This is a genomic window from Nonomuraea sp. B10E15 (genome assembly GCF_039871615.1).
Classification (GTDB): Bacteria; Actinomycetota; Actinomycetes; order Streptosporangiales; family Streptosporangiaceae; genus Nonomuraea.
The window spans coordinates 738,449-796,119 of the sequence record NZ_JBDPMB010000001.1 but is presented as its reverse complement, the minus strand read 5'-3'; the positions used below and the strand labels follow the sequence as shown (position 1 = coordinate 796,119).

The window sequence follows — 57,671 nt, the reverse complement described above, 5'->3', positions numbered from 1 at the left end:
CCAAGGCCGACCAGCTGTTCGCGGCCGACCAGGACAAGCAGTCCATCGTGGTCAAGGCCGACGCCAAGGCCCTCGACGGCGCGTCCATCGCCACGGTCGAGTTCTTCCACGGCGACAAGAAGATCGGCGAGGCCACCGCGGCGCCGTACCAGGTGACCTGGGCGGACGCGACCGACGGCAGCCACTGCCTGACGGCCCGCGCGACCGACAGCACGGGATCGGCGACCACCTCGTCGCTGGTGCCGATCCACGTCACCCGCACCAGGACCCACAAGCCGTGGAAGGCGCAGGACATCGGAGAGGTGCCCATCCCCGGGAGCACGGCGCTGAAGGACGGCGTGCTCACGTTGAAGGGATCAGGGAAGATCGCCGGCTGGAAGGACTCCTTCCACTTCGCCCACCAGGCGGTCGGGTTCACCAAGCGGGGGCAGGTCGTCGAGATCACCGCGCGGCTGGACAGCATGAGCGCGGGTCACATCGACGCCGTGGCGGGCATCATGGTGCGCCAGGACCTCGCGCCGAACTCGCCGTTCATGATGGCCGGCATCGGTTACTCCGCGAGCGGCGACGACGGCGCCGGCCTGCGCGCCAAGGCCATCAGGGTCGCCCAGAACGGCAAGGAGCCCAGCGTCGGCCTCTGGCCGTACGACGGCGAGGATCCGCTCAGCGTGAAGCCGTACTGGCTGCGCCTGGTCTGCCGGAGCCTGCCGACCGGCGACCACGAGTTCGAGGCCTTCCTCTCGGACAACTCGCTGAACTGGGACCGCATCGGCTACGAGCGCATCGCGATGCGCAGCGGCCGGTTCTACATCGGCCTCGCGGTCGACGGGAACCAGGAGGCGATCGCCGTCCGCAACTACACCACGGCGCAGTTCAGCCTCGTGAAGATCAATGGCTGACCAGACAGGAGCATGCTCATGACACCACAACCGTTGACGAGGAGGGGTCTGCTCGCCGGCGGCGGCTTCCTGCTGCTGGCCTCCGCCAGTGGATGCGGCTTCTTCGACACCAGCCCCGACACGGGCGGCAAGGTCGCGAAGGCGGCCGACCTGTCGGCCAAGGAGGCTCCCGCGCTGGCAGAGCTGGTCAGGAACGGCAAGCTGCCGCCGCTCGCCGAGCGCCTGCCCAAGAACCCCCTGGTGGTCAAGCCGCTGAAGGAGCCCGGCTCGTACGGCGGCACGTGGAACTCGGCCATGGTGGGCGAGGACGACTGGGACTGGCTGATCTACACCCTCGCCTACGAGCCCCTCGTCCGGCTCAAGCCCGGCACCAACGGCCAGAAGGGGCCGGACGACATCATCCCCAACGTGGCCGAGTTCGAGGTCAAGGACGACGGCCGGGAGTACGTCTTCCGGCTGCGCGACGGCCTGAAGTGGTCCGACGGGCAGCCCTGCACGGCCGACGACCTGCTGTTCGGCTTCGAGGACGTGACCGTCTACAAGGGCCTGCACACGACCGGCGTCTACGACCTCTTCCTGGAGAACGGCACCACGGACGAGCTGGTCAAGGTGGAGAAGGTGGACGAGCGGACGGTCCGCTACGTCTACAAGGAGCCGAAGGCGGGCCTGCTGTTCCAGATCGCGGTCGCCACGTTCGAGCGTGGCGGAGCCACCGGCCTCCTGCTGCCCAAGCACTACCTCAAGCAGTTCCACAAGAAGTACAACCCGGACGCCGACAAGCTCGCCAAGGAACAGCAGTTCGAGGACTGGACGCAGCTGTTCATGCAGAAGAACGACTGGGCGCACAACGCCGACATCCCGACGCTGCACCCGTGGAAGATCACCACCGCGATCGGCGACGGCACGGCGGTGGTGGCCGAGCGGAACCCGTACTACTGGAAGGTCGACGACCAGGGGCGCCAGCTGCCCTACATGGACCGGTTCAGGTCGGACCTCCTCGGCGACGTCGAGGTGGAGCTGCTGAAGATCATGAACGGCGAGATCCACATGCAGCTCCGCAACTTCAACACGCCGGAGAACAAGCCGCTGGTCGCGCAGAACGCAGGGAAGGGCAAGTACCGGCTGTTCAACGTGCCGAGCCGGCTGAGCAACACGATGATCATCCAGTTCAACCAGACGATCGGCGACGACGACCTGCGCGAGTTGTTCCAGAAGAAGGACTTCCGGATCGGGCTGTCGTACGCGATCAACCGCAAGGAGATCATCGACGGCGTGTACGCGGGGCAGGGCGAGCCCTGGCAGGCCGCGCCGTCCAAGAACAACGCCGTCTACGACGCGGAGTTCGCCAAGCAGTACACGGAGTACGACGTCGCCAAGGCGGGCGAGTACCTGGACAAGGCCGGGCTGACCAAGAAGGACTCCGCCGGCAGGCGGCTGGGCCCCGACGGCAAGCCGCTGGTCGTCACCGTCATGACCAGCGCGGAGTTCCCGCACCACGTCCAGGCGCTGGAGTTCGTCAAGAAGCACTGGGAGGCGGTCGGGGTCAGCCTGCGCGTCGATCCGGTCTCGGACACGCTGTTCACCGAGCGCACGATGGGCAACAACCCGCAGGCGTCCACGTTCACGTGCAGCGACTTCGACGTGATCACCGGCACCGGCGGCAGCCACTACTACGTGCCGAGCAACTCCGGCAGCGCCCGCTACGCCATCCGCTGGGCCCTGTGGTACGGCAGCAAGGGCAAGAACGGCGACGAGCCGCCGGCGGTGGTGCGCGAGCAGCTCGAGGCGTTCACCGCGATGCGCACCGAGCCGGACATCAACAAGGCGCTGGAGCACGCCAAGGAGGTCGTGCGGATCGCCAAGGACCAGTTCTACGCGATCGGCGTCAGCTCGCACCCCGACGAGTACGGCATCGTCTCCAACGAGGTCAAGAACGTGCCCGACTCCATGTCCGTCTGTCCCGTGAACCCCGGGCCGACCCAGCCCGAGCAGTACTCCTTCTGAGGCGCCGGCATGCTGGGTTATTTCGGCCGCCGCCTGCTGTACGTGGTGGTGACGATGTGGGCGATCTCGATCGCCACCTTCGTCATCATCAACCTGCCGCCGGGCGACTACGTCTCGACGCTGATCGCGAACGCGCAGGCGGGCGGCGAGGGCCTCACTCCGGCGGAGATCGAGAACCTCAGGCTGCGCTACGGCCTGGACGATCCGATCTTCCTGCAGTACTGGCGCTGGATCACCGCGATCCTGCTCCACGGCGACTTCGGTCAATCGTTTGCCTGGAACCAGCCGGTCGCCACGCTCATCGGCGAGCGGGTCGCGCTCTCGGCGATCCTGTCGATCAGCTCGCTGCTCATGGTCTGGGCGATCGCGTTCCCCATCGGGATCTACAGCGCGGTCAAGCAGTACTCCTGGGGTGACTACGGGTTCTCCTTCCTCGGCTTCATCGGGATGGCGGTCCCCGAGTTCATGCTGGCGCTGGTCCTCATGTACATCGGGTTCCGCTACTTCGGGGCGAGCGTGGGCGGCCTGTTCTCGCCGGAGTTCCAGGACGCGGCCTGGAACCTGGGCAAGGTCCTGGACCTGGCGGGACATCTGTGGGTGCCGATCCTGGTCATCGGGGTGTCCGGCACGGCCGGCATGATCCGGGTGACCAGGGCGAACCTGCTCGACGAGCTCTACCGGCCCTACGTGCACACGGCCAGGGCCAAGGGGCTGCCGGAGTGGAAGCTGCTGCTGAAGTACCCGGTGCGGATGTCGCTCAGCCCGTTCTTCAGCACGGTGGGCTGGCTGCTCCCGGGGCTCATCGGCGGGGAGACCATCGTGTCGGTCGTCATGAGCCTGCCGACAGGGGGCCCGCTGCTGCTCAGCGGGGTCATGAGCCAGGACATGTACCTGGTCGGCAGCTTCATCATGATCCTCAGCACGCTGACCGTGGTCGGCACCGTGGTGAGCGATCTGGCGCTGGCGTGGTGGGACCCGCGAATCCGCAAACGGTACAAGAGAGAGTAGCGCCACATGTTCCTCAGGCGACCGACGAAGGAAGTAGGGACGCTGCCGCAGTGGCGGCTGATGTGGCGGCAGTTCCGCCGGCACCGGCTCGCGATGGTCGGCGCGGCGATCCTGATCCCGGTGTACTTCGTGGCGATCTTCGCGGAGTTCTTCGCGCCGATGTCCAGCTCGACGGCGAACACGTCGATGACGTACGCGCCGCCGCAGACGGTGCGGTACTCGGGTGAGCACGGCCTGCACGTCTACGGGTACACGACCGAACGCGACGCGACGACGTACGCGCAGACCTACACCGAGGACCCCGCCAAGGTGATCAGGGTGGGGCTGTTCGTGCACGGCGACGAGTACAAGCTGCTCGGGCTGATCCCGTCCGACATCCACCTGATCGGCCCGGTCACCAAGGGCGAGCCGGTCTTCCTGCTGGGCTCCGACGAGAACGGCAGGGACCTGCTGTCCAGGCTCATCCACGGCGCCCGCGTGTCGTTGTCGATCGGGCTGGTCGGGGTCGCCGCCAGCTTCTTACTCGGCATGCTCATAGGCGGCATTTCCGGATATTTCGGGGGCGGCGTCGACAACGTCGTGCAGCGGGTCATCGAATTCCTGATGGCGATCCCGACGTTGCCCCTGTGGATGGCGCTGTCGGCCGCGCTCCCCACGGACTGGGGGCCGCTGACCCGATATTTCGCCATCACGGTGTTGCTGTCGCTGATCGGATGGACCGGTCTGGCCAGGGACGTGCGCGGGCGGTTCCTGTCGCTGCGCGAGGAGGACTTCGTCACCGCCGCCCGGCTGGACGGCGTCGGCCGGCTGTCGATCATCTTCCGGCACATGATCCCGTCGTTCGCCAGCCACATCATCGCCTCGCTGTCGCTGGCCATCCCGGCCATGATCCTCGGCGAGACCAGCCTGAGCTTCCTCGGCCTGGGGCTGCAGGCGCCGGCGGTGAGCTGGGGCGTGCTGCTGGAGGGCGCGCAGAACGTGCGCGTCGTCGCGAACGCTCCGTGGCTGCTGGCTCCGGGCGTCGCGGTGGTGGTCGTCGTGGTCGCCATGAACTTCTTCGGAGACGGCTTGAGAGACGCGGCCGACCCGTACGGATCGAAGAGCCGGGCCCGGAAAAGGAAGCCCTTCTGGCGCCGCGCGAGCACGACCATCAACCCGGCGACAGGAAGGTGAGCAGGCGTGCCCGCGGACGACGTGCTGCTTGAGATCGAGGACCTGCGCACCCACTTCCTGCTCGACGACGGCGTGGTGTGCGCGGTCGACGGCGTGGACCTGCGCGTTCACAGAGGCGAGACGCTGGCCATCGTCGGCGAGTCCGGCTGCGGGAAGAGCGTCATGGCCCGCTCGATCCTGCGCCTGGTGGACCCGCCGGGACAGATCGAGGGCGGGCGGATCACGCTGCACCGGGAGGACGGACCCGTCGAGCTGGTCGGGGCGGACAAGCGGCTGCTCCGGCAGGTCCGCTGGCAGGACATCGCGATGGTGTTCCAGGAGCCGATGGCCTCGTTGAGCCTGGTGCACACCATCGGCAGCCAGATCGTCGAGGCGGTCCGGCTGCACGACAACGTCGGCAAGGCCGAGGCGCGCGAGCGGGCCATCGACATGCTCGACCGCGTCGGCATCCCCCAGCCACGGCGCCGGGTCGACGCCTACCCGTTCGAGCTGAGCGGCGGCATGCGGCAGCGGGCGATGATCGCGATGGCGCTGTCGTGCCGCCCGAGCCTGCTCATCGCCGACGAGCCGACGACCGCGCTGGACGTGACCACCCAGGCGCAGATCCTGGAGCTGCTCAGGGACCTGCAGGCGGAGTTCGGCATGGCGATCATGCTGATCACGCACGACCTCGGCGTGGCCGCGCAGGTGGCCGACCGGATGGCGGTCATGTACCTGGGCCGGGTGGTCGAGTACGGAGCCGCCGAGCAGGTGCTCTCCGCGCCCAAACATCCGTACGCGCAGGCGCTGCTGCGCTCGATGCCCCGGCTCGGGCGCGCCTCGCGGACCCGGCTGGCGGCGATCAAGGGCATGGTGCCGCCGCCGTTCGCGCGGCCGGGCGGCTGCACGTTCCACCCGCGCTGCGACAGCGCCATGGCCGGCCGGTGCGACACCGTGACCCCGAGCCGCATCCCGGTGGGCGACCGCGAGGTCTCCTGCCTCCTCTACGACGACGAGCAGGAGGAGCGTCCATGAGCACGGAACCCCTGCTCAAGATCGAAGGGCTGACCAAGCACTTCCCCATCCGCAGCGGCCTGCTCGGCCGGCAGGTCGGCGCGGTCAAGGCCGTGGACGCGGTGGACCTGACCATCGAGGAGGGCACCACGATCGGGCTGGTCGGGGAGTCCGGCTGCGGCAAGACCACGCTGGGCCGGTGCATCGTGCGGGCGCACGACCCCACCGGCGGGCGCATGCTCTACCGGCGGCCGGACGGCTCGGTGGTCGACGTGGCGGGCCTGAAGGAGAAGGAGCTCAAGCCGTACAGGGGGCAGGTGCGGATGATCTTCCAGGACCCGCACTCGTCGCTCAACCCGCGCAAGACGCTGCGCGAGATCATCGGCGAGCCCATGCGGGCGCACCAGTACGGCACCAAGGAGGAGATCCACGACCGCGTCGGCGAGCTGCTCGACCGCGTCGGCCTGCGCCCGGAGTACGCCAACCGCTACCCGCACGCCTTCAGCGGCGGCGAGCGCCAGCGGGTCGGGATCGCGCGGGCGCTGGCCCTGTCGCCCCGGCTGGTCGTCGCCGACGAGGCGGTGAGCGCGCTCGACGTGTCGGTCCGCGCGCAGATCCTCAACCTGCTGACCGACCTGCAGGAGGAGTCGGGCATCGGCTTCCTGTTCGTCAGCCACGACCTCGGCATCATCGAGCACGTCGCCGACGTCGTCGCGGTGATGTACCTCGGCAAGGTCGTCGAGCAGGGCCCGACCGGCGAGCTCTACGGCCGCCCCATGCACCCCTACACCGAGGCGCTGCTGTCGGCGGTGCCCGACCCCGACCCGGCGGCCAGGAAACGCCGCGAGCGCATCAAGCTGCTCGGCGACATCGCCGACCCGGCGAACGTGCCGGCCGGCTGTCCCTTCCACCCGCGCTGCGTGTACGCCAAGGACGTGTGCCGCACGGAGCAGCCGCCGCTGCGCGAGGTCGGAGGGCGCCGCGTCGCCTGCCATTTCGCGGAGGAACTCGAACTGCGCGGCGTCCCGGACCCGGACGTACGCGAGGACCCGAAGGTGAACGCATGACCGACCCCCGTTTCGACGGCGTCATCCGCCCGTCCGGCGCGCTGCCGGGCGTGCGGGAGGCGCTGCTGCCCGCGCCGCACGGCCCGGACAACCACGCCGCCAACCTGCTGCGCACCCGGGACGGCGAGCTGCTGTGCACCTGGTTCAGCGGCCCCGAGGAGGGCGCCCCCGGCACCAACGTGGTCGTCTCCAGGCTGGCCGGCGAGCGCTGGGAGACCCCCCTGCTGGTCGCCGCGGACCCGCGGCGCAGCGAGCAGAACCCGGTGCTGTTCGACGGCGGCGACGGGCTGATCCGGCTGCTGCACACCTCCGGCGAGCCGTACGACCAGACGACGGCGCACATCGTGGTCAGGACGTCTGCCGACGCGGGCCGCACCTGGAGCGAGCCGGACGTGCTCTTCTCCGAGCCTGGCACGTGGGTGCGGAACCCGCCGGTCGTCCTGGCCGGCGGGACGTGGCTGCTGCCCGTCTACCACTGCGGCAAGTCCGGCGACCGCAGCGCGATCCAGGTCAGCGACGACGGCGGGCGCACGTGGACCGAGCACGCGGTCCCCGACAGCGGCGACCTCGTGCAGATGACCATCGCCGAGCGGCCCGACGGGCGCCTGCTGGCGATGTACCGCGACCGGCGGGCGGGGCGGATCTACGCCTCCACCTCGGCCGACGGCCGGGCATGGTCGGTTCCGGAACGGACCGGCCTGCCGAACAACGACTCCTCCGTCCAGCTCACGAAGCTCCGGGACGGACGGCTGGCGCTCGTCCACAACGACGCGAGCCTGGAGCGCGAGCAGTACAGGTGGGTGGTCAAGAACGGCAAGCAGCGCAAGAAGGCGCTGCGCACCCCCTTGGTGCTCGCGGTGTCGGACGACGGCGGCGAGAGCTGGCCGTACCGGCGGGTCCTGCAGGACTCCGACAGCGAGTACTGGCAGAACGAGCTCGGCTACTCCTATCCGAGCGTCATTGACGGCGGTGACGGGCGTGCGGACGTCGCCTTCTCCTATCTCCGGAAAACCATCAAGTATCTAGAGATTGGCCTGTGATGAAACTTCGGCAGAGCATGTTATACGGCGCTCTGGCGGTGGCAGTGGCGGTCCCCTCTTCCCTCTCCAACAGTGCCGGCGACAGAGACGGCGACGTGCGGGTGGAGCCGACCGGCTCCTACGCCTGCCGCCAGGACGTCGCCGCGCCCGACCCGGACGTCCCCAAGGTGCACGCGGCCGGGCTGGCGCAGGCGCCGAACGGCGACATGCTGACCGTCTACTACGGCGGCACCACGGAAGGGGCGCCGAACCAGGCGCTCTACATGTCGCGGCTGGCGGCGGGCAAGCACGCCTGGTCCGCGCCCGCGGTGGTGTTCGACGAGGCGGACAAGGCCGACGGCAACCCCGTGTTGTGGTCGGACGGCAAGCGGCTCTACCTGTTCTTCGTGACGATCGAGGGACACGGCTGGGAACAGGCCCCGATCCGGCTGATCACCTCGGACGACAGCGGGAAGACCTGGAGCGAACCCACCACCGTCCGCAAGGAGTGGGGATGGATGGTGGGCACCAACCCGATCCGCATGTCCAACGGCGAGGTGCTGCTGCCCATCTACGACGAGGGCGGCTCCAGCTCCGGCTTCTACGTCTTCAGCGAGGACATGTCGTCGTGGAAGGCGTACCCGGAGGAGCACGGCAGCTGGATCCGCACGCCCGAGGGGTCGATCCAGCCGACCGTCGTGGAGGTCGAGCCGGGACGGTTGCGCGCCTACATGCGCACCGGTGACGGCGCCATCTACACGAGCGACTCGACCGACTTCGCGCGCACGTGGAGCGCTCCCGTCGCCGAGCCCATCGGCAACCCCAACTCGCGCGTCGCCGCGCACAAGCTCGACAACGGCAAGCTCGTGCTGGCCTACAACCCGTGGGTCGAGCACCGCTCCCCCATGCGGCTGTCGCTCTCGCCCGACAAGGGCCGCACGTGGGAGAACTCCGTCGACGTGGAGGCGCAGTCGGGGCCGCAGTTCACCTATCCCGTGCTGACCCAGAGCAGCGACGGCTTCATCCACATGGTCTATTCCTACAACCGCAACAACATCCGGCACGTGGTCTTCAACGAGCCGTACCTCCGCGACGCGGTGGGCCTGCTGTCCAACTGGCCCGAGCACACGATCACCGAGTTCAAGAACGGCGTCCGGCGCAACGTGGTGCGCCGTTGCAGTTACTCGCCCTCGAAATAATCTCAGGGAGATCACATGAAGAAGTCCCGCGGCTTCGCGCTGCTCGCGCTCGCCCTCGCCATGACCACCGCCGTCCCCGCCGCCGCCAACGCCTCACCGCAGCCGTCGGCCGCCTGCAAGGACGTGCCCAACCAGTACAACGTGCCGTTCAGCGTCTGCGACGACGAACTGTTCATCTTCGCCGCCAACTACAAGCCGTTCGAGTCGACCGTCCAAGGTGAGCAGGAATCCGCGACCAGGGTCTTCGACGAGATCATCGGCAAGAAGCTGCGCGCGGCGTTCCCCGACGTGAAGATCAAGTACGCGACGTGGGACTACCCGGTGCGGTACGAGGAACTCAAGGCCGCCGGGGTCACCCCGGACATCGTCATCGAGGACCCGAAGAACCGCATCGACCGCGACCTCGAGCCGATGGGCTGGGTCGGCGACCTCACCCCCGACCTCGAGAAGGCCGGCATCGACCTGAACACGCTGAACAAGTCCGCGGTGGAGCTGACCAGGTCGCGCTCCGACGGCGGGATCTACGGCGTGCCGCTGTTCATCGACGAGCACGTGCTGCTCTACAACAAGAAGATCTTCGACAAGTTCCGCGTCAAGCACCCCAAGCCCGGCATGACGTACGACGAGGCGTTCAAGAAGGCCAAGCAGCTGACCAAGGACGACGGCCTTGATCACTACAAGGGCTACATGCAGCACCCCGACCAGTACCTGGACTTCAACCAGGCCGGTCTCTACCCGTTCCTGCCGACGACGAGCGAGGAGCCCAAGCCCGAGGACGTCAAGGTCGACATCAGCAGTGACGCCTGGAAGACGTACGTCGACAACCTGTACCGCTTCCTGGAGATCCCGCGCAACGACTTCACCACCGTCACCGACTACTTCAAGGGCGACATGAGCCAGCCGGGCCACCTGGCCATGGCGGTCGACACGCTGTCGCGGCTGAACATGTACGCCGGCAGCGAGCTGTTCATCGAGGACGGCGACGAGGCCGCCTTCGCCGAGCAGGCCAAGAGCGTCGACATCGGCGTCAGCTCGATCCCGATGCTCGAGAAGGGCGCCAAGACGATCTACCAGCCGAACACGCGGGCCGCGTTCATCCCGCCGTCCTCGCCCAAGAAGGACCAGGCGCTGCAGATCGTGAAGTGGCTGGTCTCCGAGGAGGGCCAGACCGAATTCTCCAGCCACGGCGTCAAGGCGGTCCTGCAGACCGACAAGGTCGTGCAGAGCTTCGGCAAGGCCATCCCCGAACTGGCCAAGATCGACACCTCGGCCGTCTACTGGGGTGAGAACGCCGTGATCTCGAACTACCAGAACACCGAGTACTGGGACCTGCCGCTGTGGTCGGTCTACCGCCAGCACATCCTGCGTGACGGCGGGACGCCCGAGCAGGCGCTGAGCCTGTCCCAGCAGCAGGACATCCCCAACTACATCAAGGCACAGGCGGAAGCGGGCAAGGACTGGTGACCTTCTCCACCACCGTGGAACGCTGGGGCGTCCACGAGATCGAACTGGCCGGACCGACCGGCGGCAACCCCTTCGCGGACGTTCGCCTGTCGGCCCGGTACCAGTACCGCAACCGCGTCGTCGAGGCCGAGGGCTTCTACGACGGGGACGGCGTCTACCGCGTCCGGTTCATGCCGGACGCGGTGGGTCCGTGGCGGTTCACGACTGTCAGCAACGTGGAAGAGCTGGACGGATGCTCGGGCGGCTTCGAGGTGGGGCCGCCCGGCCCGGGCAACCACGGCCCCGTGCGGGCCGCCGGCACCGGCTTCGAATACGCGGACGGCACGCCGTACCTGCCGTTCGGCACGACCGCGTACCACTGGACGCACGACATGGACCGGGAGCGGGAACGCCAGACGCTGCGGACGCTCAAGGCGTCGCCGTTCAACAAGCTGCGCATGTGCGTGCTGCCGACGGGGCCGATGGCGCCGCCGGAGGTGCCGTTCGCCGGGAAGGACCCGGACGGGCTGGACCTGACCCGGTTCAACCCGGTGTTCTTCCGCCACCTGGAGGCGGGGGTCCGCGAGCTGCGTGACCTCGGCGTGGAGGCGGACGTGATCCTCTTCCACCCGTACGACGGCGGGGTGCGCGGCTTCCAGGACATGGGCCGCGAGGTCGACCACGCCTTCGTGCGCCACGTCATCGCCCGCCTGGCCGCCTACCGCAACGTGTGGTGGTCGGCCGCCAACGAGTACGACTTCAACCGGTCGAAGACCGTGGCCGACTGGGACGACATCCTCCGCACGATCGTGCGGCACGACCCGTACGAGCACCTGCGCTCCATCCACAACGGGACGCGCATGTTCGAGGTCGCGTCGATGTACGACTTCACCAGGCCGTGGATCACGCACCAGAGCATCCAGCACTGGGACGCCACCCCGACCGACGCCTGGCTGGCGGCCTGCCCCAAGCCCGTCGTGATCGACGAGATCTCCTACGAGGGCAACATCGGCAAACGCTGGGGCAACGTCACCGGCCAGGAGCTGATGGACCGGTTCTGGGAGGGCATGACGCGCGGCGGCTACGTGGGCCACGGCGAGTCGCTGGCCGGCTTCCAGGACCGCGCGTGGATCGGCAACGGCGGCGGCCTGTACGGCGAGAGCCCCGCCAGGATCGCCTTCCTGCGCACGATCATGGAGGAGCGCCGTGACGGCACCCTCCTGCGCTACCTGGGGCGGCGCCAACCGGCCCAGGTCACGGTGGACCTGCCGGCGGGCGAAGCCTACGAGGTCGAGCTGATCGACACCTGGAACATGACCATCACCCCGATCGACGGGGTGCACCGCGAACAGGTGCGGGTCGGCCTGCCGCGCAGGCCGTACCTGGCGCTGCGGATGACGAGAGTGGGAGACCGATGAGCATCGGGCCGATGGCGACCACCGCGCTCGGCTGGCACCTGCACGACGAGAAGCGGCGGACGCGGACCCTGGCCTCGCTGGAGTCGTCGCCGTTCGACCGGGTGCGGATGGCGGCGTTCGCCACCCGCTGCTCGCTCGACGCGCTGGAGGAGCGGGTGGCGGAGCTGGCCGGGATCGGCGTGACCGCCGAGCTGGTGCTCATGCATCCCGGCGAGGGCGTGTCCGACGTCGAGACCGCCTGCCGCTACGTGCGCGACGTGGTGCCCCGCCTGGCCGCGCACCCGAACGTGTGGTGGTCGCTCACCGCCGACCCGTCGCCGTTCCCCGCGTTCACCGAGCACGACTGGGTGCGGCTGGCCGACCTGGTGGCCGAGGAGGACCCCGGCCACCATCCGCGCTCGATCACCGTCCCCGCGGACTCGCCGCTGTTGTGGCGGCGCACCTTCACGCACGGCAGCGTCCGCGCGCCCAGCCCGCGCGACGCGTGGGTGCCCACGCGCGACCACCACAAGCCGGTGCTGATGGACGCGTGCGGGTACGAGGGCGACGGCGAGGACCCGTCGCTGAGCCTGCCGCCCGAGAAGGTCGTCACCATGGCCTGGGACGGGTCGGTACGGCGGCGTTACCTGACGCACGGCGAGTCGTACGCGGACGACGACGGGCTGACCTGGTCGCAGGACGGCGGCACGCTCACCGGCGCCGCCGTGCCCAGGCTCGCGCTGCTGCGCCAGGTCATCGCCGGGACCCCGGACGAGGCGCGCTACCGGGATCGGGACGCGCCGATGCTGGAGGTGCCCGGGGAGTTCTACCTGGAGTACTGCGGGGAGCACCGCTTCCCCGACAGGACGTACGAGGTGCCGGAGGGGCGGTACGAGGTCGAGGTGATCGACACGTGGGAGATGACCGTCACGCCGCTCGGAGTGCTGGACGGCGGGACGATCGCGGTGCCGCTGCCGGGGACGGTCGGCCAGGCCGTCAGGATCCGGCGGCGCCCATGACGGCGGGCGTCCTCATGGCCGTCGAGGAGCCGGGCGGGAAGGTCGTCGAGGTGGTGGCCGGTTCTGGCGGGCCCGAACTGGTGCTGCGCCGCCGCGACGTGGACGGGCCGCACCTGCGGGCCCCGCTGAGCGGCATGCTCACCGCGTCCACGGGCCGCCCGTGGCGCATCGAGCCCGCCTTCGGCGACTCCGTCCGCGTACGTTCGGCGGGCGGGACCATCGTGGTCACGGCCGGGCTCGGGCCGCTGAGCGCCCGGCTCGAGCTGGCCTTCGCCCCCGGCGGCCTGCTCACCCTCACCACCACCTGGCGCAACGACGCCGAGCAGGAGGTCGCCGACGTGGCGGCCGGCCTCCTGCTGCCCCTCCCCACCACGGACGCGCACGTCACCATGCCCGGCGTCCTCTACAACGGCAACCCCTCGTCCGACCCGCGCAAGAAGGTCCCCCGCGAAGGGTTCGTGAGCGAGGAGCACCGCCTGCCCATCCCCGCCGTCAACGCCGCCTGGGACGGCCGCTACGTCAGCCTGTTCGCCCATCCCGCGGCGACCAGGCTCGGCGACGGAACGGTCGCGTACGGCTCGCTCGGCGTCGTACGGTCGCCGGGCCTCACCGTCGCGGCCATGACCGGCGTGATCGCCTTCGACGGCAGGCCGGACGTCTGCTACGTCAGCAAGGCGGAGGTGGCGGACCGTCCCGTCGGCTACCGTGACCTGGCACCCGGCGAGACCGTCACCACCCGCCACACCCTCGACTGGGGCCCGGTCGAGCCGCGCGGCCTCGGCTTCACGAAACTCCTCCGCACGGGGCTCTACGACGGCCGGGGAGCCAGGCCGCTGTCCCGCGACGAGATCGTGCGGCTCAAGACGAACGCCATGGACGCGCGCTGGGCGGGCGACGGCTACCTCGCCTACGACAGACCCCGGCCGGGCAAGCCCCGGTCGTACCTGTACGGCTGGACGGGCCAGTGCATGAAACTGGCCCGCTGCGACGCCGAGCTCGGCCTCGGCCGCGACGAGCCGGAGCGGGTCGGGCGCGCCCGCCGCGCCGCCGGCTTCTACGTCGAGGGCAGCACGGCCTCCGTACGCGGGTTGCGCCACGGCCGCTACCTGCTCGACGAGGACCGGTGGGAGACGTTCCGCAAGGACGGCGCCGCCTTCTTCTCCAGCCGCGCCCACGGCGAGACGGTCGCCGACCTGGCCGAGCTCGCGCTGCGGTTCCGCGAGGCGGGCCTGGCGGCGCCGCCGGCCTGGGAGGAGGCGGTGGAGGACGCCGCCGCGTTCTTCTGGCGGACCCGGCTGCCCGAGGGCATCGTGCCGCTCGGCTGGACCCCCGGCGGCGTCCCGTTCTCAACCATGATCACCGCGGCCGGGGTGTCGTGCGTGCAGGCCCTGCTGGGCGCGTACCGGCTGAGCGGCGAGCAGGTGTGGCTGCGGCGCGCGGAGGAACTGCTGGGCCGCTACCACCGGCTGCACGCGGCCACGTTCGAGCGGCCCTTCGCCCACGCCACCCTCGACGCCAGCGGAGAGGACAAGGAGGCCGGGATGTACTACTTCCAGGCCGCCTTCGAGCTCTACCGCCTCACCGGGCGCGAGACGTACGCGCGATGGGCGGAGACGGCGGCCGACTGGCTGCTGACGTTCGTCTACGTGTGGTCGCCCGAGTTCGACGCGGGCAGCACGTTCGAGCGGCGCGGCTTCAAGGCGTGCGGCTGGCCCTCGGTCAGCGTGCAGAACCACCACCTCGACGTGTTCTTCCCGACGTCCGAGCTGATGGAGTTCGGCCTGATGACCGGAAGGACGCACTACGCGGAACGCGCCGAGACGATCCTGCACGCCATGGGGCAGGGCATCTGCACGGAGCCCGGCGACTGGGGCTTCGACGTGCCCGGCGAGCAGGGCGAGGGGTTCTTCCAGACCAACTGGCAGCGCAAGGGCGAGGCGAACACGTGGAACCCGTCCTGGGTGATCGCCCTGCCCCTCCACCACGCCCTGCACGCAAGGAAGGTGTCATGAACGAGGAAGAGGCCTGGCGGTACGCGGACGAGCTGCGCGAGCGGGTACGGCCGCCCGAGTTCCCCGACCGGTGGTTCGACGTCACCGGCTTCGGGGACGGGGACACGTGGACCGGGGCGTTCCGCGCCGCGATCGAGACCTGCCACGAGAGCGGCGGCGGGCACGTGCGGGTGCCGCCCGGCACCTACCTCACCGGCGCGATCCACCTGCTCAGCAACGTGGACCTGCACGTGGAGGAAGGCGCGACGATCCTGTTCAGCACCGACCCCGCCGACTACCTCCCGGCCGTCTTCACCCGCTTCTCCGCCATCGAGTGCTACAACTACTCCCCCTTCATCTACGCCCACGGCCAGGAGAACATCGCCATCACCGGCGCCGGGACGCTCGACGGCGGGGCCGGGCCCGAGCACTGGTGGTGGTGGGTGGGCACGCCCGCCTTCGGCTGGGAGCCCGGCATGCCGGACGAGGCCGGCGACTGGGCCGCGTTGCAGCGGATGGCCGCGGAGGGGGTGCCGGTCGAGGAGCGCGTGTTCGGCGCGGGGCACCACCTGCGGCCGAACATGATCCAGCCGTACCTGTGCCGCAACGTGCTCATCGAGGGTGTGCGCATCGTGCGCTCCCCCATGTGGGAGATCCATCCGGTGCGGTGCGAGAACGTCCTGGTCAGGAACGTGTCGATCTATTCGCGCGGGCCCAACAACGACGGCTGCGACCCGGAGAGCTGCCGCTCCGTGGTGATCTCGGGCTGCGTCTTCGACGTCGGCGACGACTGCATCGCCATCAAGGCCGGCCGCGGTCCCGACGGGCGGCGGGTGGGGGTGCCGTGCGAGGACGTGCTGATCGAGGACTGCGACATGCGTTACCGGTACGGCTCGGTCGCCATCGGCACCGACACGACCGGCGGCATCCGCAACGTCTTCGTCCGCCGCTGCCGCTGGGGCGGCCCCGGGCTCTACTTCGGCCTCTACATCAAGACGAACTCCGTGCGGGGCGGATACGTCGAGAACGTCTTCGTCAAGGACGTCGAGATCAGCGAGCTGACCAAGGAGGCCGTCTCCATCGACCTCTACCACGGCGACGGCCACAACGGCGACGACCCGCCCCCCATCCGCAACATCAACGTGGCGGGGCTGCGCAGCGACCGCACGCGCAGCGCGTACCTGCTGCGGGGGTATCCCGAGCAGCCGCTGCGGGACGTCACGATCAGGGACAGCACGTTCGCCCACGTGCAGCGCGCGGACGTTGCCGCCGACGTGGCCGGACTGACCCTCTCGGACGTCAAGGTGGGTCCCGCTCGGCCTGGATGAACTCGACGTCGATCTCTGCGGATGCCGCGCACTCGGCATCGTGTTAGCCTCCCGTGATCCATGTCCGGAATATCGTGTCAACGGGGTGTGTGGTGACGACGGAAGCGACAGCGCGTATTGAAGGGGCGCTGCGCGAGGGAGCGCGCGAACTGGACCTTTCCGGACTCGCACTCTCTCGCCTGCCCGAGTCCTTGCGGAACCTCACGTCGCTTGAGTCTCTCAACGTCAACACCAACGCTCTGACCGACTTGCCGGACTGGCTGGGAGAGTTGACTTCTCTCACGCGCATCGACCTGCGTTGGAACCGTCTCACCGCAGTGCCGGAGTGCGTGCGGGACCTTCCCGTCCTGGAGCGTCTCGACCTGCCGGCGAACGACATCAGGAAGCTGCCGGACTGGCTGGTGGAACTCAGGTCGCTCCGCAACCTGTGGGTGCAGGGCACCGGCCTGACCGAACTGCCGGAATTCGTGGGGCGGATGACCTCCCTCACGTACCTCAATATCTATGGCAACAGCATCACTGAGCTACCGGAGTCACTGGGCGGCCTCACCTTTCTCAAAGGCCTGTCCCTCACGGACAACAAGCTCGTCTCACTGCCGAAGTCATTGGGAAACCTCACGGCGCTGGAGCGTCTCAGCGCGGACAGAAACGCCATCGCCGAGTTGCCGGAAGCTATGGGGAACCTGTCCTCGCTCAACAACCTCGACCTGAGGGGGAATGCCCTGACCAGGCTGCCTGAGACGCTAGGGCGGCTCGCCTCGCTCACGCATCTCGACCTGACGGGGAATTCTCTGGGCTCGTTGCCGGAGTCGCTGGGACACCTGCCCGCCCTGAGGTATCTGAGCCTCCACGGCAATGCGCTCACCTCGCTACCGGAGTCGTTGGGCGGGCTACCCGAACTCGGATACCTCGATGTCATGCACAACCTTCTCACCGACGTTCCGGAGTCGCTGGGCGATCTTCGCTCCCTCAAGCGGCTGCTGCTGCGGGGTAACGCTCTCACCACGCTGCCGGAGTCCCTGCGGAAGCTCACCGCTCTCGAGAAGTTCGACGTGGCCCACAACGCCCTTCGGGAACTGCCGGAGTGGCTGGACAAACTCCCGGCCAGGGTCATCCGGGGAAAGCAGCGAGTCCGGGCCGGCCGCAGATGCGCGTGCAGGGACTGCCGGCGGTGGCTTGGAACGTGGTCGCCGCGGACCTTGAGGGATCTCTGAACCGGCCGTCACGTGTGTGTCGAGCATGGTGATCACTGCCGATGCCCTGCAACTGTGGCCGGGCGCTGACGTGCGCTGGGATGTGTCCCGGGGATGGACTCGAACCCACGCAGCGCTAGACATTCTTGTTCGGGAGGCCGGGGACGTGGGCGAGAACTTCACGAAGAACCTCGGCCAGCTCCCGCAGCCACTGGGCCGCCACGGTGTCGGAGGTGTCGTCGTCCAGAACCGTGTTGGCGTCCCAGGCGACCAGCCAGGCGAGGGTGCCGTCGGCCGTCGGGGCGGCGAGCAGGTCGTCCAGGGCCCGTGCACCGCGCCCGACGGTCTCGGGGTCGACCTCCGCGAGTCGAGCCACATTCGCGCGCACCTCGTCGAGGCCCGACGCGTCGGCGACCAAGGTGGCGAGGAACAGGCGGACCTGATCCAGGGCGGAACGGCCGGGACGGCCGAGGGCCGCCCAGCACCGGTTGCGTATCTGCAGGTCCAGCCAGTAGGCGGCAAGGCTTCTGAGGTCGAACCCACCGAAGCGCTTGACGTCCGCGACGATGAGCTGGCCGCCGGCCAGCTCATCGGAGTTGCCTGGAGGCTCGCGAAACGGCCAGCCGTGGTGATGGGCCGCCAGGTACCGGCCGCTGAAGAACTGAACGGCCGCGACGTCCTCGGCCTCGAACTCTCCTCGGGTGTGCACCCACGAGGGCATCCTCTGGTTCGGCGAGTAGAAGGTACGGCCGTGGTAGTAGGGCGGCGCGGTCCTGGTGATGGCGCGCACGGCGTCAACCAGCTCCCGGATGGCCTCCGGACGGGCCTTGTGCCGGTTCTCCATCAACGTGGCGTACGGGGTGTCCCACGACCAGCCGCCGGACCCGTCAAGGTGGAGCACGTAGAATCCCGCGGTGCCGGAGAAGCGATGGATCGTGCTGACGTCGGCGGCCCACTGAGCGGGGTCCGCCTCGTGCACAGGGGACAGACCCGCGTCCCCGAGGGCGGCGAGGACCTCGGCGACTCGCGCGGCGGACCACGGTGTGGTCTCGTCGTCCAGCACGAGCGCCTGGAAGCGCAGGACGGCGTTCTCGTCCATGGGCATGCTGGAACTCCTAGTACGACTGCGACGCCAGGCGGCGGGGCTGGGCTTGTGTACCCCCTCGAGGTCACCCGGGGAGTCTCCACGCGGGCCCATCAGGGCTGCCCAGCCACACCCGTTGCTCACCGCCGGCCACCGTCAGCCCGAACGCCGACTGGTCCGGCTTGCCGGCCTCCAGCCAGACGGCGAGGCCGCGTTCCACCGCGTCCCACAGGCGATACGGGCCGTACTGGTGCACCACCCAGCCAGTCGAGTCCGCAGGCTGGACGTCCGCGTGCGCGCCCGACGTCACGTCGTGCAGTGCCAAGGTCTTCTCGATCCAGACGTGCTGTGCCTGTGGCGCGGCGAGCTGGGCCACGAGCAGGCCGGTCTGGTCGCACAGCAGCGCGGGGTCCATGGTCGTGTGGCTGACCTCGCCGACGCCCATCTTCACCATGTCCAGGGGAGGAGCGGCGTGCGGCCGGGCGGGCATGAAGTACACAACCTCCGGGAAGCCGCTCGTCGCGGTGCCGTCCTCGCCCACCCGCAGGTGCGCCAGCACACCACCGCCGAGCCAGCCCAGCATGGGCGTGGTGATCGTCCCGCCAGGGCGTACCTGCCGCACCCACCGATCAGGGATCGTCCGCACCGCGCAGGTGCCGATGATCCTGTGGTAGGGCGCATGACGGTCCACCCCGCCCAGACCATCCCCCTGCACGAGGGCGGGGGTGTACCCGGCCTTCGTCAGCGCGATCTTCGCTCGTTGCGCGACCTCTGGGTCGTACTCGATCGACGTGACGGCGTCACTGCCCAGCCGGTGGCACATCAGCGCCGTCGAGTAGCCCGTGCCGGTGCCGATCTCCAACACCTTGACGCCCTCGCCGATCCGGGCCACCTCCAGCATCCGCACCACGAGACTCGGCAGTGTGGACGACGATGTCGACCACACGTTGGCGATCGGCGCGGTGGCGTCCTCGGCCATGACACCGGCGACCTGGGTCACCAAGCTCTGGTCGCTGTAGACGAGGGCCAGCCAGTCTTCGCGGCGCATCTCCGACCGGTGGGCGGGGACCCAGCCACGCGAGCCGTCGTGCTGGAACACATCGTCGCCGACGAACAACTCCCGCGGCACCGCCTCCAGCGTTGCTCGCCAGTGCGGGGAGTTGATGAAAGCGGCGAGCTCGTGACGGAGCTTGGCGGCCAGACCGTTCACAGAGGGTGTCCTTCCAGCAAGGTGTCGGCGATCGCCTCGGCTATCGCGGGCGCGTCGGGGGTCGTCAGACATGCGGAACGCCCCGCCAGTCAGGTTTGCGGGCCACGATGCCAACAAGAAGGTGGTCACCGTGCGCGGCCGTCGAGGAGGTCCTCCCACAGCCGCTTCGCTTCCGCGATCCGGAGCCACGGGCTCTCGCTGACCTCAGCGCCCGCGGGTGATCTCTTCGTACGGCGGATGTGACCGAGGCCGCCCGCCACGCAGAGCTCGTACGACGTCGTCAGACATGCGCAAGTATGGCCCCGGACCCGGATGGACCCGCACCTGGTGACCAGGGCGGACCAGGTAATACCGATGTGCCCCTGCTGTGGGGGTTTGGGATGCGGGCTGTGGAACTCCTCCATGGCCATGCCGACCTCCAAGAGACTCATCACCGACAGCGCTTCGAGCCGGGCCGCCAAGGGCTACGAGGTGGGGCGGCTCGACCATAGCGCAACCTGTAAGGTGATGTCATGTGATGTTAGCTCTATTTATATAAGTTGATCTGCATACAGGTTCTATGCCGTGAGGTCAATAGCCCTTTAGCGTTATCAGGGTGACTGATCAAGACGGCTTCGCGTGGGACCAGACGCTCTACAAGTACGAGCAGATCGCCCGGATCATCGCCGAGCGGATCCGTAAGGACGCCTACCCACCCCAGTCGGTCTTGAGCGAGGTGCGCTTCGAGCAAGAGTTCGGCGTCTCCAGGCCCACCGTACGCCTCGCCTTCAAGATCCTTAGAGAAGAAGGCCTGATCGTCACCAAACCCGGCAAGGGGTCCGTCGTCGTGCGCCGTGCGAACGACGGCAAGGCGTGAGACGAACCGTCGTCCACCGTGGCGTCACGTGACGACGGCGCTTCCGCGCAGCCCGTGCAACCACTCGGTCAGTACGGCGTAGTCGGCGTCACCGAGGCCCTGACGGGGATCAACACGATGGAGCAGGGCCTGTCCTTGGTGGTGTCCGGACACCCAGGCTCGATCGACATCGGTGATCTCGTCGTCGACCCAGGCGAACGAACGCCCCGCAGCCCAGCCGACGAGGGCGCGGGTCTTCCCGTGCAACCCGTTCCGCCCGTCCTGTTCGTCAAGATCGGACGGCTCCGGCCAGTCCACCACGGGCAACCGTGGCAGGCCGAGTATGGGCGCGACGCACGCGTTCGCATCATCCATCCAGGTCGTGGCCCAGACCAGATCGCATGGCAGTGCGCTCAACCGGGGCCCGTGCGCGGGATTGATCCTGGTGAGGAGGGGATTCGAGCCCGTGTCCCGTAATGCGCCGCTCGTCCCGTAGATCGGATGCCCGTCGGGGTGGTGCTCCGGTGGCGGGCCGAAGGGAATGAGTGGTCCGTCGACGTCGAGAAAGAGCAAGGGGCGCTGCGTGGGGCCGGTCACGGCTGCACGATAGCGGCTTGTCCTGACGGGCCCGGCTCGATGGGCCCGGTCACCTCGTCGAGCGGTCCTTGCCGTCACGCACGGTCAGTACCGAGTGCCCCCGACCAATCCAGAAAACTTTTCCGGTCGTGTCGAGAACGCGGTCAGGGTTCCGACCACTGGGTGAAAGCGCCCCACAAGGGGCTCTACCGGAGGAGCACGACCATGCGGAAGATCATCCACTTCGTTCATGTCTCGCTGGATGGCTACATCGAGGGTCCGGACGGTGAGTTCGACTGGCCGACCATGGGGGCGGAGCTGTCGGCCTACTCGTTCAGCCTGATGGAGCAGGCTGACACCTTCCTGTACGGCCGTCCGGTCTGGGAGATGATGGCCGGCTACTGGCCGAACGCCGAGTCCTTCTCCGACGACGCCCACGACCTGAAGTTCGCCCCCATCTGGCGCAGCGCTCCCAAGGTCGTGTTCTCCCGCACCCTGACCGAGCCCGGCCACGGTGCCCGGGTCATCAACGGCACGAACCTGGTCGAGGAGGTCACCACGCTCAAGGCCGAGCCGGGCAAGGATCTGCTGTTGATGGGCGGCGCGTCCCTGGCCGCCGCCCTCACCGCCCATGGCCTGATCGACGAACACCAGGTTGTCGTGCACCCGGTCCTGCTCGGCGGCGGCAAGAAGCTGTTCCCCGATTCCAAGGAGCGGCTCGACCTTCAGCTCATGGATTCGCAGACCTTCGACGCCCGGACCGTTCTGCTGCGCCACCGATCCGCCTCCCGATGACGGCCGCACACAGCCACCTTCGTCGCCGATCGCCGCAACCCCGATGGCACGGACTGGGCCGTTCTCGCTGGCCCCGAGGGCTCCCGCCTCCGGCTCCGAGCCGTCCCGCCTGCCGTGCGTACGGGCTGGTGATTCTGCTTCCGGTTGACGGCTGACTCGGAGCCGACGAAAGGCGCTCGCACGCGCGGCGTCGAGGATGTTCCGGGGGATCACGGTTGAGCGATTCTCACCTCTGGCGGATCCGTATAGGCCCCGAGAAAGGGCTCAGAGCTTGATCACGTCAAGGCCGGGCATCTCGTCGTAGTCCGAATCCTGGGTGACGACGGGGACTTTGTGGACGATGGCCGTGGCGGCGATCCAACTGTCGTTGATGGGCGCTTTGCGCCCTGCGGCTCTGAGGCGGGAGATCAGCAGGGACCAAGCGTCCGAGACGGCCTCGTCGATGACGATAGATTCAAAGCGCTCGGCGAGTTGGTAGGTGGACAGGCGCCGGGCCGATGTCTCGGAGTCGCGAGCCTGGAGCACGCCTAGCCTGAGCTCGCCGAGTGTCACGACCGAGACGCCCCACTCGTAGTCCGCGAACCGGGCGGCATGAAAACGCTCTGCTTCCAAGCCGATGAAGATCGAGGTATCGGCCAATGCGCGCTTGCGTTCTACCACGGCAGATCGTCCGTTGTCTCGGTGAGGGTTTCCCGCAGTTCCTCTGCCTGGCCTGTCGTGTCCGGGCCTAGGCGAGCCAGCTCACCACCGATCTCGACAGCAGAGATCCACCGGCGGCGACGCGTGAACGGAATGATCTTCGCAATCGGCTGACCATCCCTGAGGACCTCGATCTCCTCACCGCTTTCGACGCGTCGCAAGACATCGGCCGTATGGTTTCGGAGTTCTCGGGCTGGGATAGCTGTCATGCCACAAGTGTAGAAGATATGCGACGCCCGTAGCAAGATCACATAGCCGTCAGATGGGGCGGCCTGAACGGTACGTGGTCACTCGCGTCACCGAGCGGAAGGCCGCGAGTCGTCCTCGTCGTCGGTCAGCAGGAAGCCAGGCCGGTTGTCACGCCACTCGGGCACGTCCATCGAATTGAGCACGGAGATCAGTTTCTTCTCCTCGTAGATGAAGTGCGTCCGCATGACCGCCGACAGCGCCTCCACCTCCTCGCGCACCTTGACGGCCGTGGCGGGGTCCGGCTGCTCGGGGAGGGATTCGAGGAGCTTGCGCAGGTTTCCCATGAGCCAGTCGAGCTGGTTGTGGTCAGTGCGCAGGTCGGAGAGCACCTTGCGCAGCTCGGGGAACTCCTCGGCGATCGCCGGGAACGCGCCTGTGTCCTCGCCGGTGTGGTGACGGGTCAGGGCCGTGCAGAACGACAGGCAGTGGGCGCGCAGGTCGCGGGGCGGCAGCCCCTTGCCGTCGAAGTAGTCGTCGATGCCGTCCTGGAGGTCGTGCAGCATCTCGCGCAGCCAGATGTGCACCTCGAGCAGCTGCGTGCCCAGAGCGGTGAGGCGGTCGCCCGCATCGGAACGCGCGTTCATCCATCCTCTTCCCTCGCCTGAAACGCCCGCTAGGACCGGGCGCTCCCGTGCCCGATCTCGCGGGACACGGCGCGGGCCGCCTCGGCCACCGCGGCCCCGTGACGCAGAATGTGCTCCGCGAACCGCTCCCGCGGCCCGCACAGCGAGATGGAGCCGACGACCTCGCCCCACGCGTCGCGGATGGCCGTCGCGACGCTGGCCGCGCCGGCCTGGCGCTCGCCGTAGCTCACCGCGTACCCTCGCTGGCGGATCTCGGCGATGTCGTCGCGGAGCGCGTCGGCCGACGTGATCGTCCGCGAGGTGAAACTGGCCCGCGCGTGCTGGGCGAGGAACTCTTCGATCGTCTCGTCGGACAGCACGGCCAGGATCGCCTTCGACGAAGATCCCGCGTGCAGTGGGTACATCCGGCCGAGCGCCACCGACATCCGCACCTCGTGCGGGGAGAGCACCTGATCGACGTAGACCCGCTGCCAGCCCTGGCGGATGGAGAGCGTGGCGGTCTCGCCGCTGGCCTCCACCAGGCGCGCGAGGTGGGGGCGGGCGGTTCTGGGCACGTCGAGTGTGCGGAGCGCCGCAAGCCCCACGGTGAGCGCGCCCGGGCCGAGCCGGTACTGCTTGGTCGTGGTGTCGAAGGCGAGGAAGGCGTCGGCCGCCAGTTCCTTGAGGATCCGGTGGGCGACCGTCTTGGGCATCTGGAGGTCACGCGCGATCGCCGACACCCCGAGCGCCTCCGGTGCCTTCGAGGCGAGCAGGTTGATGATCGAGAACGTCCGGGCCAGCCCTGACCGAGCCCGGCCGGCGGCCTCGGGATCGGCGCCGACCGGCGGCTGGGGCTGCGCGACCGCGTCCACGACGGTGGGGACGATGCTCGACGCGGTCATCTCACAACCTCCTTCACACGATGGTCGACACCAATGGTGCCGAAAGATCGAGCAGACACGTTAATCGGACGACCGCACCGTCCGCATCAGGTTGTCCACATCTGTCTCCGGCACAGCGGCCGCCTCGTCGATCAGCCGGTCGACGAGTGTTTCCGGCCAGACGCCGGCCAGCAGCCGCCGCACCTTGCCGGCCACACGATCGAAGCCGAGGGGGTTCCCTGCGTGCCCGCTCGCGGCGAGCACCTCGACGGTGGCCTGCCTCCCGCCGCGGGCCGTGAGCCGGATCCGGGCGCCGAGATGCCGGGGCGGCAGGCGGTCGAGCCGGTCGTCGACAACGAGCCGGGTCACCGACTGCAGGCGACGGAGCTCCGGGTCGGCGATCTGCTCGGCATCGAGGTGCGAGAGGTCGAATCCCCCGTCGCGCACCCCGCACGCGATCACGTACGGCGTGCTCATGCTCGCCGCCAGCGCCGTCGCCGGGTGCCTCCGGCCGAGCACGTCGACCATCTCGCGGAACCCCCAGCCGTCGATCGCGACGATCTCCGCCGCGTCGCAGCCGAGCTCGCCGCGGGCGGCCACCGCGGCTTCCAGAGCGGCGTGCGTCGCGCCGGAGGACGGATAAAGCTTCTGGCCCGACTGCATCAGCATCGGCTCGCCACCCAGGCCATCGGTGAGGACGCCGAGGTCGATCCGGTCCGAGGCCGCTGCCAGGTAACCGCGCTCGGCCGCCAGCGGCTCGTCCGTGGCCCGCAGCCCGGCCCGCGCGCCGAGCGCGGCGAGCAGCCCTTCCCTGGACGCCTGGCCTGAGAGCGCGTACCAGGCGTCGGAGAAGTACGCGGCGCCGACCACGCCGGCCGCGGCGTTCACGGCCAGGCCCAAGGCCGCGTGGTAGACGTCGGCGCGCTGCTCGCCGGCGACCTTGAGGGCGGCCACGGCTGCGGCGGCGGTGTTGCAACCGCCGCGGGGATGCCAGCCGCGGTCGAACGCGGAGCGGCCGAGGGCCGAGCCGATCCGCATCGCGACCTCGTAGCCGACCACGGCCGCCTCGACCAGGGCTGTGCCGGGCGCCCGTACCTCTTCGCCGCGCGCGAGCAGGGCGGGGAACGTGCCGACGCCCGGATGCCCGAGTGAGCCGTGCCAGACGTCGTCGAGGTTGGGGCCGGACGAGCCGGCGACGCCGTTGAGGAAGGCCGCCCGGTCAGGTGCGACGCGCAGCGAGGTGCCGGTCACGGTGCTCACACCGGGCTCGCCGCCCGCCAGGCCGAGCTCGGCCGCGGCCCAACGCCGGTGGTGCTCGCGGGTGCTGCCGAGCACCGCCACCCCGAGGTGGTCGAGCAGCAGCCCGCGTACGCGGTCCACCACGCCGGGCGGCAGCGCGTCGTACCGTACGCCGGCGGCCCAGCGGGCGAGGTATGCGGTGGGATGCATGTCAGCCCTGCTTCCACCGGGTCGCCCAGCGCTCCACCATGATGATCAGCTGGGAGAGCAGGACCGACACGAACGCGACCAGGGCGACGCCGGCCAGCACGCCGGTCGTGTTGAAGAAGGAGGCGGCGTTGGCGATGATGTAGCCGATGCCCTGGTTGGACGAGATCAGCTCGCCGACGACGGCGCCGATCACGGCCTGGGGCACGGCGATGCGCAGACCGGTCATCACCCACACCGCGGCCGACGGCATGATCACCCGGCGATAGATGGTCAGCCGGTTGGCTCCCATGATCCGCAGCGAGTCGATGTAGAGGGGGTCGACGTCACGCGCGCCGGTGAAGGTGTTGTAGAAGACCAGGAAGAACGAGATCAGACCGACAAGGACGATCTTGGACCCGAACCCGATGCCGAACCAGAGCACGAACAGCGGCGCGAGGGCCAGCTTCGGCATGCTGTAGACGACCGTGACGAACGGGTTGAGTATGGCCGCCGTGGTCGGCAGCCGGCCCAGGGTGAAGCCCACGACCACGCCGACCACGCTGCCCACCAGCAGGCCGGCGCCGAACTCCTGCAACGTGATCAACAGGTGCACCCAGATCGAGCCCGTACTGAACCATTCGGCCAGCTGCTGCCCGATGGCGCTGGGCGAGCTGGAGAAGAACGGGTCGATCACCCGGCCGGACAGCCACTCCCATGAACCGAGCCAGACGATCACCACCACGATCTGCCCCAGGGCGATCGTGACCTTCGGGCTGAGCTTGCGACGTGGGTGCGAGCCGGCCGGCGGGTCGGCCACGACACTCTTGGCGAGCGTCTCCGTGTCACTCATCGTTGGCCATCTCCTTGTCAGCGGCGTGGATCTCCTGCCCGAGGTTCTGCCAGACCCGGCGCCGGACCTCCTGGTACCCAGACGTGAACTGCAGTTGCTCCAGGTCGCGCGGCCGGGCCAGGTCGACCTCGATCTCGTCGATGATGCGGGCGGGGCGGGCGCTCATCACCACGACCCGGTCGGCCAGCGTGATGGCCTCGTCCATGTCGTGGGTGACGAACAGGACCGCCGCCCCGAGCTTCTCCGTCAGGGCGAGGAGCTCGGCCTGCATGCGCAGCCGCAGGATCGCGTCGAGCGCGCCGAACGGCTCGTCCAGCAACAGCGTCTCCGGCTCGTACACGAGTGCCTGGGCGAGGCCGACCCGCTTGCGCATGCCGCCGGACAGACCCGCCGGGTAGGTCTTCTCGAAGCCTTTGAGTCCGACCATCTCGACGTAGGCGGCGGTCCTTGCCAGCCGCTCCCGCGCGGGCATGTGACGGATCTGCAGCGGGAGCTCGATGTTCTCCGCGACGGTCAGCCACGGCAGGATCGAGTCCCGCTGGGTCATGTACCCGATGCTGGTGTTCGGGCCGTCGATGCTCTCGCCGCGGTAGGTCAGCGTCCCGCTGGTCGGCGCGATCAGGCCGGAGACCATGTTCAGGAGCGTCGACTTGCCGCAGCCGGACGGGCCCAGCAGCGCGACGAACTCGCCCTGCCTGAGCGTGAAGTCCACATGGGACAGGGCGTTCACCGCGCCGCGGCGCCCGTGGTAGGTCATGGACACGCCCTCCGCCGACACGACGGCGGCAGGGGCTTGTCCGGGCTGTTCTGCGTGCATCCGCATCTCCCTGGGTTCCGCTCGTCAGGCCGGCTGGAGCATGGACCGGTCGACCTCGGCCACGCTCGACCGTCCGAGCAGCGCGAGCGACTTCACCATCTCCGCCGCCAGCATCTCCAGGGCCAGGCGCACCCCGTCCCGGCCGCCGGCGCAGAGCCCCATGGCCGCCAGGCGGCCGATCACCACGAGGTCGGCGCCGAGGGCGAGGGCCTTCAGCACGTCGGTGCCGCGCCGGATGCCGCCGTCGACGGCGACGCTGATCCGGCCGCCGACCGCCTCGACCACCTCAGGCAACTGCCGCAGCGTGGCGGGCGTGCAATCGAGCTGGCGTCCGCCGTGGTTGCTGACGATGACGCCGTCGGCGCCCATCTCCGCGGCGAGGAGAGCGTCCTCGCCGGTCATGACGCCCTTGATCACTACCGGCAGCGAGGTCTCGCCGAGCGCCTCCGCCAGGTAGTCGAACGTCCACACCGGCTGGGTCATGGCGCGGAACTCGCCGAACATCTCCGCCGCGTGCTCCTCCTCACCGCGGTAGTTGCCGCGCATGACGTCCTCGTACACGAACTGGTTGGCGAGGTTGCGGTCACGGTAGCCCGCGGTCGGGCAGTCGGCGGTGATGACGAGGCCGCGGTAGCCGGCCGACTCGGCCCGGCGGACCAGCCGCCGGAAGTTGGCGAGACTCCCGACCGGATGCAGCTGGAACATCAGCGCCGCGTCGGGCGCCACCTCGCGGATCTTCTCCAGCGGGTGGGTGGAGACGTGCGGCGCCAGGGCGAGCGCGCCGGCGTCCTGCGCGGCCCCCGCCACGGCCAGCTGGCCCTCCGGGTGGAACACGCCGTCAGCGCCGAACGGCGCGGTGGCCACCGGCAGCCGCAACGGCCAGCCGAGGTAGGTCGTCTCCAGCGACGGCGGCTTGCTGCCGGAGAGGATCCGCGGCCGGAAGGTCCACCGGTCGAACTCGCCGGTGTTGGCGGCGACACTGCGCTCGGCGCCGGCGCCGCCCTCCAGGAAGTCCCACACGGCCCGGCGCGCCCCATTGCGGGCGGCGGCCTCGAGATCCCCGAAGTTCTTGATATGGGTGGAGTTCACCCCTGGTACCACAGTCACGTTCGCCTCTTGTTCGGGAAGCCGACGCCGGGCCGGCTACGGGTGGGTGCGGTCAGGTGGAGGTGCCGACCTTGTCGAGGGCCTCCTGCGCGAATTTGGCGTTCCAGCTGTCCTCGAAGCCGATCTTCTTGGCCGCGGCCGCCTCGCTGACGCTTCCGTTGATCTCGAACGCGGTGACGACGAACTCTCTGGCCTGCTCGAACTGGGGCTGGGTGGGGACGACGCTGTCGGCGTAGATCGGGTAGTTCGCCTCGAACGCCGTCTTGAAGACCTCGGGCCTGATGTCGGTGAAGAGACCGGCGAGCAGGTCGCGGAACGCGTCCTTCTCGGCCTTGATGAAGTTGAGCGAGCGCTGGATCGCCCGGCAGTAGGCGCCGATGGCGTCCGGGTTCCGCTCCAGGAATTCCTGCTTGCACGAGGCCACGATGTAGGGGAAGCCGACCAGCGGCTCGACCGGGTCCGTCGACATGTCGAACAGGTACTTCATGCCGAGGTCGGCAATCGCCTGGTCCGAGATCGGCGACGAGATCGCCATGCCGTCGATCTGCTTGTTCTGGACCGCCGCGAGCATCGCCGATCCGCCGCCCTGAATGGGCACGATCTTGAGGTCCTTGTTGGGGTCGAGCTTGCCCAGGTTGCGGGAGACGTACCGGATGAGCAGGTCCGGCGTGCCGGCGACGCCGGTGGACGCGAGTCGCATGCCGCGCATGGCCGCGGCCCGCTGCTCCGCGGTGCTGGCCTCGGTGAGGCCGGCCTTCTCGAACGCCTCAGCGCTGATGACGACGTTGGTGGCGAGCGTGGTCAGCATGTTGCAGAAGCTGATCAGCGGCTGGCCCACCGCGGTGGACTTCATCGTGTCCATCGGTGCGCCGACGACGAAGTCGGCGTCGCCGGAGAGCACGATGTTGGCCACGACGCCCTGCCCTGCGACCCTGCCCTTCTGGTTCAGCCCTTCGTCCGCGAAGTAGCCGTTCGTCTCGGCGACGAGGAACGGCGCCCAGATGTAGGAGACGGCGGTCGAGCGAATCGTCGAGTAGGCCCCGCCGTCGTCACCTCCCGCGGTCGGCGCGCCAGGAGGGCGGGAGCACGCGGCCAGCAGGCCGCCGGCTCCGGCCAGCGCGCCGAGTCTGATCAGGTGGCGGCGGGAGAGGTGGGTTCGGTGCGACATGCTTGCTGCTCCAAGGGTGAGTGCCGGAGGAAGCGTGGTGGCGGGCTCAGAGCCGGCCGAGGGAGCCGAACGCGGCCGGTGACTCGCCGAGGCCGGCCGCCCGGAAGGCCGCCCAGATGCTCGCCTGGTTGGCCGTGACCACGGGCACGGCGAGGTCGCGTTCGAGTTCCGCGACGAGCCCGAGGGTCGACAGGTTCGTGCAGCTGATGAAGAGTGCCTCGGCATCGGGATGTGCGGCGGCGCGGGCGAGCCGGTAGACCACCTCCTCCGACTGCTGCGCGATGGCCGAGACGGGAGTGCGGGCGAGGGGGAAGTGCTCGGTACGCTCCCGCAGGCCGAGGCCGACGAGGCTGACCACGTCGAGACCGTGCGCCGCGAAGAAGGCGCGTAGCCGCTCGTTGATGGTGTCGTCGTAGGGGGTGGCGACGGCGATCCTGGTGACGCCGAGCGCCCGGAGTGCCGTGACGCCGGCGCCCGACGCGGACAGCGCCGGGCAGCCGACCCGTTCGGCGATCCGGTTCACCAGGTCGGATTCGTATTCGTGACCGCCGACGAAGCTGCCGGAGGTGCAGCCGAAGACGACGACGTCGGCGTCCAGTTCGGAGAGCTGCCCGGCGGCCCGCAGCGAGTCGTGGGCCATCTGGACCAGGCCGTCGGGGTCGAGCCGCGGGATCACCATCCGCGCCGCGTGGGCGGATCCGCCCCGGGGCAGCACGGAGTTGATCTCGGGCTCCATCGTCATGTTGACATGGGGAATGATTAATCCGATACGGGCTCGCCAGCCGTGCATGGTTGTCACCTCCTGGCGGCCCCGGACGGGACGCGAGCTGAGGGAGCGGGATTCGTTCGCCTCTGCGGAACGTCGTTCCCTTGGAATACCCGGGACGGTAATGGCTGGCCCCGAGAACCGTCAAGGGTCGTGACACAGCCGGCGCGAGCGACAGGACCCGGTCACCGCCAGCGGCCGATCAGGTCGTTGGCCAGGCACGAAGCCTCGGCCGCCGGCGCCGGGACACGGAGCAGGGCGCGGTACGCGGCCGCCAGGGACGACGAAAGCACCGGCACGCCCAGTTCGTCGCCGACCGTGGCGATCGCTTCGACCGTCGGCATCCCCGTTCCGCTGAGCAGCACCGCCGTATCCCGGTCGGGCCGCAGGTCACGCAGCAGTGCCGTGACCTCGTCCGGGGCGATGGCGTAGATGCCGTCCGGCGCCGGCACCTTGCGAACTCCCGCCACCGCGAGCCCGGCGGCGCTCCAGTGCGCGACCGCGAGGTCGGTCAACCAGTCCGGGTAGGGCGAGACCACCAGCACCCTGCGCCGGCGCAGCTGGGCGAGGGTCTCCAGGATCGCGCGGGCGGCAGTGAGGCCGCGCCCCGCGCCGGCCGCGTCGATCGCGTCGTGCAGCGCGGCGTCGCGATCGGGCCCCACCAGGTACGAAGAGCCCGTACAGGCGAAGTAGGCGACGTCCGGCCGCTGTCCGCGCAGGAGTTCCGCCGTGGCGGTGAGGGCGTCGTTGTAGCCGAGCAGCCGCTCCTTCAGCGCTCCGGGGATCACCGGCAGCGGTGCGGTGTGGACCGGCAGACCGCGCGGCAACAGGGCGCGCAACTCGGCCGCGACGGTCGGGTTCTCCGGCGGGACCAGCGCACCGACGCCGCCCCAGCCGCTCTTCTCGCCCGTAGCCGCGCCGGTCGGATCCGGCTCGATACCCATGACAACCACCCGCCATCCAGTTGGGATGAATCCGCGACGTTCGGCCGGGCCGTTGACAGCCCGGGCCGTCGCACGACAGTATCCGTTTGATTCCGCCTGGGGAACCGCCGTTCGCTTCAACGGAACAATTCCGATCGAGGCTGCTCTCCGGGAACTCCGAGGCAAAGGTGCGAAGCCTGACATGTGGAACCGTCCGGACGTCGACTTCATATCGACCCATGACCTGCCGTGGACCCCGGTGTCGCCCGGGCACTTCGGCGCGGACCACGGCGGCGGATTGCGCAAGACCCTGTCCGCCGACGTGGAGAACGGCGCCCGTACGGAACTGCTGGCCTTCACCAACCGGCAGCGGGGCGTGCTGCGCAGCGCGTGCGACATCTTCGTCCTCACCGGCCGGGGCACGGTCAACGACCAGCCGTACGCCCCTGGCACGTACCTGCACGCCCAGCCCCTGACCGAGCTCGACTGGGTGCCCGGCCCCGGCCGGACCGTGCTCTACTTCGGGCCGCACGGCGCGCCCGACTTCGCGCCCGGTCAGGGGGCCGGCGAGCTCACGACGCTGCCCGAGACCCGTGACGAGTGGGTCTCCATGAGCTGGCGCGGGGACGAGCCGCAGCCCGCGGACGTACGCATCCGGTGGCTGCGCCGCGACGAGGCCGGCATCGTCTTCCTCGTCGGCATGCTGCCCGGCTACACCGCGGTCAACGAGGAGAAACACCCCGTCTACGAGGAGTCCTTCAAGATCGCCGGCGACCTGATGCTGGGGCGCAGGGGCGTGGTCAAACCCGGTGGCTACTTCTTCCGCAGCCCGCAAACCTGGCACGGCCCGCTCTACAGCCGTACCGGCAACCTGTCCCTGATCAGGAAGAACGACTTCGGCAGCACCGACTACCGCGAGCCGCTGCCAGGACACGATCTCAACACCCTCATACCGGCCCTGTACGACCACGACGCCTCGTTGACGCCCAGCCTGACGCCGGGGCTGTGATGAGCGCGCCCGACCAGCTCGCCAGGATCCGGGCCGAGCGCGGTTACACGCTGTCGTACCACGAGATCTACGCCCGCACGGAGCCCGGCTTCCTCGACGCCTACACCCGGCTCTACCGAAGCTTCACCCTCGACGCGCGCCACCTCTCCGCCCGCGAGCGGGAGCTGATCTGGGTGGGCCTCCTCGTCGCCGACGAGGAGGCGGTGGGCACCCTGCACGTCGAGCGCGGCTTCGAGGCGGGACTGACCGCCGACGAGATGGCGCAGGCCGTCGCCGTGGCCGGCGCCGTCGCCGCGTGGCGGCCGATCTTCTTCGCCGCGCGGTCCTGGGCGCACGCCCTGCCGATGGACGGCCACGAACGGTACGCCGCACTCCTCGCCGCCGCCGCCCCCGGCCTGTCCGAGCGCGAGGTCGACCTCATCGCGGTGGTGGTGCACGCGGTGCACCAGCAGGAGGACCCGTTCCTGCACCACCTCGACCGGCTGTACGCGGCCGGGGTCGAGGAACGCGACGTGGCCGAGGCGATCAGCTATCTGCTGCTGCCGCGCGGGGCGAACGCGCTGCTCTGGGCCACCGACCTGTGGCTGGCCGCCGTCGACTCCGGCCGCGTCGCGCCCGCCGCCGACCTGACCGGCGTCAATACCGAGACCCGCCGGTCATGACCGCGCTGGTGGTGGGTGGCCGGGGGGCGATCGGATCGGCCGTGGCCGAAACCCTGCGCAGGGACGGCGACACCGTTCACGTCCTCGACCGGGCCGACGGCGTGGACGCCGCCGACCCGCGACAGGTCCAGGAGTTCCTGGACGCGTTGCCCGCGGCGCCGACCCGCCTGGCGCACGTCGCCGGGTCCGTCGGCTACGGCGGTCTGCTGGACGTCTCGCCCGAGCAGTGGCGCGACGTCCTGGCCGACAGCCTGACCAGTTCCTTCATCGTGGTACGTGCCGTGCTGCCCGGCATGCTGGCCGCCGGCGCCGGCGCGATCGTGCTGATGAGCTCGATCAACGGGCGGCACGGGGGCAACACCCTGTCCGGTCCCGCCTACGCCGCCGCGAAGGCGGGCGTGCTGGCGCTGACCCGCAATATCGCGAAGGAGTTCGGCGGCCGGGGCGTCCGGGCCAACGCGGTCGCTCCCGGCCCCGTGCGCTCGCCGATGACCGCGCGTCTCCCGGCGCCGGAGATGGCGGACCTGGTCGGGCAGGTACCGCTCGGCCGCGCCGCTGATCCGGAGGAGGTCGCCGAGACGATCGCCTTCCTGCTCAGCGACCGGGCGAGCTACGTCAACGGGGCCACCGTCGACGTCAACGGCGGGCTGTGGACCGGATGACCGCAGGCCACACAGGACGAACAGGAGCCTACCCGTGACACCCTCGACCAACGCCTCTGCCGGAGACCCGCTCCTCGCGGCCGTCCGGCGCGGGGTCACCGTCTACGACCTGGGGCGCCGGCTCTCCGTCGGGATGCCGCAGTCCCCTAACCATCCCGCGTACTGGCACTCCCTTCCCCGACGGCACGGGGACATGGTCAGGTCCGACGGCGGCTCGGCCGCGAACGACATGATCACCATGGGCACCCACGTGGGCACCCACATCGACGCGCTCGCCCATGTGTCGCACCTCGGCCGCCTGCACGGCGGGGCGGACGCCGTGGAAGCGGGCCAGGGCGGGCGATACGTGGAACTGGGCGCGCACACGATCGCGCCGATGGTGCGCCGTGGCGTGCTGCTCGACGTGCCCCGGGCCATCGGCGCCGGCGAGGGCTGCGGGGCCGGCTACGAGATCACCCCCGACGACCTGGCGGCCACCGAAGCGGCGCAGGGCACGCCGATCGACGCCGGAGACGTCGCCCTGGTGCGCAGCGGCTGGGGCCGCTTCTTCGACCACCCCGATCGCACGGTCTACATGGGGCTGGAGTCCGGCGTGCCCGGAGTGGGCGAGGCCGGCGCGACATGGCTCGCCGGCCGCCGAGTGCACGCCGCCGGCGCCGACACGATCGCCTTCGAGTGCCTGCGCCCCGGCGCGGCGCACAGCGTGCTGCCCGCGCACCGGGTGCTGCTGGTCGAGCACGGCGTCTACATCATCGAGGCGATGGCGCTCGACGAACTCGCCGCCGCCGGCGTGCACGAGTTCACCTTCGTGCTGGCGCCGCTCCCGCTCTTCGGCGCGACCGGCTCACCGGTCCGCCCGCTGGCGATGATCGGCCATGGCTGAGCCCGCGCTGGCCGAGCGCGTCGCCGCGTTCGCCGCGACCACCGCCAGGACCGGGCCCCCGGACGACGTACGGCACAGCGTCCGCCAGCGGGTGCTGGACGTGCTCGGCCTCTGCGTCGCCGCGCACCGGTTGCCCACCAGCGCCGCGGCGGTCGAGTTCGTGGCGGACCAGGGCGGCCGGTCCGAGGCGCACGCGGTGGGCCTGCCCGCCGCGGTGCCCGCGGCGCAGGCCGCCTTCGCCAACGGTGTCCTGGCCCACTCGCTCGACTACGACGACACGCACCTCCCGTCGGTGCTGCATCCGAGCGCGGGCGTGGTGCCGGCCGCGCTGGCCGCCGCGCAGGCGGCCGGCGCCACCGGCGGGCAGACGGTCGCCGCCATCGCGGTCGGGCTCGAACTGGCCGTCCGGCTGGGCATGGCCGGCTACGACCGGGAGCTGGGCAACTCGGTCTTCTTCGAGCACGGTCAGCACGCCACATCCATCTGCGGCGCGATGGGAGGCGCCGCCTCCGCGGCGCTGCTGTTCGGGCTCGGCGCCGACGGCGTCTCGCACGCCCTCGGCCTGACCGCCTCGTTCGCCTCCGGCATCATCGAGGCGAACCGGACAGGTGGCACCGTGAAACGGCTGCACTGTGGCTGGGCGGCGCACTCCGCGGTCACCGCGGCGCAACTCGTACGCCGCGGCTTCACCGGGCCGCCCACCGTCCTGGAGGGACGGTTCGGCTTCTTCCGCGCGTTCCTGCGCGACGATGCCGACCTCGGCCAGCTCACCGACGGCCTGGGCGAGCGCTGGTCGGTGCCGGAGATCTTCTTCAAGCCCTACCCGGCCAACCACTTCACCCACGCGGCGATCGACGCCGGGCTCCGGCTGCGGGAACGTGGCGTGCCGGTGGACCGGATCGCCCGGATCGAGCTGCGGGTGCCGACGGCGGTCATCCGCACCATCGGCCAGCCGATCGAGGTCAAGCGGGCGCCGGACACCGGCTACCAGGCGCAGTTCTCCGGACCGTACGCCGTCGTCGCCGGCCTGCTCGGTGGCTCCGGGCTCGGCGTCGGGCTGGCCGACTACACCGACGAGCTGGCCCGCGACCCGCGCCGCCGCGCGCTGATGGCCACGGTGGACGTCGTCGCCGACGCGCGTTGCGACGCCATCTTCCCGTACCAGTTCCCGGCGATCGTCACGGTCCGCGCCGACGACGGCCGCGAGTGGACGGAGGAGGTGCCGGTCAACCGGGGCGGTCCGCAGCACCCGCTCACGGACGACGAACTCGCGGTCAAGTTCCGGGAGAACGTCGCGGGCCGCCTCACCGCCGAACGCGCGCGGCAGGTCGAGGGCCTCGTCCTGCGCCTGGACGACCTCGGCTCCGTCGACGAGATACTCCTGCCGCTGGCCCGCCTGGAATCCACCTCACACACACTCCGGAGGAACGCATGACGTCCATCGACGTCCTCGTGACGAACGTCCGCGTCGTACGGCACGCGTGGACCGAGCCGCGGCAGGTTGACATCGCCGTCCGCGACGGCCGCATCGTCCGCGTCGCCGCCGGCATCGACCCGGCGCCGGCCCGCACCGTGGTCGACGGGGGCGGCAAGCTCGCCTTCGCCGGCGTGGTCGACGCGCACCAGCACTGGGGCATCTACAACCCCCTTGACGAGGACGCGGCCTCGGAAAGCCGGGCGGCCGCCCAGGGCGGGGTGACCTCGGCCATCACGTACATGCGCACCGGGCAGTACTACCTCAACCGGGGCGGTGCCTACGCCGACTTCTTCCCCGACGTGCTCGCCGCCACCGCGGATCGGGCTTATGTCGACTACGCCTTCCACCTCGCGCCGATGTCGAAGCAGCACATCACCGAGATCCCCGAGCTGGTCGAGAAGCACGGCGTCACCTCGTTCAAGGTCTTCATGTTCTACGGCAGCCACGGCCTGCACGGCCGGTCGGCCGACCAGAGCCGGTTCCTGATGATCCCAGAGGACGAACGGTACGACTACGCGCACTTCGAGTTCGTGATGCGCGGCGTGCAGGCGGCTCGGGAGCGCTTCCCCGACCTGGCCGGCGAGATATCCCTGTCGCTGCACTGCGAGACGGCCGAGATCATGAACGCGTACACCCGGATGGTGGAGCAGGACGGGTCGCTGTCGGGGCTCGCCGCCTACCATGCCTCCCGGCCGCCGCACTCCGAGGGGCTGGCGGTCAGCATCGCCTCCTACCTGGCCCACGAGACCGGCCTGCCGACGATCAACCTGCTGCACCTTTCCTCGCGCAAGGCCGTCGACGCCGCCGTCCGGATGTCCCAGGCCTTCCCGCACATCGACTTCCGCCGCGAGGTCACGATCGGCCACCTCCTCGCCGACATCGACACCGCCAACGGCCTCGGCGCCAAGGTGAACCCTCCGATCCGGCCTCGCGAGGACGTCGAGGCCCTGTGGGAGTACGTGCTGGACGGAAAGATCGACTGGGTCGTCAGCGACCACGCCTGCTGCCGCGACGAGGTGAAGTTCGGCGAACCCCGCGACGACGTCTTCGTGGCCAAGTCCGGTTTCGGCGGCGCCGAATACCTGCTGCCCGGCTTGATCTCCGAGGGTGCGCGCCGTGGCCTGCCGTACCACCGGATCGCGGAGCTGACCGCGTGGAACCCGGCCAGGCGGTTCGGGCTGCGCACCAAGGGCGACATCGCCGAGGGCTTCGACGCCGACTTCTGCCTCGTGGATCCGGACCACACCTGGACCGTCAGGGCCGCCGACTCCGAGTCGGCACAGGAGTACACGCCGTTCGAGGGCTTCGAGCTGAACGCCAAGGTCACCGACACGTTCCTGCGCGGTGAGCGGGTGCTGGAAGCGGGCGAGGTCGTCGGGGCGCCACGCGGGCGTTACCTGGCCAGGGGGGTGTCAGCTTCTCGGCCGTGAACGGGCGGCCGGGTCGGTCCTCACGGTGCGCTGAGGACGCGGGCGAGCGTGCGCAGGGTTTCCGGCTCCGTGCCCGGGGCCGGCGAGACGCGGAGCACGGGCTCGCGCAGGTCCAGCGGCGCTCTGGCGACGGGGGCGGCCCCCACGAGCAGTCCCGCCCCGGCGGCGCGGGCCCTTGCGGCCTCCACCGAGTCGCCCGCCGGAGGCCGGAGGGTGACGATGGCGGAGGGTTCGTCGAGCGGCTCGGCCACCTGCCAGCCGCCGGCGCCGTGGAGGAGGTGCCGGGCCGTGCGGCCCAGGTCCGCCATGTGCTCGTGCAGGTCCGCGGGGCCGAGGTCCTGGTACTCCCGTACGGCGACGCCGAGTCCCACCCGCGACGCGATCGCTCCTTCCGAGCTCTCGTAGCGGATCGCCCCCGGCAGCGGCTCCGGAACGTCGTCCGCCCATACGTGCCCGCCGAGCGCGGGGGCGGCGGCGTCCATCCCCGCCGCGAGCCCCGGGACGATGAGGAAGCCGGCCCCGCGCGGGCCGGCGAGCCACTTGCGGGACGTGCCCACGTAGGCGGTCGCGCCGGCCCCGCTCACGTCCGTGTGGCCGAAGGACTGGCAGGCGTCCAGCACCAGCGGGACCCCGGCGGCGCGGCACAACGCGCCGGCCTCCCGCGCGGGCTGGACGACGCCCCGGTGGGAGGCGATGTGGACCAGGGTGACCAGGTCCAGTCCCGCGGCCAGCGCGGATCCGAGGCCGTCGAGGTCGAGGCGGGAGTCGGCGTCCACGGGCAGCTCGACGAGCGTCCATGAGCGGCCGGCGGCCAGGCGGCGCAGCAGCATCAGCGTGCTGCCGTACTCCGTGCGGGCGAAGCCGACGCGGCTGCCCGGCGGGAGCCGCCAGCCGCCGAGCAGCGCCGCCATGGCCGCCGTGCCGCTCTCCACGAACGCCACATCCCCGGGAGACGCGCCGTCCCCGCCTCCCCGGCCGTCCGCGCCGATCAGGGAGCCGACGCTGGAGGTCTGGCCGTCCGCGGTGATCAGGGTGGTCAGGGACGCCTTGGCCTCCGTGAGGTCGGGCGCGGCGGCGTAGCCGCCGCGCCCGCGTTCGAGCCGCAGGTGCCCGACGACCGCGTCGAACACCTGGTCGCTGGGCACGTTGCAGCCGGCCGCGTCGAGGTGGCCGGGCGGCACGACGGATCGTGCCGCCCGCCACGTCTTGCCGATCACGTCTGGCCGATCATGCCTGGGCCAGCACCAGGCCGAAGTCGTCCGCGGGGTCGGTGAACCAGCGGATGACGGTGAAGCCGGCCGCGGTCAGCTCGGCGCGCAGCCCGTCGGGGCGGAACTTGGCGCTGATCTCCGTACGCGTCTCCTCCCCCTCGGCGAAGTCCACGTCGAGGTCGAGCGCCGCGACGTGCACCCGCATGGCCCGGGACGCCCGTAGCCGCATCTCGATCCAGTCGTGCTCCTCGTCGTAGCGGGCGACGTGGTCGAACGCGTCCGGCTCGAAGTCGGCGTCCAGCTCCCGGTTGATGACGTGCAGCACGTTGCGGTTGAAGGCGGCCGTCACGCCGGCCGCGTCGTCGTAGGCGGCGACCAGCCGCTTCCTGTCCTTCACCAGGTCGGCCCCGAGCAGGAACGTGTCCCCGGGACGGAGCGTGCCGCGCAGCTCCTTCATGAAGACCCGGCGGGCGTCGGGTTCGAGGTTGCCGATCGTGCCGCCGAGGAAGGCCACCATGCGCCGGCCGGTGCGGGGCAGCAGCCGCAGGTGGCGTTCGAAGTCGGCGCACACCGCGCGTACGGCGAGCCCGGGGTGGCGTTCGGCCAGCCGCTGCGCCGCCGCGGCGAGCGTGACCGCGTCGACGTCGACCGGCGTGTAGCCGCGCAACGTCCCGGCCTCGGTGAGGGCGTCGAGCAGCAGCACGGTCTTCTCGCTGGTGCCCGATCCCAGCTCGACCAGCGTGTCGGCGCCGCTGGCGGCGGCGAGCTCGGCGGCTCGTGCCCGCAGGATGGCCAGCTCGCGCCGGGTCGGGTAGTACTCGGGCAGCCTGGTGATCTGCGAGAACAGGTCACTGCCTGTCTCGTCGTAGAACCATTTGGGCGGCAGGGACTTCGGCATCGATGTCAGGCCGATCCTGACATCGTTTTCGAGGGAGGAGCGCAGGTAGTCGAGGTCGAGGTGGTTGATCAGACGCACGGTCGAATGGCTGACGGGCACGGTGCCTCCTCAAGGAAAGGGTCACATGGGCTGGACGCGCACGCCTTCCGACGAGGCGAGCAGCAGGCTGCGGTCCGGCACGGCCCGCCAGCCGGGCAGGTCGTCGAGCGGTTCGCTCGCCACGACCACGCCGTCCTGGTGACGGTGGACGAAGAGCGTGTCGCCCCAGGCGGTCGCGGCGATGGACGCGCCGTCGCAGGCGAGCAGGTTCAGGCGGGCGCCGGGGTCCTTCTCCCCGGCGTGGGCGACGACCTCCGCGAGGGCCTCCCCGAGGTCGGGCCCGGCGCGCAGCCGCTGGAAGACGGCGGCGGCGAGCCAGGCGGAGTCGCAGGCGCTCTCGGCGCCGTCCGCGAGCGCCCTGACCGCGTCCCGTTCGACGCGGCCGTTGTGGCTGAGCATCCACCGGCCGTCGGTGAACGGCGCGGTGGCGCTCTCCTCGACCGGCATGCCGACGGTGGCGCACCGTACCGCTCCCAGCAGGCAGCCCGAGCGGGCGACCTGGGCGAGCGCGGGCAAATTGGCGTCGGCCCACATCGGGATGGCGCGCCGGTAGCGGACGGGCTCGGCGCGGGCGGGGTCGTACCAGCCCATGCCGAAGCCGTCGGCGTTGACCGTGCCGTGCCGCTGCCGCCGGGGCGCGTACGACTGGGCGAGCAGGCCGTGCTCGGGCTCCTGGATCAGCGTGGCCAGGGCACGGGGTGCGCCGAGCCAGGCCGCGTGCCGGCACACTAGGGCCGCTCCGCGTCACGGGCGCAGCGGAAGCCGGTGAAGATCTGCCGGCGGATCGGGTAGTCCCAGTTCCTGAACGTGGTGCGGATCGCCGCCGGGTCGGCCGCCCACGAGCCGCCGCGCAGCACGCGGTACTCCTGGCCGAAGAAGACCTCGCTGTACTCCCGGTAGGGGAAGCTGCGGAACCCCGGGTAGCCGTCGAACCACGTGCCGGTCCACTCCCACACGTCGCCGATCATCTGCTCGGTCCCGTACGCGCCGGCGCCGGCCGGGTAGGCGCCGAGCGGGGCGGGCCGGGCGGCGCGGTGGCCGAGGTTGGCCAGGGCGGGGGTGGGCTCGTGGTCGCCCCACGGGTATTTCCGCGCCCGGCCCGCCTCGGGGTCCCAGCCGCAGGCCTTCTCCCACTCGGCCTCGGTGGGCAGCCGCTTGCCGGCCCAGCGGGCGTAGGCGTCGGCCTCGTACCAGGACACGTGCTGCACCGGCTCGTCCATGGGCACGGGCTCGGTGCGGCCGAAGCGGATGCGGTGCCAGGCGCCGCCGTCCCTGGTCCAGAACAGCGGGGCGAAGACGCCTTGCCGCTGCCGCCACTCCCAGCCTTCCCTGGTCCACCAGCGGGGGTCGTGGTAGCCGCCGTCCTCGATGAACGCGGTGTAGGCGCCGTTGCCGACGGGCAGCCGGTCGATCCAGTAGCCGGGCAGGTCGACGCGGTGGGCGGGGCGCTCGTTGTCGTAGGCCCACGGCTGGGTGTCGGTGCCCATGAGGAAGGGGCCGGCGGGCACGTACACCTCGTCCTGTCCGGTGGTGCGGGCCGGCGGCAGGTCCCCGTCGCGTACCACGCCGGGCTCCTTCGACAGTTGCAGCGTGGCCAGCATGGTCTCGTCGTGCTGGTGCTCGTGCTGGATGACCAGGCCGAAGACGAAGCCGTCGCGGCGCAGCGGCGCGGGGTCGTCGAAGTCGACGGCGTCCAGGACGTCGAGGACGCGGCCGCGCACGCCCTCGATGTAGCGGCGGGCCTCCGCCGGTCCGAGGATGGGCAGGCTGGGGCGGTCCTTGCGCGGGGTCTTGAAGGCGTCGTAGATGTCGTCGATCTCGGGCCTGAGCGGGGTGATGCCGCCGGCCTCGCGCAGCACCCACAGCTCCTCGTAGTTGCCGACGTGCGCCAGATCCCACACCAGGGGCGACATCAGCGGTGAGTGCTGGCGTACGAGCAGGTCGTCGTCGGCCTCCGTGTAGGCCAGGGACCGGCTGCGCACCGCGAGCAGATCGTTCGCGATGCGTTCCTTGAAGTCGCTCATCCTCGTCCCTCTTCGGTCAGCCAGGCCGGCAGGCGCCGCCCCGGTTCTCTCACCAGATCCATCAGGTCGGCCGCCGGGGAGCGGCCGGTCGTCACGTACCGGTCGGCGAAGGCCGCCACCTCGCCGATCAGGGCGGGGGTGGCGCCCAGGCGGGGCAGCGCCTCGATGGCGGCTCGGAAGCAGGCGTCCGCGGCGCGGGCGAGCCGGGGGTCGGACAGGCCGCGGCGCGCGGCCGCCGCCCACGTCGCGCGCTCCGGTCCGGCCCCCTGCCGCCACCGGGGTCCCAAGCAGGACTCGACGGCGGCGAGCGCGGCGTCGGCGGCGCGGTCGTCGCTGATCAGGGCGTGGGTGACGGCCACGCACACCGGCCAGTCCGCCGGACGCTGCGCGTCCAGGAAGCGGATCTCCAGCCAGCCCCTGGGCCGCACGGGCGGGAACACCGTGGTGGCGTGGTAGGCCAGGTCCTCGGCGGTGGGCGGGCGCTCGCGCGAGCCCAGCCAGTCGCGGAAGGTCGAGCCGTCGCGGACCGTGCGGCAGCGTTCCTCGCCCTCCCGAACGAGCATGACGCGGGCGTCGAGCAGGTAGCGGGCCCAATCGTCAGCCGGGTCGTCCGCCGGGTCGGCGGACGCGGGTACGGGCGCCGTCCTGGTGGGGTCGAGGTGCTCCCACACGGCCTGGCGGCCCGACATCCATCCGCACGGACGGCCCCGGCTGAGCGGCGAGTTGGCGAAGGCGGCGGTCAGCACCGGGCCGAGCAGGTGTGCCCGCTCCCACCGCGTGCGGGGTTGCTCCCCCAGGTCCAGGTTGACCTGGATGGACGCCGTGCAGCACATCATCAGCGCGCCGTACGGCCGGCCGAGGAACTCCGCCATCGCGTCGTAGCGTGGCTGCTGTAACTGCCGCACCGCCGGGCGCATCGGGTCGAGGCCCACGCCCGCCAGCACCATGCCGTCGCGCGCCAGGGCCTGGCGGGCGGCGGCCACGTCGGCGGTGAGGCCGGCGATCGCGCCGGTCAGCGAGCCGGCCGGGCCGGACAGCTCCAGCTGGCCCCCCGGTTCGAAGGTGACCCGGCTCCCGCCGGGCAGTGGCGGCAGCGCCCGCTCGACCCGGTCCATCGGGACGTGGCGGGTGGCCGACCTGCGGTCGAAGACGAGGAACTCCAGCTCCACGCCCACCCGGTCGTCACCGGTGGAGCGGAAGCACCGGCGCGCGTAGTCTCCGACCTCCGAGGCGTCTCTCAGCGGCGAGCCCTCGGCCGTGAGCCCGATCATCGTCTTGCCCTCGCGTGGCACATAGCTCTATAGAGCCGCCGGCCGCGCGAGCGTTACGGGGGAATTGTCAGGATTGTCGGCGCTGCTTGAAGGCGGACATCAGCCGCTCGCGCGTGCGGCCCGACAGCTTCTCCGGGGGCTGGTCGCCGACCGCCCGGATGGTGACGCGGAACTGGTGGACGTAGCGCCGGCAGTCGTCGCAGCAGGCCGCGTGGGCCTCGAATGCGGCGCGAGCGGGCGGGTCGAGGGCGTCGTCGAGGTAAGCGGTGATGGATTCAACCAGTTCGCCGCACGTGAACCGCTTCACGACGTTAACCGCCTTACCTTCTGCGTATTGAACCGTTTCACCTATTCTGGCTGCTTCACCGACTCGAAGTAACTCTCCAACAACTCGCGGACCGCCGTACGGGCTCGATGCAACAGCACCCGCTGGTTGACGGCGGAGATCTCCAGGATCTCGCACACCTCCTCGGAGGTGCATCCCTCCACGTCGCGCAGCGTGATCACGATGCGCTGCCGCGGCGGCAACGTCGCCAGCGCCTCGCCGATCAGGCCCCGCACCTCCGCGGCGAGCGCCTGCCCTTCGGGCGTCGGCCAGACCGCGGGTGCCTCCTTCCAGCTGCCCGGCAGGGCCGCGTCGATCCCGTTGAACCGGGCGGGATCGACGGCCGGGCCGGCGTCCCGCTCGAAGGCGCTCCACGGCAGTGTACGGCTCTCGCGCACGCTGCGCCTCTTCGCCGTGTTCACGAGGATGCGGTAGACCCAGGTCTTCACGGACGAGCGGCCCTCGAAACCGTCGATGGCGCCGATCACCGCCAGCCACGTGTCCTGCACGACCTCTTCCGCGGAGTCGTCGGTGGAGACGTAGGAGCGGGCCACCCGCAACATGCCCCGCGCCCAGGTGTCGAGCAGCGTCGCGAACATCTCCTCGTCGCCCGCCCGCAGAGCGGAGACGACGACGTCATCCGGGGGCAGCCCGCTGCCCGCGAGGGACCCCACGATCGCTTCCTCCCCGTAGCGTTGGGGACATCATCACATCCCGCCGTCCACCGCTTCCACCGGGGCCGCCTCCGCTCTCGGGCTCTGCGTCGGGCGCACACGGAAGTCATCGCGAACAGCCGCTACGACATACCCGTTTTCCACCTGTGATCACAGATCATGACGTTTCCTTTGCCTGAGCCGGCCGTGCGAGCGAGCGCGTCCGGCCGGACGCGCTCGCGGCACGCGGGTCAGGCCCGGTGCATGGGCGTCCAGACCGTCATCGGCCCGGCGCCGCGGTTGGCCCACGCGTAGTACGGGACGAACGTCAGATCGGCCGGGCCCGCGTGCTCCGGCTCCTGGGGGGCGGCGGCGGTGCGGTAGGGGAAACCGCCGTCGTCCTCCCGGTGCACGTGGGCCCGGCCGCGCGCGGTGACCGGCACCACGTCGGCGGGCAGCCCGGCGACCGCGCTCGCGTCGCGGAGGTCCGCCGCGGCCAGGCACAGGTCGTCGACGATCACCCCCGGGTGGTCGGCCTGCTCCAGGCAGTAGACCAGCGGCCCGCGCTCGACCGCGACCTGGCCGCGGGCGACGTCGAGCCGGGGCACGGCGGCCGTCAGCCGGGGCCGGATCCCGAGGTCGAGCACCACCCGGTCGCCCGGCCGCCACGCCCTGCGCACGCGGTGGTAGCCGCCCGGCTCGGCCGGCCGCCCGTCCATCCCGGCCGCGTCGGCCCAGGCGGGGATGCGGGCCGACAGGGTCCACGGCTGGTCGGGGGTCTCCCTGACCACGATCTCGACGCGGCCGGTCCACGGGTAGCCGGTCTCCACCTCGAGCAGCACGCCGCCGGCGCGCACGGTGCCGGGCGCGTACAGGTGGAGCTGGACGCCGTCGCCGTCGCCGGTGGCCAGGTAGTGGTCGAGGGAGGAGAACAGGCGCATCACGTTCGGCGGGCAGCAGGCGGTGCCGTACCATCCCTGCCGGCCCCGGGCGGGGGCGCGCAGGTCGTCGGGGTCGGCGCCCGCGCGCACGCGCAGCGCGTTGACGTAGAAGAAGTGCTCGCCGTCGAGCGAGACGCCGGGCAGCACGGCGTTGTAGAGGGTGCGCTCGATGAGGTCGGCGAACGCGGCGTCGCCGGTCGCCAGCAACATCCGCCACGACCACTGGATGCTGCCGATCGCCGCGCAGGTCTCGCAGTACGCGGTGTCGGGCGCCAGCTCGTGGTGGCCGCCGAACGCCTCGCCGTACCAGTTGGAGCCGAGACCGCCGGTCAGGTAGGTCTTGGTGGCCACCATGTCGCGCCACTGCCGGTGGAGGGCGGCGAGCAGGTCGAGGTCGGAGGTCTCGACGGCGACGTCGGTCGCCCCCGCGGCGAGGTACATCGCGCGCACCGCGTGCCCCTCGACCGTGGTGGCCTCGGCGACCGGCACGCGGTCCTGCCGGTAGCCGGGGCCGTGGTGGCCCTTCAGCTGGATGAGCGAGCGGCCCCTCGCGGCCACCTGGCGGGCGGCGAGATCGAGGTACGCGGGCACGCCGGTCTCGCGGTGCAGCTCGGCCAGGCCCATCTCGACCTCGGGATGCCCGTCGAGCGCGTCGGCGGGGAGGTCCTTGGCCAGGTGGTCGGCGAAGCGGGCGGCCACCCGGAGCAACGTCTCGTCGCCGGTGGCGCGCCGGCCCGCGACGGCGGCCTGCATGAGGTGGCCCGCGCAGTAGAGCTCATGGCTGGAGGCCAGGTCGGAATAGCGTCGCCGGCCGGTGAGCTGGGTGTGCGTGTGGAGGTAGCCGTCGGCGCACTGCGCGGCGGCGACCAGCTCCGACGCCTGCGCGTACGACCGGGCGAGGCCGTCGTCCTCGCGTCTGCCCCGCTCCCAGGCCAGCGCCTCCAGCCACTTGTAGACGTCGGAGTCGGCGAAGATCTTCCCCCCGTGTTCGGCGGGGTGCTCCCCTCCGCCACCGCGGGCGGCCTGCCGCAGGTTGTCGAAGGCGCCGGACTCGTGCACCCGCTCGCCGCCCAGCGGGATCGTCACCTCGCGGTTGACCCGCTGCCGCGCCCCCCAGAACCCGTCCCGCAGGCGGGCTCCCGTCACGGGCCGCAGGGTCACCGCCGCACCAGCACCTGGCCGCACCACCGGATCAACGCTCATGCCACCATCCTCTCCCAGCGATACATATCCAACAAGATACGAATATTTATGCACGCCTTGACGCGAGTCAACCGGCGAAGCAGGCTGAATGCGACATCTATGCACAGTTGAATATTTATGTGCGACGAAGGGATGGCCATGCCAGAGATCCCCGACACCGTGCTGCTCGAAGAGCGGGCCGAGCTGGCGATGAACGCGGTGGCCGGACTGCCCGACACCGACCCAGACACGGGCATGGACGGCATTCCGTACTTCAGCGCCGACCTGCTCGCCCGCCCCGCGGCGCTGCGGCACGGCGACTGGGACTACGGCTCCAGCCACGGCCGGCTGCTCGACGCGTGCCTGCTCGCCAGGCACATGACCGGCAAGGACACCTGGCGGGAGGTCGAGGACGGCTTCCGGCGCCGGCTGACGAGCTTCTTCGGCCCCGACGGGCTGAGCTACCGGCGGGCCCGCCCCGAGGCCGGCTGGGCCCCGAACGCCAACCTCATCGACCAGCGGGCCGTGCTCCTGTCGCTCACCACGTGGTACGTCTCCGACGGCGACCCCAGGGCCAAGGAACTGGCCGACCGGCACGTGGCCGCCCTCAAGCGGATCGCGATCAAGGAGCGGGACGTCTGGTTCTACCCCGCCTCCGAGTACACCCCCGACGGCTGGCCCTCCCCCAACGCCATCGCGCTGCACCTGGCCCCCGACCCGGCGTCGTTCAGCGGCCGGCTGATCATGCCGCTGCTCCGCTACCACCAGGCGACCGGCAACGAGGACGCGCTGGAGTTGTGCGGCTGGTTCGCCCGGCTGATCGTGCACAAGAGCGGCGTCTACCACGAGGACGGCAGCTTCAACGCCGCCCGCGCCTACCGCAGCGGCCACTTCCACACCCGCCTCGGCACCCTCGAAGGGCTGGCCCGCTACGCCCGCCACACCGGCGACCACGAGCTGACCGCGTTCGTACGCCGCTCCTACGACTGGGCGCTCACCCAGGCCACCAGGTTCGGCTGGACGCCCGGCGACCTCGAAGGCCAGCGCTACGAGCATGAGAGCTGCTCACTGGTCGACCTGATCGGCACCGGCGTCACGCTCGCCCGGTCAGGGCACACCGCCTACTGGGGCGTGGTGGAGCGGTTCCTGCGCAACCACCTCGTCGAGTCCCAGCTGCTCGACCTGAGCTGGGTCGAGTCGGCCCCCGACACCTCGGGCGACGAGCCCGGCTGGGTGACGCACGTGCGGGTGGGCGAGCGGGTGCGCGGCGCCTTCGCGGGGTACGGCGCGCCCAACGACTACGTCTGCGACATCGAGCTGGGCCGCGGGCACACCGCCGACGTGCAGGCCTGCTGCGTCGGCTCCGGCCTGCGCGGGCTGTTCTGGGGGTGGAACTCCATCGTCACCGGCGACGACCGTGACGTGCGGATCAACCTGCTGCTCACCCGGGCCACCGAGCGGGTCACCGTGCTCAGCCACCTCCCCCACGAGGGCCGCGTCGACCTTGACGTGCACCAGGACCTGCGCGAGCTGCGGATGCGGGTGCCCGAATGGGCCGGGTACGCCAAGGTGCGCGTGACCCGCGACGGCGACGGGTTCGGCGGGACCGAGACGGGGGCGTGGGCGCCCGACGGCTACCTGTCCGTCCGCGCGCCCAGGCGGGGCGAGCGGATCACCGTCACGTTCCCCGTACCCGAGTCGACGAGCACGGAGGTCGCCTCCGGCCGGGAGTTCCAGGTGCGCTGGCGCGGCGACGACGTGATCGGCATCAGCCCCGAGGGCACCGCCCGGCCGATGTACAGCGGGCGCAAGATCCACCCCACCGCGCCACGGCGCGACTACACGCTGGCCCGGCCGGCCACGGAATGGGCCTGGTGAGCACCCTGATGAGCACCGTGAACGGATGGACTCTCCCCGCGGTTCCCGCCGGCGCCGCGCTGCACCCGTACGACCTGCGCTGCGAGCACCTCGCCACCCCGCAGGGCATCGCCACCCGCGAGCCCAGGCTGAGCTGGCGGCTGGCATCCGACCGGCGCGGCGACGCGCAGGCCGCGTACCGGATCACGGTCCGCGCCGGCGGCGCTCCCGCCTGGGACAGCGGCTGGATCGACGGCGAGGACACCAGCGCCTGCTACGGAGGCGCGCCACTGGCGTCGTTCGCCCGCTACACCTGGCAGGTCCAGGTCCGCTCCGCGGATGGCGGGACGGCGGCGGCCGAGTCGTGGTTCGGCACCGGCGTGCTGCACCCGGACGAGTGGGCGGCCGCCTGGATCGGCCACGACCCGGAGACCCTGCCGCCGTTCGAACCGCCCGCCGACGACCGTGAGCCCCGCAGCGTACGCACCGGGTCGCTGCCCGCGCCCCGCTACTTCCGGCGCGTCGTCGACCTGTCGCCGGTGACCGCCGTACGCGTCGCGTGCACCGCCCGCGGCCTGTACGAGCTGCGCGTCAACGGCCACCGGGTGGGCGACGGCGAGCTGACCCCCGGCTGGACCGACTACCGCTACCGCGTCCCGTACCAGGTGTACGACGTCACCGACCTGATCGGCGACGGCCCCGCCTGCGTGGGGGCGGTGCTCGCGGACGGCTGGTGGTCGGGCAGCCTCGGCTGGGACGGCCGGCAGCAGGCCCAGCGCTACGGCAGACGTCCCGAACTGCTCGTCCAGCTCGTGGCCGACCACGCCGACGGCTCGCGCACGGTCGTCGGCACCGACGGGAGCTGGCGGGAGAGCACCGGGCCGCTGCGCTACGCCGACCTGCTGATGGGCGAGTGGTACGACGCCCGCCTGGAGCAGCCCGGCTGGGACCTGCCCGGCTTCGACGACTCGTCGTGGGCCCCCGCCCGCGTCGTCGACACCCGCCACGACGTCCTCGTGCCCGCCGCGGCCGAGCCCGTCCGCGTCACCGAGGACCTCGTGCCCGTCGAGACCCGGCGGGACGGTGACGGCCGCACCATCGTCGACCTGGGGCAGAACATCGCCGGCCGGGTGCGGCTGACGCTGCGCGGCGCCCCGGCCGGCACCCGCGTCACGCTGCGCCACGGCGAGACGCTCGACGACGGCGGCGGCCTCTACACCGCCAACCTGCGCTCGGCCGAGGCGACCGACCACTACGTGGCCGCGGGACGGCCGGAGGAGACGTTCGAGCCGCGCTTCACCGTCCACGGCTTCCGGTACGTGGAGGTCACCGGGCACGCCGACGTCGACCTGGTCGGCCGGGCCATGCACTCGGACACGCCGGTCGCCGGCGAGTTCTCCTGCTCCGACGACATGGTGCGGCGGCTCACGAGCAACATCCGGTGGAGCCAGCGGGGCAACTTCGTGTCCGTGCCGACCGACTGCCCGCAGCGGGACGAGCGGCTCGGCTGGACCGCCGACGCGCAGGTGTTCCTGCCCACCGCCTGCTACAACGCCGACGTGGCCGCGTTCTTCACCGGCTGGCTGGCCGACCTGCGCTGCGCGCAGACCGCCGAGGGCGCGGTGCCCGACGTGGTGCCGCACGTGATGACGGAGCGGCACGGCGCCCCCGGCTGGGGCGACGCCGCCACCGTCGTGCCGTGGCACCTCTACCGGGTCTACGGCGACGAGCGGATCCTGCGCGACAGCCTGCCCAGCATGCGCCGGTGGGTCGACCACGTCGAACGCCACAACCCCGGCCTGATCTGGCGCGACCGGGTGGGCAGCCACTACGGCGACTGGCTGCAGGCGGGCGTGCGGACCTCCCGCGACGTGATGGCCACCGCGTACTTCGCGCTGAGCGCCGGCCTCACCGCCCGGGCCGCCTCCGTGCTGGGTCACGCGGACGTCGCCGAACGGTACGCGGGGCTGCGGGCGCGGATCGGGGAGGCGTTCGCAGGCGAGTTCGTCTCCGCCGACGGGCGGGTCTCGGGCGACACGCAGACGGGATACCTGCTCGCGCTCGCGCACGGGCTCGTCCCCGACGAGCTGGTGCCCGCCGCCGTGGGACACCTGGTGGCCGACCTGGAGCGGCGGGGGCGGCGGCTGACCACCGGGTTCGCCGGCGTGGGGCTGCTGGGGCCCGTCCTGTCCGCGTACGGGCACCACGACCTCGCCTACGACCTGCTGCACGACGACCGCTACCCGTCCTGGGGCTACTCGATCAAGCGCGGGGCCACCACGATCTGGGAGCGGTGGGACGGCTGGACGGAGGAGAACGGCTTCGGGCCCGTCGCCATGAACTCCTTCAACCACTACGCGCTCGGCTCGGTGGGCGAGTGGCTGTACAGCGGGGTGGCGGGGATCGGGCAGGAGGAGGACTCGGTGGGATACCGGCGGCCGCTCGTCCGGCCGCTGCCCGGCGGCCGGCTGCGGTGGGCCGCGGCGGCGTACGACACGCCGCTGGGGCGGCTGAGCAGCCGGTGGGAGATCTCCGGCGGCGAGCTGACGCTGGAGGTGCGCGTCCCGCCGGGCGCGCTCGCCACCGTCCACGTGCCCACCACGGACCCGTCGTCGGTCCGCGAGTCCGGCGCGCCGCTTGCCGCCGCGGGCATCGACGTGATCGAGTCGACCGAAGCCGCTTCGGTGTGCCGGGTCGGCTCCGGCCGGTACACGTTCACCGCGTCGTGGGGACGGTGACGCACCGGCCGGTGACCACGTGGGCCGCCGCCGCGGAACGCCTCGGCGGCGGCCTGCGTGACCTGACCGTGCGCAACGTCGTGCGGACCACCGTGGGCGGGAGCGGCCTGCGCGTCCGGCTGACCAACGCCTTCGGGGACCGGCCCGTGACGTTCGGGCACGTCCACGTGGGCGTCCCGCTGGCCGGGGCGGCGCTGGAGCCGGGGTCGAACCGGATGCTGGCGTTCGGCGGGAGCCCCGAGGTGACGGTGGCACCGGGCGCGACGACCCTCAGCGACCCGCTCCCCGTACGGGTGCGCCCGCGCCGCCGCCTCGCCATCAGCCTGCACGTCCGCGGCGAGGCCGGCGTCCTGACCGGGCGCAACCGCGCCACCGCCCCCGCCTACCCGCCGCCCGGCACCGGCATGGAGCGGCCGCCGGAACCCGCCACCGCGCCGGCTTACCGGTCGATCCCCGGTGATCACGCCGCCGACGAGGGCTCGGAGGCGTTCACCGAGGAGGTGGCGGTCTGGCACTGGCTGGACGCGCTGACGGTCACCGCGCCCGCCCCCGTGTCGACCGTGGCGGTGCTGGGAGACTCGATCGCCACCGGTGTCGGCTCCGAGACCGGCCACGGCTGGGTGGACCTCCTCGCCGACCCGGCCGTACGCGGGTCTCCCCCGATGGCCGTGGTCAACGAGGGCGTCTCCGGCGGCCGCGTGCTGGCGGCGGGCACCGGACGCTCCGCCGAGGCCCGCCTGGCCGCCGAGGTGCTGACCAAGCCGGGCATCGGCACCGTGATCCTGCTGGCCGGGCTCAACGACCTCGGCGCGGGCGCGCGGGCCGAGGACCTCGTCGCCGCGTACGCCCGCATCGCAGCGACAGCCCGCGCCGCCGGGGTCCGCGTGGTCGGCGGCACGCTCACCCCGTTCGCGGGCGCGGAATACCACACCGAGCAGGGGGAACGGGCCCGGCAGCAGGTCAACGCGTACGTCCGGCGCGGGGGCGCGTTCGACGGCGTGGCCGACTTCGACGCCGCCCTCCGCGACCCCGCCGACCCTGCCCGCCTGCTCCCCTGCCACGACTGCGGCGACCACCTCCACCCGAGCGCGGCCGGCCACCGGGCGATGGCCGCCGCGGCTGAGGCGCCGCTGAAAAGAGTTCACGGCACATTCGGCCGTTGACGTCATGCGCTACGCGCCGCCCGCAGGTGCGGTCGTCAAGGTGCGCAGCTCTCGGGCAGCATCCAGAGCGCGAGCCTTCTCAGGCAGGGCTTCGAGGATCCGACCGAAGGTACGGCGGCGGATCGTGCTGATCGGCCATGCATGGGCAGTCGTCAGCGCGTGCGCAAGTAGGCGCTCTCCTGCGGCATCCCGGCCGCCGGGCCGCAACGCGGCTGCAACACGAACTGACCGCGCCACAGGAGATCAGACACTTTGCGGGAGCCTGTCTTCTGCAAAATCATGGTGTCGCTCCCCTCCGGCCTCAGTGGCACTGGCTAGGGTCCTGCTCGATCAACTGGCGATGCTTCGAAGCCCAGCACCGGGAATATCGTGCGACATCCATCCGTTCTTCCGCCTGCTGCCACCCCTTCTGACGCGCCCTGCCCCCGAAGATCCCAGGAGTGTTTTGCGCCCAGCCGACCGCGGGCGGAACGGATCCGTGATCGGCTACGCCGCCTGGACCACGGCATACAGCACGGCATCCGGCGGGTGGCGACGCTGGTACTGCTGTTCCCGCTGCTCCTGCTCCTCGGCCGCGCCATCCCGTACCTGCTCCAGGCTCCCCTCCTGCTCAGCTACGGCTGCCTGGTGCTCACCTCCACGATCGTGATCTTCTATCTCGCCTACACCAGGTACGCCGACCCGGCCGTGCATCCGCCACGCACACACCGCCGCGGCCGCGACACGGACCTGTTCGTCCCGCTGCCCGCTCAGCCCACCGTCAGTTTCCTGGTCGCGGTGCGCAACGAGGAGTCGGGCATCGAGGCGTGCGTGCGTTCCATGGTGGCGGGCGACATCGACGGTGTGCAGGTCATCGTGGTGGACGATGCTTCTGCCGACGGTACCCCGGACGTCCTGCGGGATCTCGCCCGCGAGCTGCCCATCGAGGTCCTCTTCCTGGAGGAGAACGTGGGCAAGAAACGGGCGCTCGTCCGCGGCATGGAACATGCCACGGGGAACGTGATCGCCTTCACCGACTCCGACTGCGTGCTGGCCGCAGACGCCCTGTCCCGCTGCGTCACCGCGCTCGTTCAGCATCCCGAACTGGGCGCGGTCAGCGGGCACGCGCGCGCACTCAACGCCGAGCAGAGCATGCTCTCGCGTGCGCAGGACGTGTGGTACGAGGGCCAATTCCGCGTGATCAAGGCGGCCGAGTCGGTCTTCGGGGCGGTCGTCTGCGTCTCCGGGCCACTCGCGGTCTTCCGCCGGGACGCCATCTACAACTACCTCCCCGCCTGGGCCGGGGACCGTTTTCTCGGCGCGGAGTTCCGTTTCGCCACTGACAGGCAGCTCACCGGATATGTCCTCGGCCAGCGATACCGTGGGCGCGAGTTGAAGCGGCGACACGCCGATTCGCCGTTCGTGCAGGACGTCGACTACCCCGAGCTCGCCTGGCGCACGTCGTACGTACGCTCGGCCCGCGTTTGGACCACGGTGCCCGCACGGTTCCGGCCGTTCCTGCGCCAGCAGATCCGATGGAAGAAAAGCTTCATCCGCAACCTCTTCTTCACTGGCACGTTCATCTGGAGGCGCGGGGCTGGGGCCGCCGCGCTGTATTACGGGCACGTGCTGTGGGTGCTCGCCGCACCGGTGCTCGTGCTCCGCCACCTGCTGTGGGCGCCGCTCAACGGCTTGTGGCTGATGACCTTGCTGTATCTGTCCGGAGTGGTGATCAAAGGATTTTTCTGGGGCATGGCGTTCAAGTTCGGTGAGGACGGCTCATCGCGCTGGCGTTATCGGCTGGTGATGAGCCTACTGTCCTCGGTGCTGCTGTCGTGGCTGCTGCCGTATGCCGCCGTGACGATCCGGCGCAAGATCTGGTTCCGGGGCGCTTCGTGAAGCGGCTGCTCAGCTCTGTCGCCGGGGTGCTGCTCGCCATGGCGATCGGCGCACTGTACGTGTTCGTGCTCAGCCGAGGAGGGTGGCTGCCGTGGCAGATCCTGTGACCGGACGCAGCGCCGCCGTGCGGGTGGTCAGGGCGAGCCTCACGCTCTTGGCGCTGGCGGCATTGGCCGCGCCTTTCGTGTTGTCCTGGCGGCTGCACGAGCATCTGAGGTCGGTCGCCAAACAGGAGACCACCAGCCCTGGCCCGCTCCCGGCCAACGTGGTGGCCGGCTGGCGCGGCCTGGCCGCCGGCCTGCCCGACCGCGCCGCACCGGTTGTCCTCACCTACCACGACATCCGCCCCGGCGGCGGCGGCCCGTACACGGTGACGCCGCAGCAGTTCGAGTCGCACATGAGTGCCTTGCGCGCGGCGGGATACGAAACGCTGTCGGCCGCGGAGGTGGCCGCATACGCGCAGGGCGGATCGGTGCCGCGACGTTCGGTGGTGATCACGTTCGACGACGGGGCGCGCGGTCTGTGGATCTACGGCGATGCGATTCTGGCCCGTCATGGCATGCGGGCCTCGGCGTTCCTCATCACCGGCCTGGTAGGCCGCAGGCCGTACTACCTGTCCTGGGAGGAGATCTCCCGGATGGCGGCATCGGGACGATGGGACTTCCAGAGTCACACCCACGACCTGCACGCCCGGGTCGCGATTGGGCCCGACGGGCGGACCGGGTCGCTGCTGACCAACCGGGTCTACTACGCCGCGGCGGGTGAGTGGGAGAGTCTCGCCCGCTACCAAGCGCGCATCCGAGCCGATTTCGCGGCAGCGTTCCGCGCGTTCGAACAGCATGGGCTGCCGCGGCCGGTCTTGTTCTCCTACCCCTTCTCCGACTCCGGCGAGGGGCGGCCCTCGGAGCACCCATCGACCGGCACGACGCAGTTCTCGGTCCGCTCCGGGGCGGGTCCCACCGTAGCCAAGATCTCCACCGAAACTCTCACGCCTGCGGCGGAACGGCACGCGTCCGCCTTCACCCACCACGTGATCAAAGACTCCTTCGCGCTGGCGATGAGCAACCACGCATCGCGTCCGATGCCGCCCAGCCGCAGATCCTCGGCGGCGCAGGAGTACGAACGGTTGGAGGTCCGGGCGGACACGACGGCCGACGTCCTGATGCGCGAGGTGATGCGGCGCACCGAGATCCCTCCCCTCGGGATGCCGCTGGAAGACCACGAGCGGTGGACGTCCGTCAGCGGGAAGCCCGTCGGGCAGGGTGACTTCCCGTTGACCGGCAGGCGCCCGCCGCCGGGCCGCGACACCTACAGATACGCCGCCTACGCCCCCTACGGCTCGGCGGACTGGGACCACTACGCCGTGGAAGTGCGGGTGTCCCGGCTTGCCGCGAACACGAACACCGCCAGCCTGTACGCCCGCATCGGCGGGCGGGCGCCGGTGGCGATCCGGCTGTCTACTCACACGGCCCAGCTCATCCGCGGCCGGAGCGGCGGGCGCGTCCTCGCCGAGCACCCGCTTACACCCGGTGCCACGCACCATGTGATGCTCACAGTGCAACGAAGCAGGATCGTCGCGCTGGTCGATGGAGCGATCCGGCTCAGCACGCCCACTCGCCACGGCGCCGACAACACCGGCGGCATCGCACTGTCGATCGTTCGCGACCGCACCGGCCAGCGCTGGCCGGTTTTCACCGGCTTGCGCGTGACTCCGAGCGGAAACCTGCCAACATCCGCTGAAGCCGGACGCTCGGCCCGAGCCGAAGAGCCCGGGAATCCAGGACGATGAGTCCTGGAAAACCGGTTGAGGGGTCCACGAAAGCAAGACCCCGTCATCGCCCGATACACCCGGTAGCTCCCATCAGGCGGCGGGCATGACGCCGAGGGCGGTCAGGAGCATCGGCACGGCCAGCAGGAGCAGCCCCAGCGCAACGGGCCCGCCCACGACGCCGAGGGCGATGACGCCCTTGCGGATCTCGAAGCGCCGCGAGTAGGAGATCGCCAGGGCGCCGAATCCGATCGCCATCAGCGTGAAGAACAGCACGTAACCGACTCCGGCCAGGGTGATCTGATCGGCCGAGCCCATCAGGCCCAGCGCCATGCCGAACGCCTGAACGACGGCGCCGAGAGCGTAGATGGACAGCAGGGCGAACGCGCTCCACAACACCACGCCCAGAACCGCCGGGGGAAGGATCGTGGGACGGTTGGCGATCGACGACAGCGCCGCACCCGCGCCCACCAGCTTCAGCACGACGACGAGCCAGTTCATCACGAGAAGGCCTGATGCGTACGCGGCGTAGGGGCCGCCGTCGAAACGGCCGGTCAGCTCGAAGATGACGTTGACGACGGCGAATCCGACGCAGCACAAGGCCACCAGCAGGGCGGTCACGACGATACGAGTGCCAGGTCGCACGGGAGCCGCGGCACGATGACGAGAGAACACGGGGGAACCCATGCGACCAGTCGACATGCGTCCTGCACATCGCGTCCTCCCCTGTGAGGGTGAATTGCCGGCCAGGTCTCCCCCTGCGGTGGGAGGGTTGCGTCCACGGGAGTGGTGTACGAGTTCGGCCTGGTCACAGGCGCGAAGCAGATCGAGACCGACGACCCCGACATGTTGCGATCCATGGTGAAGACCATGGCCGAAGCGATCCCAGGTCCGGGCCGGCGGCGTGGGAGGTCTCGCTTCCCGTCATGGCTGGTGTCCGCGGACGAACACGGCCACACCCTCGGCGATCCATGCCGCGCGCTCGGTGACTGACACGGGCGAGGCCGGCGGGCCCGGGAGGGCCGAGACGAGTCGGGAAAAGTGCACCGCGGCGCGCTCGGCATCGGCGATGCGCAGCAGTCCGGCCTCAGCCCACCCGGCGAAGATCCGGGACAGTTCGGCGCGGACCCGTCCGGCACCGGCCTGCCACCACTCGGCGATGACGTCGGTGCCCAGGTGCCCGGCCTCGGCGCGGACCTGGCCGATCAGGGCCCGGTGCGCGGTGGCGTGCGGGATGCCGGCCAGCCAGTCGCCGGCGTCGTCGAGCCAGTCCAGGGCGAATGCCCGTAGTGCCGACTCGACCTCCTCTGCGGTCTCCACAGGTGAGAGGTGACGGTCGATGAGTGCGATCTCAGCTTCAGCGACCCGGCCTGCCGAATCCACGATCACAGCGGCGAAGACTGCGGGCTTGTCGGCGAAGTGCTTGTAGATCGTGCGCGTCGAGACCCCCGACGCGGTCGCGATCGCATCGATGCTCGCCCGCGCGAAACCGTCGCGAGCGAAGACCTCAAGGCCTCCGGCCATGATCGCCTCGTGCTTCGCCGGCCGCAGCCTGCTCACTGGCTCGCCGGGCGCATCTGCCTCTGGACTCACGATGACTCCTCGTTCTTTCCGGCCGTTGCACTAATGTAAAGTCGTCGTTCTACTTTACCATCTGATCGAGGAGAACTTATGCCCCGCATCGCCGTCATCATCGGCAGCACCCGCACCCACCGCCGCGGCAAGGCCGTGGCCGACTGGACCCTGACCACCGCCCGCAAGGCCGCCCCCGAGGGGGTCGAGCTGGAGCTGGTCGACCTGGCCGACTTCGACCTCCCCGTCCTCGACGAGCCCGCCTCGGGCGCCTGGGGCGTCTA

52 protein-coding genes (2 of these 52 running past the window's edge) are annotated in these 57,671 nt (G+C 70.6%); 28 read left to right on the top strand and 24 right to left on the bottom strand.

The genetic code is table 11. The features are described 5' to 3' along the window. The 14 genes from ABGB14_RS03695 to ABGB14_RS03630 all read left to right on the top strand — a co-directional run. Positions 1 to 899, top strand: partial view of an Ig-like domain-containing protein gene (locus ABGB14_RS03695; protein WP_347642080.1) — the end only. Its footprint begins 1,324 nt before the window's first position; only the last 899 of its 2,223 coding nucleotides appear in the window; its start codon lies beyond the left edge, outside the window; its stop codon occupies positions 897 to 899. 18 nt (positions 900 to 917) lie between these two features. Next, a complete protein-coding gene (locus tag ABGB14_RS03690; RefSeq protein ID WP_347642079.1) occupies positions 918 to 2,903 on the top strand; it encodes an ABC transporter substrate-binding protein in 1,986 nt (661 codons plus the stop codon). A gap of 9 nt (positions 2,904 to 2,912) precedes the next feature. Continuing rightward, entirely contained in the window at positions 2,913 to 3,911 is a 999-nt protein-coding gene (locus ABGB14_RS03685; RefSeq protein WP_347642078.1) for an ABC transporter permease, read from the top strand. A gap of 6 nt (positions 3,912 to 3,917) precedes the next feature. Next, a complete protein-coding gene (locus ABGB14_RS03680) occupies positions 3,918 to 5,084 on the top strand; it encodes an ABC transporter permease (protein ID WP_347642077.1) in 1,167 nt (388 codons plus the stop codon). Positions 5,085 to 5,090: 6 nt separating this feature from the next. Continuing rightward, positions 5,091 to 6,098, top strand: coding sequence for an ABC transporter ATP-binding protein (locus ABGB14_RS03675; RefSeq protein WP_347642076.1), 1,008 nt, complete (start codon positions 5,091 to 5,093; stop codon positions 6,096 to 6,098). Beyond that, positions 6,095 to 7,144, top strand: coding sequence for an oligopeptide/dipeptide ABC transporter ATP-binding protein (locus ABGB14_RS03670; protein ID WP_347642075.1), 1,050 nt, complete (start codon positions 6,095 to 6,097; stop codon positions 7,142 to 7,144). The genes ABGB14_RS03675 and ABGB14_RS03670 overlap by 4 nt, the downstream gene beginning before the upstream one ends. After that, positions 7,141 to 8,184 carry a sialidase family protein gene (locus ABGB14_RS03665; protein ID WP_347642074.1) on the top strand — a complete coding sequence of 348 codons (1,044 nt, stop codon included), beginning with the start codon at positions 7,141 to 7,143 and terminating at the stop codon, positions 8,182 to 8,184. The genes ABGB14_RS03670 and ABGB14_RS03665 overlap by 4 nt, the downstream gene beginning before the upstream one ends. 17 nt (positions 8,185 to 8,201) lie before the next feature. After that, complete coding sequence (locus ABGB14_RS03660) at positions 8,202 to 9,362, top strand: sialidase family protein (protein ID WP_347642073.1); 1,161 nt, start codon at positions 8,202 to 8,204, stop codon at positions 9,360 to 9,362. Between the two features lie 15 nt (positions 9,363 to 9,377). Then, positions 9,378 to 10,826 (top strand): ABC transporter substrate-binding protein, encoded by a 1,449-nt coding sequence (locus tag ABGB14_RS03655; protein WP_347642072.1) that lies wholly within the window; start codon positions 9,378 to 9,380, stop codon positions 10,824 to 10,826. Next, a complete protein-coding gene (locus ABGB14_RS03650) occupies positions 10,823 to 12,223 on the top strand; it encodes a DUF5060 domain-containing protein (RefSeq protein WP_347642071.1) in 1,401 nt (466 codons plus the stop codon). The genes ABGB14_RS03655 and ABGB14_RS03650 overlap by 4 nt, the downstream gene beginning before the upstream one ends. Continuing rightward, complete coding sequence (locus ABGB14_RS03645) at positions 12,220 to 13,221, top strand: DUF5605 domain-containing protein (RefSeq protein WP_347642070.1); 1,002 nt, start codon at positions 12,220 to 12,222, stop codon at positions 13,219 to 13,221. The genes ABGB14_RS03650 and ABGB14_RS03645 overlap by 4 nt, the downstream gene beginning before the upstream one ends. Then, positions 13,218 to 15,233, top strand: a complete 2,016-nt coding sequence (locus ABGB14_RS03640; protein WP_347642069.1) for a hypothetical protein — start codon at positions 13,218 to 13,220, stop codon at positions 15,231 to 15,233. The genes ABGB14_RS03645 and ABGB14_RS03640 overlap by 4 nt, the downstream gene beginning before the upstream one ends. Continuing rightward, positions 15,230 to 16,540, top strand: a complete 1,311-nt coding sequence (locus tag ABGB14_RS03635) for a glycoside hydrolase family 28 protein (protein ID WP_347642068.1) — start codon at positions 15,230 to 15,232, stop codon at positions 16,538 to 16,540. Before ABGB14_RS03640 ends, ABGB14_RS03635 begins: the two co-directional genes overlap by 4 nt. Before the next feature lie 92 nt (positions 16,541 to 16,632). Then, complete coding sequence (locus ABGB14_RS03630; RefSeq protein WP_347642067.1) at positions 16,633 to 17,754, top strand: hypothetical protein; 1,122 nt, start codon at positions 16,633 to 16,635, stop codon at positions 17,752 to 17,754. 115 nt (positions 17,755 to 17,869) lie between these two features. Here ABGB14_RS03630 and ABGB14_RS03625 read toward each other — a convergent pair whose 3' ends face one another. Further along, positions 17,870 to 18,838 (bottom strand): hypothetical protein, encoded by a 969-nt coding sequence (locus ABGB14_RS03625; RefSeq protein ID WP_347642066.1) that lies wholly within the window; start codon positions 18,836 to 18,838, stop codon positions 17,870 to 17,872. Between the two features lie 64 nt (positions 18,839 to 18,902). Next, positions 18,903 to 20,027 carry an ATP-grasp peptide maturase system methyltransferase gene (gene tgmC / locus ABGB14_RS03620; RefSeq protein WP_347642065.1) on the bottom strand — a complete coding sequence of 375 codons (1,125 nt, stop codon included), beginning with the start codon at positions 20,025 to 20,027 and terminating at the stop codon, positions 18,903 to 18,905. A 595-nt stretch (positions 20,028 to 20,622) separates the two neighbouring features. Between tgmC and ABGB14_RS03615 the strand changes: the two genes are divergently transcribed. After that, complete coding sequence (locus ABGB14_RS03615; RefSeq protein WP_347642064.1) at positions 20,623 to 20,883, top strand: winged helix-turn-helix domain-containing protein; 261 nt, start codon at positions 20,623 to 20,625, stop codon at positions 20,881 to 20,883. A gap of 24 nt (positions 20,884 to 20,907) precedes the next feature. On the opposite strand, the gene ABGB14_RS03610 is transcribed toward ABGB14_RS03615, so the two are convergent. Next, entirely contained in the window at positions 20,908 to 21,459 is a 552-nt protein-coding gene (locus ABGB14_RS03610) for an HAD domain-containing protein (protein WP_347642063.1), read from the bottom strand. A gap of 204 nt (positions 21,460 to 21,663) precedes the next feature. Between ABGB14_RS03610 and ABGB14_RS03605 the strand changes: the two genes are divergently transcribed. Then, a complete protein-coding gene (locus ABGB14_RS03605) occupies positions 21,664 to 22,233 on the top strand; it encodes a dihydrofolate reductase family protein (RefSeq protein ID WP_347642062.1) in 570 nt (189 codons plus the stop codon). 264 nt (positions 22,234 to 22,497) lie between these two features. On the opposite strand, the gene ABGB14_RS03600 is transcribed toward ABGB14_RS03605, so the two are convergent. The 11 genes from ABGB14_RS03600 to ABGB14_RS03550 form a co-directional block, all read right to left on the bottom strand. Further along, positions 22,498 to 22,893 (bottom strand): type II toxin-antitoxin system VapC family toxin, encoded by a 396-nt coding sequence (locus ABGB14_RS03600; protein WP_347642061.1) that lies wholly within the window; start codon positions 22,891 to 22,893, stop codon positions 22,498 to 22,500. Next, positions 22,887 to 23,141 (bottom strand): type II toxin-antitoxin system prevent-host-death family antitoxin, encoded by a 255-nt coding sequence (locus ABGB14_RS03595; RefSeq protein ID WP_347642060.1) that lies wholly within the window; start codon positions 23,139 to 23,141, stop codon positions 22,887 to 22,889. The genes ABGB14_RS03600 and ABGB14_RS03595 overlap by 7 nt, the downstream gene beginning before the upstream one ends. Before the next feature lie 87 nt (positions 23,142 to 23,228). Beyond that, positions 23,229 to 23,765 carry a hemerythrin domain-containing protein gene (locus ABGB14_RS03590; protein WP_347642059.1) on the bottom strand — a complete coding sequence of 179 codons (537 nt, stop codon included), beginning with the start codon at positions 23,763 to 23,765 and terminating at the stop codon, positions 23,229 to 23,231. 29 nt (positions 23,766 to 23,794) lie between these two features. Continuing rightward, positions 23,795 to 24,646 carry an IclR family transcriptional regulator gene (locus tag ABGB14_RS03585; RefSeq protein WP_347642058.1) on the bottom strand — a complete coding sequence of 284 codons (852 nt, stop codon included), beginning with the start codon at positions 24,644 to 24,646 and terminating at the stop codon, positions 23,795 to 23,797. Between the two features lie 60 nt (positions 24,647 to 24,706). Continuing rightward, the gene (locus tag ABGB14_RS03580) at positions 24,707 to 26,074 is read right to left on the bottom strand and encodes an MmgE/PrpD family protein (RefSeq protein WP_347642057.1); all 1,368 of its coding nucleotides are present in this window, start codon (positions 26,072 to 26,074) and stop codon (positions 24,707 to 24,709) included. A gap of 1 nt (position 26,075) precedes the next feature. Beyond that, positions 26,076 to 26,903 carry an ABC transporter permease gene (locus tag ABGB14_RS03575; RefSeq protein ID WP_347642056.1) on the bottom strand — a complete coding sequence of 276 codons (828 nt, stop codon included), beginning with the start codon at positions 26,901 to 26,903 and terminating at the stop codon, positions 26,076 to 26,078. Then, on the bottom strand, positions 26,896 to 27,720 hold the full coding sequence (locus ABGB14_RS03570; protein WP_347642055.1) for an ABC transporter ATP-binding protein: 825 nt from the start codon (positions 27,718 to 27,720) through the stop codon (positions 26,896 to 26,898). The genes ABGB14_RS03575 and ABGB14_RS03570 overlap by 8 nt, the downstream gene beginning before the upstream one ends. 24 nt (positions 27,721 to 27,744) lie before the next feature. Next, entirely contained in the window at positions 27,745 to 28,827 is a 1,083-nt protein-coding gene (locus ABGB14_RS03565) for an alpha-hydroxy acid oxidase (protein ID WP_347642054.1), read from the bottom strand. A 52-nt stretch (positions 28,828 to 28,879) separates the two neighbouring features. Beyond that, positions 28,880 to 29,995 carry an ABC transporter substrate-binding protein gene (locus ABGB14_RS03560; protein WP_347642053.1) on the bottom strand — a complete coding sequence of 372 codons (1,116 nt, stop codon included), beginning with the start codon at positions 29,993 to 29,995 and terminating at the stop codon, positions 28,880 to 28,882. Between the two features lie 46 nt (positions 29,996 to 30,041). Then, complete coding sequence (locus tag ABGB14_RS03555; protein WP_347642052.1) at positions 30,042 to 30,737, bottom strand: aspartate/glutamate racemase family protein; 696 nt, start codon at positions 30,735 to 30,737, stop codon at positions 30,042 to 30,044. A 209-nt stretch (positions 30,738 to 30,946) separates the two neighbouring features. Beyond that, positions 30,947 to 31,705: a hypothetical protein gene (locus ABGB14_RS03550; RefSeq protein ID WP_347642051.1), complete on the bottom strand. Its 759-nt coding sequence runs from the start codon at positions 31,703 to 31,705 to the stop codon at positions 30,947 to 30,949. Between the two features lie 181 nt (positions 31,706 to 31,886). On the opposite strand from ABGB14_RS03550, the gene ABGB14_RS03545 reads away from it, so the two are divergent. From ABGB14_RS03545 to ABGB14_RS03520, 6 genes are read left to right on the top strand one after another with little or no spacing between them, the layout of a single operon-like run. Next, positions 31,887 to 32,693: a hypothetical protein gene (locus ABGB14_RS03545; protein ID WP_347642050.1), complete on the top strand. Its 807-nt coding sequence runs from the start codon at positions 31,887 to 31,889 to the stop codon at positions 32,691 to 32,693. Beyond that, positions 32,693 to 33,355, top strand: coding sequence for a carboxymuconolactone decarboxylase family protein (locus tag ABGB14_RS03540; RefSeq protein WP_347642049.1), 663 nt, complete (start codon positions 32,693 to 32,695; stop codon positions 33,353 to 33,355). The genes ABGB14_RS03545 and ABGB14_RS03540 overlap by 1 nt, the downstream gene beginning before the upstream one ends. Further along, entirely contained in the window at positions 33,352 to 34,017 is a 666-nt protein-coding gene (locus tag ABGB14_RS03535) for an SDR family NAD(P)-dependent oxidoreductase (protein WP_347642048.1), read from the top strand. The genes ABGB14_RS03540 and ABGB14_RS03535 overlap by 4 nt, the downstream gene beginning before the upstream one ends. A gap of 34 nt (positions 34,018 to 34,051) precedes the next feature. Next, positions 34,052 to 34,900 carry a cyclase family protein gene (locus ABGB14_RS03530; RefSeq protein ID WP_347642047.1) on the top strand — a complete coding sequence of 283 codons (849 nt, stop codon included), beginning with the start codon at positions 34,052 to 34,054 and terminating at the stop codon, positions 34,898 to 34,900. Further along, a complete protein-coding gene (locus tag ABGB14_RS03525) occupies positions 34,893 to 36,335 on the top strand; it encodes an MmgE/PrpD family protein (RefSeq protein ID WP_347642046.1) in 1,443 nt (480 codons plus the stop codon). Before ABGB14_RS03530 ends, ABGB14_RS03525 begins: the two co-directional genes overlap by 8 nt. Next, complete coding sequence (locus ABGB14_RS03520) at positions 36,332 to 37,807, top strand: dihydroorotase family protein (protein WP_347642045.1); 1,476 nt, start codon at positions 36,332 to 36,334, stop codon at positions 37,805 to 37,807. The genes ABGB14_RS03525 and ABGB14_RS03520 overlap by 4 nt, the downstream gene beginning before the upstream one ends. Before the next feature lie 20 nt (positions 37,808 to 37,827). Here ABGB14_RS03520 and ABGB14_RS03515 read toward each other — a convergent pair whose 3' ends face one another. From ABGB14_RS03515 to ABGB14_RS03480, 8 genes are all read right to left on the bottom strand, one after another. Continuing rightward, positions 37,828 to 39,024 (bottom strand): aminotransferase class V-fold PLP-dependent enzyme, encoded by a 1,197-nt coding sequence (locus ABGB14_RS03515; RefSeq protein ID WP_347642044.1) that lies wholly within the window; start codon positions 39,022 to 39,024, stop codon positions 37,828 to 37,830. 10 nt (positions 39,025 to 39,034) lie between these two features. Continuing rightward, entirely contained in the window at positions 39,035 to 39,988 is a 954-nt protein-coding gene (gene egtD / locus ABGB14_RS03510) for an L-histidine N(alpha)-methyltransferase (protein ID WP_347643119.1), read from the bottom strand. Between the two features lie 48 nt (positions 39,989 to 40,036). Next, positions 40,037 to 40,744, bottom strand: a complete 708-nt coding sequence (egtC, locus tag ABGB14_RS03505) for an ergothioneine biosynthesis protein EgtC (protein WP_347642043.1) — start codon at positions 40,742 to 40,744, stop codon at positions 40,037 to 40,039. After that, positions 40,744 to 42,039 (bottom strand): ergothioneine biosynthesis protein EgtB, encoded by a 1,296-nt coding sequence (gene egtB, locus ABGB14_RS03500; protein ID WP_347642042.1) that lies wholly within the window; start codon positions 42,037 to 42,039, stop codon positions 40,744 to 40,746. The genes egtC and egtB overlap by 1 nt, the downstream gene beginning before the upstream one ends. Then, a complete protein-coding gene (gene egtA / locus ABGB14_RS03495; RefSeq protein WP_347642041.1) occupies positions 42,036 to 43,310 on the bottom strand; it encodes an ergothioneine biosynthesis glutamate--cysteine ligase EgtA in 1,275 nt (424 codons plus the stop codon). The genes egtB and egtA overlap by 4 nt, the downstream gene beginning before the upstream one ends. A gap of 67 nt (positions 43,311 to 43,377) precedes the next feature. Beyond that, entirely contained in the window at positions 43,378 to 43,617 is a 240-nt protein-coding gene (locus ABGB14_RS03490; RefSeq protein WP_347642040.1) for a zf-HC2 domain-containing protein, read from the bottom strand. A gap of 41 nt (positions 43,618 to 43,658) precedes the next feature. Continuing rightward, the gene (locus ABGB14_RS03485; protein ID WP_347642039.1) at positions 43,659 to 44,309 is read right to left on the bottom strand and encodes a sigma-70 family RNA polymerase sigma factor; all 651 of its coding nucleotides are present in this window, start codon (positions 44,307 to 44,309) and stop codon (positions 43,659 to 43,661) included. A gap of 230 nt (positions 44,310 to 44,539) precedes the next feature. Further along, complete coding sequence (locus ABGB14_RS03480; RefSeq protein WP_347642038.1) at positions 44,540 to 46,432, bottom strand: beta-L-arabinofuranosidase domain-containing protein; 1,893 nt, start codon at positions 46,430 to 46,432, stop codon at positions 44,540 to 44,542. Positions 46,433 to 46,570: 138 nt separating this feature from the next. On the opposite strand from ABGB14_RS03480, the gene ABGB14_RS03475 reads away from it, so the two are divergent. The 5 genes from ABGB14_RS03475 (at position 46,571) to ABGB14_RS03455 (ending at position 55,836) form a co-directional block, all read left to right on the top strand. Continuing rightward, positions 46,571 to 48,289 carry a hypothetical protein gene (locus ABGB14_RS03475; RefSeq protein WP_347642037.1) on the top strand — a complete coding sequence of 573 codons (1,719 nt, stop codon included), beginning with the start codon at positions 46,571 to 46,573 and terminating at the stop codon, positions 48,287 to 48,289. 8 nt (positions 48,290 to 48,297) lie between these two features. Next, positions 48,298 to 51,006, top strand: coding sequence for a family 78 glycoside hydrolase catalytic domain (locus ABGB14_RS03470; protein WP_347642036.1), 2,709 nt, complete (start codon positions 48,298 to 48,300; stop codon positions 51,004 to 51,006). 11 nt (positions 51,007 to 51,017) lie between these two features. Then, positions 51,018 to 52,169 carry a GDSL-type esterase/lipase family protein gene (locus ABGB14_RS03465; protein ID WP_347642035.1) on the top strand — a complete coding sequence of 384 codons (1,152 nt, stop codon included), beginning with the start codon at positions 51,018 to 51,020 and terminating at the stop codon, positions 52,167 to 52,169. 528 nt (positions 52,170 to 52,697) lie between these two features. After that, positions 52,698 to 54,047, top strand: coding sequence for a glycosyltransferase (locus tag ABGB14_RS03460; RefSeq protein WP_347642034.1), 1,350 nt, complete (start codon positions 52,698 to 52,700; stop codon positions 54,045 to 54,047). 91 nt (positions 54,048 to 54,138) lie between these two features. Continuing rightward, on the top strand, positions 54,139 to 55,836 hold the full coding sequence (locus ABGB14_RS03455) for a polysaccharide deacetylase family protein (RefSeq protein ID WP_347642033.1): 1,698 nt from the start codon (positions 54,139 to 54,141) through the stop codon (positions 55,834 to 55,836). 72 nt (positions 55,837 to 55,908) lie between these two features. On the opposite strand, the gene ABGB14_RS03450 is transcribed toward ABGB14_RS03455, so the two are convergent. Together ABGB14_RS03450 and ABGB14_RS03445 are read right to left on the bottom strand one after the other, a co-directional pair. Continuing rightward, on the bottom strand, positions 55,909 to 56,436 hold the full coding sequence (locus ABGB14_RS03450; protein ID WP_347642032.1) for a hypothetical protein: 528 nt from the start codon (positions 56,434 to 56,436) through the stop codon (positions 55,909 to 55,911). Positions 56,437 to 56,739: 303 nt separating this feature from the next. Then, complete coding sequence (locus tag ABGB14_RS03445) at positions 56,740 to 57,375, bottom strand: TetR/AcrR family transcriptional regulator (protein ID WP_347642031.1); 636 nt, start codon at positions 57,373 to 57,375, stop codon at positions 56,740 to 56,742. A gap of 111 nt (positions 57,376 to 57,486) precedes the next feature. Between ABGB14_RS03445 and ABGB14_RS03440 the strand changes: the two genes are divergently transcribed. Further along, positions 57,487 to 57,671: the 5' end (the start) of an NAD(P)H-dependent oxidoreductase gene (locus ABGB14_RS03440; protein ID WP_347642030.1), read on the top strand. It continues 424 nt past the right edge of the window; the window shows 185 of its 609 coding nt (coding positions 1–185); its start codon is at positions 57,487 to 57,489; its stop codon lies beyond the right edge, outside the window.

Bases quoted from the DNA above. Each gene is read 5' to 3' on its own strand.
- ABGB14_RS03540 (WP_347642049.1), top strand. From the start codon at position 32,693: ATGAGCGCGCCCGACCAGCTCGCCAGGATCCGGGCCGAGCGCGGTTAC.
- ABGB14_RS03555 (WP_347642052.1), bottom strand. From the start codon at position 30,737: ATGACGATGGAGCCCGAGATCAACTCCGTGCTGCCCCGGGGCGGATCC.
- ABGB14_RS03545 (WP_347642050.1), top strand. From the start codon at position 31,887: ATGTGGAACCGTCCGGACGTCGACTTCATATCGACCCATGACCTGCCG.
- ABGB14_RS03680 (WP_347642077.1), top strand. From the start codon at position 3,918: ATGTTCCTCAGGCGACCGACGAAGGAAGTAGGGACGCTGCCGCAGTGG.
- ABGB14_RS03590 (WP_347642059.1), bottom strand. From the start codon at position 23,765: ATGAACGCGCGTTCCGATGCGGGCGACCGCCTCACCGCTCTGGGCACG.
- ABGB14_RS03595 (WP_347642060.1), bottom strand. From the start codon at position 23,141: ATGACAGCTATCCCAGCCCGAGAACTCCGAAACCATACGGCCGATGTC.
- ABGB14_RS03570 (WP_347642055.1), bottom strand. From the start codon at position 27,720: ATGCACGCAGAACAGCCCGGACAAGCCCCTGCCGCCGTCGTGTCGGCG.
- ABGB14_RS03560 (WP_347642053.1), bottom strand. From the start codon at position 29,995: ATGTCGCACCGAACCCACCTCTCCCGCCGCCACCTGATCAGACTCGGC.
- ABGB14_RS03470 (WP_347642036.1), top strand. From the start codon at position 48,298: ATGAGCACCGTGAACGGATGGACTCTCCCCGCGGTTCCCGCCGGCGCC.
- ABGB14_RS03535 (WP_347642048.1), top strand. From the start codon at position 33,352: ATGACCGCGCTGGTGGTGGGTGGCCGGGGGGCGATCGGATCGGCCGTG.
- egtB (WP_347642042.1), bottom strand. From the start codon at position 42,039: ATGAGCGACTTCAAGGAACGCATCGCGAACGATCTGCTCGCGGTGCGC.
- ABGB14_RS03605 (WP_347642062.1), top strand. From the start codon at position 21,664: ATGCGGAAGATCATCCACTTCGTTCATGTCTCGCTGGATGGCTACATC.
- ABGB14_RS03475 (WP_347642037.1), top strand. From the start codon at position 46,571: ATGCCAGAGATCCCCGACACCGTGCTGCTCGAAGAGCGGGCCGAGCTG.
- ABGB14_RS03520 (WP_347642045.1), top strand. From the start codon at position 36,332: ATGACGTCCATCGACGTCCTCGTGACGAACGTCCGCGTCGTACGGCAC.
- ABGB14_RS03655 (WP_347642072.1), top strand. From the start codon at position 9,378: ATGAAGAAGTCCCGCGGCTTCGCGCTGCTCGCGCTCGCCCTCGCCATG.
- ABGB14_RS03480 (WP_347642038.1), bottom strand. From the start codon at position 46,432: ATGAGCGTTGATCCGGTGGTGCGGCCAGGTGCTGGTGCGGCGGTGACC.
- ABGB14_RS03690 (WP_347642079.1), top strand. From the start codon at position 918: ATGACACCACAACCGTTGACGAGGAGGGGTCTGCTCGCCGGCGGCGGC.
- ABGB14_RS03635 (WP_347642068.1), top strand. From the start codon at position 15,230: ATGAACGAGGAAGAGGCCTGGCGGTACGCGGACGAGCTGCGCGAGCGG.
- ABGB14_RS03685 (WP_347642078.1), top strand. From the start codon at position 2,913: ATGCTGGGTTATTTCGGCCGCCGCCTGCTGTACGTGGTGGTGACGATG.
- ABGB14_RS03645 (WP_347642070.1), top strand. From the start codon at position 12,220: ATGAGCATCGGGCCGATGGCGACCACCGCGCTCGGCTGGCACCTGCAC.
- ABGB14_RS03550 (WP_347642051.1), bottom strand. From the start codon at position 31,705: ATGGGTATCGAGCCGGATCCGACCGGCGCGGCTACGGGCGAGAAGAGC.
- egtA (WP_347642041.1), bottom strand. From the start codon at position 43,310: ATGATCGGGCTCACGGCCGAGGGCTCGCCGCTGAGAGACGCCTCGGAG.
- ABGB14_RS03640 (WP_347642069.1), top strand. From the start codon at position 13,218: ATGACGGCGGGCGTCCTCATGGCCGTCGAGGAGCCGGGCGGGAAGGTC.
- ABGB14_RS03670 (WP_347642075.1), top strand. From the start codon at position 6,095: ATGAGCACGGAACCCCTGCTCAAGATCGAAGGGCTGACCAAGCACTTC.
- ABGB14_RS03660 (WP_347642073.1), top strand. From the start codon at position 8,202: ATGTTATACGGCGCTCTGGCGGTGGCAGTGGCGGTCCCCTCTTCCCTC.
- ABGB14_RS03585 (WP_347642058.1), bottom strand. From the start codon at position 24,646: ATGACCGCGTCGAGCATCGTCCCCACCGTCGTGGACGCGGTCGCGCAG.
- ABGB14_RS03580 (WP_347642057.1), bottom strand. From the start codon at position 26,074: ATGCATCCCACCGCATACCTCGCCCGCTGGGCCGCCGGCGTACGGTAC.
- ABGB14_RS03575 (WP_347642056.1), bottom strand. From the start codon at position 26,903: ATGAGTGACACGGAGACGCTCGCCAAGAGTGTCGTGGCCGACCCGCCG.
- ABGB14_RS03625 (WP_347642066.1), bottom strand. From the start codon at position 18,838: ATGCCCATGGACGAGAACGCCGTCCTGCGCTTCCAGGCGCTCGTGCTG.
- ABGB14_RS03525 (WP_347642046.1), top strand. From the start codon at position 34,893: ATGGCTGAGCCCGCGCTGGCCGAGCGCGTCGCCGCGTTCGCCGCGACC.
- ABGB14_RS03665 (WP_347642074.1), top strand. From the start codon at position 7,141: ATGACCGACCCCCGTTTCGACGGCGTCATCCGCCCGTCCGGCGCGCTG.